This window comes from Alteromonas sp. BZK5 (genome assembly GCF_014349115.1).
In the GTDB taxonomy this organism is placed as follows: Bacteria; Pseudomonadota; Gammaproteobacteria; order Enterobacterales; family Alteromonadaceae; genus Alteromonas; species Alteromonas macleodii.
On sequence record NZ_JACSOE010000020.1, the window covers coordinates 1 to 57,671 of the forward strand.

Here is a 57,671-nt window from a genome sequence, read left to right on the forward strand (position 1 = left end):
GTTCTCGATTTAGAACCACTAAACCGTCAAACATTCGCCTTGTCTAGATGGCACACAGACCGCTGCAAAAATGTACAACAAAGGTCAACAGGCCCTAGGAGCCATCAGAAAAGGAAATAACGTAGATGGTTAACGTTTACTACCAAAAAAATATTGCTGCAACGCCCAAAGAACTGCGCGATACACTCCTTGATCACCAGAATTTAAGCGATTTTTTCAACGCGTCGTTTAAGGTATTGAAAGCAGAAAATGATAATGAGATTAGCGGCGGAAAGGGCTGCGTAAGAGAAGTCACTATTCTTAGTGTACGTTTTAAAGAAGAGATTGTTCACGCAGATACAAACGGCATTGAATATAGAGTGGTTGATGACTTCCCAGTGAAGGCGCACAGGGGCGTTATTGCGTTCACGCAGCAAGAAAATGCAACAAACGTTTCTTATCGCATTGCCTGTCGGGCGCCCTGGTATATACCAAACTGGTTACTGACGCGCCTGTTGCAAAACGATATTGAGCAATGTCTAGATAAGTTAGGAGCACGCTTTGATCCCCGTTGAACTTATTTTGCTAGGCTTGAGCCCCGTATTTCTACTGTGTGTTTTTGTTGAATTTAAAAAAGCACGACAGTTTTACAATGTAAAAGACAGTGTGAATAATGCCTTACTTGCACTACTTCATCAGGGCTCTGATGCCTTGGTATTGCTTCTACTAATGCCTTTTTTTATTTGGTTACACCAGTTTTCACTATTTAAAATAGAGCTTAGTGCACTGTCACTTTTTGCAGGTTTTATCCTTCAAGACTTTTTGTACTACTGGTTTCATCGTGCTTCACACAACATACACTGGTTTTGGCTAGCGCATGTGGTACATCACAGCTCGACAAAAATGAATTTCACAACGGCTTTCAGGCAAAGCGTTTTGTACCCTTTTGTCGGCATGTGGCTGTTCTGGGTACCAATGATTCTTATTGGTTTTTCGCCAAGTCTGGTTTTTGCCATTGTCGCCATCAATCTGGCTTATCAGTTTTTTGTACACACTCAGACAATTGGAAACCTAGGCTGGGTAGAGCGTATCTTCAACACGCCTACGCATCACCGTATTCATCACGCAACGAATAAACCATACATCGATAAGAATTACGGTGGCGTACTTATTATATGGGATAAGTTATTCGGCACTTTCGCTAAAGAAGACAAAACGATAACGATAAAGTACGGCATTATAGGAAAAATGCCTGAGGACAATCCTCTTAGCGCCAACTTCAGTCAAATAGGTGTGCTTCGTGAACAGCTTCAGCACGCAAAAGGGATAAAAGCAAAGTTAAAGAGGTTGTTTGGCTATCCTGTCGCAGATTGATAGTAATGGTCTTACACAACCAAAGTACTAGATGGATTGCTAGCGCTACCTAGGGCCTGTTGACCTTTGGTGTACAATAAAGGTCAATAGGCCCTAGAGAAGCGCTAGCCTTGGTATGGCACTATTCTTTACTAGCAATTTTCTGAAGGTTGCTGTGAATTTTGAAAAGTACGATAAGCAGTTCGCACCAGATTCTTGCGCCAATACAGCCAGACACGATAATAAATAGGCCGTATACAAAACTCGCGTCGTACCCTACAAACATCGTTGTTACGCCACTTACTACAGATCCTAGAAGCAATAGCCAGTACACGAAAGTGATAATCTTAGGGGTTAACATTGAGTCGAAGAAGAAAATATCTTTCATAATCATTCCTTGATGAAGTTTGCAGGTAGCAAGCGCTAATGTTTATGCCGCATCCTGCGACAAACTTCTTGTTGTTATCGTTGTTTAGTGTTTAAAAGAATTGTGAACATGCTCACAGGGATACTTGTAACACCGAAAGGCAGTGAGCGCAATACTCTGTTATAAAAGGGTTTTATCTTGCGCCCTGCAAGCCGCCTGTGTGCAGCACAACAATGCGTGACCCGTCTTCAAACATACCTTTGGCCAGCATATCTTTAATCGCCCAAAAGGCTTTGCCGGAATAAACAGGCTCAATATCAAATTCGAAAGCACTATTGAAATCATTGCAAAAGGTTCGAAGCTCATTTGAGGCTTTGGCGTAGCCACCGAAGTGGTAGTTGTGTTCAATATGCCAATTTGATCGACTAAGCGAGGCTGGAAGAAATTGTTCGACTAATCCTTCTAAGTAGCCTTCACCCTTCAGCACGCCAACACCGATAGCTCTGCAACCAGTGTGATGAAGAGTGTCTTTCGCATTATTTTCATTACGTTTATTTAATGCACTGACTATTCCCGCCAAAGTGGCTCCACTAGCGACAGGAGCGACAATAAAATCAAAGTCTATGTCGATTTCATCAACCATGTCCTTTATCCCTTGAAGCGCTTGTGCTTGGCTTCCACCCTCAGGAATGATCATCGCGTCAGGTTGCTGCTGCTTAAGATAAAGTAGATATGCGCTATCGTTTCGCTTTTTGTAAGTGACTCGGTCTACATAGTCGATACGGGTGCCCCAACTTTTCAAATCCTCAATCATGGGTGTAGGTGCAGCGCTATAGTCACCGCGAATAATGGCGTTGAAAGGAATGCCCAATTTATAACAAACAAAGCCTAGTGCATGCAGGTGGTTAGAAAAACCGCCGCCGAAACTCGCTATCGTTTTTGGCAACGGGCTGGTGAGCGTATGACTTAGCTTTCGCCATTTATTACCTGACATTACAGGGTGAATAGCATCATCACGTTTAACAAATAGCGATACTTTGCTGGCACCTTCCCAATTTGGCTTAAATGGGATTAGCGGTGAGGGCAGGGTTAATGACGATTTAAATGCATCAAGGGGAAGCACAACGAGAGCCTAGTGTCAGTTGATCAAATGTATGAAGGCAAGAGTATAACCAGATAGAAATTCAATAAAAGACTTGTAATGTTTATTACGCTAATAAGAGCATAGTTATGGTTATCAAAATGTATGGCCTATGTCGCCAGTTGAGAGCTAAATCCTTACCAATGCGCCCAGAAAGTGCCAGTGGTGTGTGGGGATTTTCGATGTATAGCGCTAGCATGGCTGCGAAGATGTTTTCCATCATTCTTTTTGTTTCGTTATCAACAAGCGGGCTAACCATGTCAAAGAATGCGGTTGCGCAAGAGCCAGATGCTAAGCACATCAGCAATTATGTTCCTAACGCAAAGCTCGTTGGAAAAGGAATGTTCTCTTACTACTTCTGGGATGTGTATACCGGTGAACTTTATGCGCCTGAAGGTGAATATGCAAACCAGCCCCCCTTTGCACTAAAGCTAACGTACCAGCGAGACTTGGAAGGCAAGAAAATTGCCCAGCGTTCTATTGATGAAATGAAAAAGCAAGGAGACCTATCGGCTGATGATTCAGACAAGTGGCTTTCCCTGATGAATAGAATCTTTCCTGATGTTAGCGAGGGCGACGTCATTACCGGTATCGCTACGAAAGATGGCGCGAGTGTGTTTTACGTGAACGGTGAAAAGGCTGATGAAATTGAAGACAAAGTATTTACACAGCGTTTTTTTGATATCTGGCTAAGCGATAAAACGTCTGAGCCAAAATTTAGAAAGAAGTTACTGGGAAGCGGATAAGGGCAACGCTTTATTAGCATTACGCCAAGTCTATCTCGTCAATTGATTAAGGTTACGAAAGTGATAAAGAATACGGTGAAGTTTGTTTTAGGAATCGGAATTGCCGCTTTAACGGTGGCAGGGCTATCTGGGTGCTCGGTCTCTGTGGAAGGTGAAGACTACAAGTCTGTATCGCCTGTTTTCGATATTGAGCAATTTTTTGATGGGAACGTTAAAGCCTGGGGCATTGTTCAGAACCGCTCGGGCGAGGTGGTGCAAAGGTTCGTAGTAGACATCGATGGTTCAGTAGATGGCGATACGTTAACCCTTGATGAATCCTTTAATTACGGTGTGGGCGACGGTCCAACGTCCCGTACTTGGACCATTGTAAAGCAAAGTGATAATAGCTATGTGGGTCGCGCGAGTGACATTGATGGTCCAGCCAAAGGCACAAGCTTTGGCAACGCATTTAACTTTCATTACGAGATGGATTTGCCGGTGGACAACACTACCTATTCAGTGACGTTTGACGATTGGTTTTGGGCATTTGACGACAGTACTATGATGAACCGTTCGTATATTCGTAAGTTTGGCATTGTGATGGCAGAAGTCACCATATTTATGCAAAAGCAAACAGACTAATACGCCATTAACCTCGTTTTTTAAAAACGCTGGCCAGTAGATTTACTGGTCAGTGACTCGTTACTCGTCGGCCCTCCATCTTCATATATTTCCATTTTCGTTTCACATTTGAAACTAATCGACATTTACTTTGGCATTACCCGTGAGGTGGCATTTCGTTCCATGCTAATGTAAGCGTTTAATTCGTTATTTTTCTTTGCTTAGGAGCGTTCATGAAAGTTGCATTGATGATGGAAAACAGTCAGGCGGCTAAGAATCCGGTAATATTAAATGAGCTCACAAGCGTGGCGGACTCACTGGGACACGCTGTATTCAATGTGGGTATGAACAGCGAAACTGATCACCATCTTACCTATGTGCACTTAGGCATAATGGGAGCTATTCTACTCAACTCGAAAGCTGTCGATTTTGTGATTTCAGGCTGTGGTACGGGTCAAGGGGCTATGATGTCATTGAATGCTCATCCAGGCGTATTTTGCGGTTATTGTATCGACCCTTCAGATGCATTTTTGTTTAACCAAGTTAACAATGGAAATGCGTTAGCGTTACCTTTTGCAAAAGGCTTTGGATGGGGCGCTGAACTTAATGCGCGTTATATCTTTGAGAAAGCGTTAACAGGCGAGCGTGGCGCGGGCTATCCCGTTGAACGTAAAGAACCTCAAGTACGAAACGCTGGTATTCTCGCAGATTTGAAACGTGCGTTGGCTCCAGAGAGCTACGTCGATTCACTGAAAAAAATGGACGTTGAACTGGTTAAAACAGCCGTATCTGGCGAGCGTTTCCAGCAGTGTCTATTTGACCACGGTCAATATGAAGAGATTAAAGCGTACGTGAAGTCGCTGTTAGCGTAAGCGACTGGCACAAATCACAACGTTGACAATGTCGGATAAAAACGCTGATGCTAAGAAAAAAGCGTCAGCGTTTTTTTATTTTTTGCCGACAAAAGCAATAGTCCAAAGTTTAACGCTTAAACGTAAATACCACACCTAACCCGTGCCCTTTAACTAGCGGGTCGTGAATAAACCAAATGTGGCCGTCGTGTAACTTCACAATGGCAGACACGAGCGATAAGCCCAACCCATTTCCCTTACTGGTTCTACTGCCGTCTGCCCGATAGAATCGGCGCTCCAGATTCACAATTTCATGTTCACCCACGCCAATTCCCGCATCGTTCACGGCAATCACGATATGACTTGCTGTGGTAGAGAGCTGTACGGTGACCACACTTTTTTCGTTAGAGTACTTTATGGCGTTGTCTAACACGTTAGCTACAGCTTGAAATAGCAGGTTAGGATCGGCAAGCATTGTAACTGCATCGAGCTCGCTCGAAAGGGTAATGTCGCGCTCTTCTGCAAGGGGGTGATACAGGTCAACCACGTCCTCTACGATGGCGCGTAAGTCAGTGGAACAAAAGCCTTCTTTCTTATTGGTGGTTTCAAGCCCACTTATGCGTAACAAGCTGTTAAACATGTTTAGCAGGTTGTCGGCTTCTTGGGTTGTATCTTCCCTTAGTTGAGTGTCTTCGATTTTTTCTAGCGTGTTGCGAAGTCGAGATAATGGAGTGCGAAGGTCATGGGCGATGCTATCGGTCACTGACTTTATATTGTTGACTGAACTCTCAATAGTATCGAGCATTTGATTAAACACAAATGACAAACTGCTCAGATCGTCCCAATTACTGTCAATTTCTAAACGCTCTTGCAGGTTTCCCGTTTTGATAATCTTATCCGCCGTTTGCGACATGCGGTTAATTCGATTAACCACGTAAACGGCTATAGCGAAGCTCAGCACACTCAAGGTACAAAGCAACACCACAATGATCCAGCTGAACGTTTTACCAAACCACTGTGCGCTGTATAAATCGTCAATGCCACGACCAACGTAAAGCACGTGATCGCCAAGGGTTACTTCTCTCATAAGTGCTTGGCGCAGCGTTTTTCTCGTTGTGCTATTGGGGCGGGTGATAACTATTTCTGCGGTAGCAAAACTGGCACCTTTGTGGCGCTCAAGAACAAGGGGAATTGACGACAGATTGCCAGCCACTACTTGTTCATCTTTACTCAGTGCAACAAATGAACGTAGGTGGTCGGAGGCTGAGGTGATTGTTGAGCCATTTGGCGAATGTTGGCCATTGTCTTTTGCTATCGCTAACTTAACCGCGTCAATACCGAGGTTTTCATAAAGAGTAATCAGCGCGTTTGTTTTGGCATTAACGGCAGCATTCGATTCCGAAATAAACAAGTCGCTGCTCGTTAATCGCCAAAAATAAACAATTAAAACAATGGCAATACAAGCTAGAGTGGTGAGCAATACGCCTACGCGAAAACTTGAACTACGCGTAAAATCGCGTATTGCTATCATGCAAGCCCATCCGCTATTCGATACCCTGTGCCTCTTACGGTTTCGATAAGCGGGACATTAAACGCCTTATCCACTTTTTGACGCAAGCGGCTAATGTGAACATCTATCACATTCGTTTGCGGGTCAAAATGATAGTTCCAAACCTGCTCAAGCAGCATGCTTCGCGTCACGACTTTACCCTTGTGACGGAGCAGGCATTCAAGCAATTGAAATTCTTTAGACTGCAGGTCGATCTCTTGATCGCCACGCAATACTTTGCGGTTAACTAGGTCTAGAGTGAGGTCGCCTACTTTTATCAGCGTCTTGTCTTCACCTTCTTTGTTACGACCTGCAAGGCCCTCAACGCGAGCAAGTAACTCTTCAAATGCAAAAGGCTTAGTTAAATAATCATTAGCGCCTGTGCGAAGGCCTTTGACCTTGTCTTCTACCTGACTTTTTGCACTCAGTAATAAAACGGGCGTTGTGTTGCCTTCTTCGCGAAGTTTTTCTAAAACAGAAAAACCGTCGAGTTCGGGCAGCATCACATCCAGAATTACGGCGTCTAATTCGTTACTTGACGCCTGTTGGTAGCCTGATGTTCCATCACCTACAGTAATACATTCATGCCCTTCACCCAATAGTCCATTTGCAATGTGCGAGGCAACCTTTGGATCATCTTCTACAAGTAGCACTTTCATTATTACGCTTCTTTTGTTTATCAACATTCACACACTTGTTTGGCGTTGCTGTCGCCATTATGTGGCGATTAATCGTCAGCAAGCAAAATCAAGCAGTCGCAAAGCAGTATCGCTTTCACATGCTTTTACGAGTGTTAAGTAACGAAACGATCACTTTTAAGCTTTTTCGCATGTAGCGACAATTTGTTCAGGTGTCTAGTGCCCTAGAGGGCGCATGCACAGCGCATAGGCTTGCTCTACACTATTGAACTGCGCTCTCAAATTGTACTGGGGCCCCGGTCAACGTGCATCTTGATCAAACACTTAACTTAGTTAGCCTCTGTCAAAACGCATGCTGGCGTTGTAAGGCGTGAAGTGTTGAACATCGCCTCGTGCACATTTTTCCTGAACTTCGTGCCAATATTCAGGGGTCATCAAATCACCGTGTAACGATTTAAGTATATCTTTGAACTTGCGTTTACCCACAATGAAGTGCTCAAACTGCTCAGGGAATACGTCGTTAGGCGCTACCGAGAGCGTATCAATAGCATAAGGATCGTCAGATTTCGGCAGGGATCTAAAATTGCGCTCATTCATTAAACAAATTTCATCATAGTCGTAGAAAATAACGCGGCCATGACGGGTAATACCGAAGTTTTTATGTAGCATGTCGCCAGGAAATATGTTGGCCATAGCAATTTGCTTAATACACAGTCCAAGCTCATCTAGTGCACGGGTAATTTTCTCTTCATCTGTTTCTTCTTGTAGATACAGATTAAGCGGCGTCATCTTTCGTTCAATGTACATGTGTTTAATGATGAGTTCAGATTCAGTGAATTCTAGGCTCGATGCACACGTTTCTTTCAATTCTTCAATAAGTTCAGGCTCAATTCTGTCTAGCGGAAACCTGAAGTTTACGTACTCGTGGGTATCTGCCATTCGGCCCACACGGTCTGACATTTTCACTAACTTATAGCATTCTGTAACGTGTTCACGCGTGATTTTTTTACTCTCTGCAAACTCGTCTTTAATAATCTTAAACACCACGCCATAAGAGGGCAGATGAAAAACCATCATGACCAGGCCTCGAATGCCAGGGGCCGCCTCAAATTTGTCGTCTGACTCGTCCATGTGCTGCAAGAAGTTGCGATAAAATACTGTTTTACCGTGCTTATAGTGTCCCATTGCCATATATAGCTCGAAGTGCTTTTTATTAGGGAGAAGCTCTTGAAGAAAGGCGGTAACTTCCGCAGGATTTTGAGTGTCAGCCATAAAGTAGCTGCGAGCAAAACCGAAAATCACGCTTAAGTCTTTGCGATCAGTTAGCAGCGCATCCACAAACATATGGGGTTCATTATAGCGTCGCATGGCGATAACAAACGGCAGCGTTTCCTCGGGCATGCAAATTCGCCCAATCAGGTAAGCGGCTTTTCCTCTAAAAAACGTAGGCTTAAGGATTTCCACAGCTTGAACGCTGGCCAGCTGTTCCTTGTTTAGCCGAGCGCGAAGCGCGCTTTCAAGGTTCTGTAGGTCTCGCTCGAAGTTTTCAAACGGAATGTTGTATCGATATATCTTAAAAATTGACTCGTACATTTCACGCACCGTAGTGGTGGTGTCGAAGCTGTTAATCACTTTGTCTCTGTCTTGCCCGGGTAAGAAACAGAGGCTGGGCAAGACAAACATCATATCGTTATCGATTTTTCTATGTTTAAACAAGCGGCCAATTACAGAGTTATAAAAGGTTTCGGCTAGCTCAAACTGCGGGTGGCCTTCTAGCTGTAAAGCAAATACTTTTTTAAGCTCTTGCCAGAAAGCGTCGTCTTTTTGATGTACTTGAGTTAGCTGATAAATTTCGGCGACAGCATCTGACAGGCTTTGCTCGTAAATGGTTATTCGCTCTTTAGAGGCAAGCTGAGTTTCTTTCCAATTTCCCTTTTCGAACCTTTCTTGAGCGCCACGGGTGATGCGGGTGAACCATCGATAACTCTTATCGAAATGAGACAAAATTTGATAAGCAACTTTTCTTACCAAACTCTTATCTTGGCTAGTAGCTAACTCTTGCATGATCGTGTGTTCCTTATTTTATTACTCGCTATATCTACCACAAAATAGATAGCTTGAAGAGTGAAGTTTGGCGCAGATAGCGATTAAGTTACCAATTATCAGACACTTTTTTGTTTTATTATACTTTTGTTTAATGTATTCTGTTGACGGATTAATAACCAATTATAAGTTTGTATTTGATGGGTTTTAATATTCTTATTTGTGATGACTCGGCGCTGGCGCGAAAAATGGCGAGAAGCAATTTGCCAGATGGCTTTGCTGAAACTATTTACGAAGTGTCAAATGGTATGGACGCGTTGGAAGTATTGGCTCATCACACAATAGACTTGGTTTTGCTGGACCTGACCATGCCTGTTTTAGATGGTATCAGTGTATTAAGTGAAATAAAACGCCGTCAACTTGAAACGTTTGTTATCGTCGTGTCTGGCGATATTCAGCCAATGATGCAAGAAAAAGTGATGTCTTTAGGTGCACTGGGCTTTATAGAAAAGCCGATAAAACGGGACGTGCTAATGTCAGTTTTGCAGCGCTTTGGTTTTATTCTTCCCGATACATACAAACCAGCGATTGCGGTTTAAGATTTTAACGACTTATAAAAAGCGTCGATAAAGGTTGATGAGAAAAATTGATGACAAAGGGCGAACTGTGGTTCGCCCTTTTTTATATGCGCTTAGTCAAACCAGTGGCGGGTTTTGTTCGCAAACCATACTAGCGAAAGCATAACGGGCACTTCAACTAATACACCCACCACAGTGGCAAGTGCTGCGCCGCTGTGTAAACCAAATAGCGAAAGAGCGACGGCTACCGCCAATTCAAAAAAGTTAGACGTACCAATCATACATGCCGGTGCTGCAACATTATGCGGTAGTTTCATGCGTTTTGCGGCAAAGTAGGCAATAGCAAAAATACCGTAAGTTTGTATTAGTAGCGGTATTGCGATAAGCATGATGTCTTGCGGCTGCGATAAAATAGTTTCGGCCTGAAGACCAAACAAAATAACAATAGTGAGAAGCAGGCCAATAACTGAAAAGGGTTTGAACTTGCTAACCAATGCGTCAACAGCGCCATTTCCTTGCATGTTATTGCCTTTATTTTCCAAGCGACGGCGCGTGATATAACCCGCGACCAATGGCAATACAACATACAGTGCAACAGAAAGCAGCAGGGTGTCCCATGGTACGGTTATATCTGTTACGCCCAGCAGCATGGCGGTAAGCGGTGCAAAGGCAACGACCATAATCAAGTCGTTAATTGATACCTGGACTAACGTGTAGTTAGCATCCCCTTTGGTAAGGTGACTCCACACAAATACCATCGCTGTACATGGAGCGACGCCCAGTAGGATCATGCCGGCAATATACTCAGTGGCTATTTGCGGATCTACCCAGTCGGCAAAAATACCCTTAAAAAATAGCCAACCCAATAGTGCCATAGTGAACGGCTTTATCAGCCAGTTAATCACCAAGGTCAGTACAAGGCCTTTTGGCTTTTTACCAACGTCTTTAATTGAGCCAAAGTCTATTTGTACCATCATTGGGTAAATCATTAGCCAAATAAGTACTGCCACTATCAAGTTTACGTGCGCATATTCAAGCGCCGCAATAGACGCAAATACACCCGGCATGGCATAGCCTAAGCCCACCCCTGCAACAATGCAAAGGCCAACCCACACTGATAAATAACGTTCAAAGAAACCCATTCTGATTCACCTTTGTCTTACTTTACAACGATTTTTGATTAACACGCTTACTCACTTCTTCTGCGCTTTCAACGCGCTCAGAATAGCGGTCAACGAGAAAGTCGTTGTTGTCGCGGGTGAGCAAAGTAAATTTCACCAACTCTTCAACTACGTCCACAATGCGGTTGTAGTAAGGTGACGGCTTCATGCGACCATCGTCTTCAAATTCTAGAAAGGCTTTTGCCACAGAAGACTGATTAGGGATGGTTAACATGCGCATCCAGCGACCTAAAATGCGCATTTGGTTTACCGCATTAAACGATTGTGAACCGCCGGAAACCTGCATAATCGCCAACGTTTTACCTTGGGTTGGTCGCACGCCGCCAAGGCTAAGCGGTACCCAGTCAATCATGCTTTTCATGATGCCAGTCATGCTGCCGTGACGCTCTGGTGAACACCAAATTTGCCCTTCAGACCACATCATAAGCTCACGCAGTTCTTTCACTTTTGGATGAGAGTCATCTTCAGTATCTGGCTGCGGCAATCCACGAGGGTCAAAGATTTTGGCTTCTGCACCAAAGTACTCGAGCAACCGCGCCGACTCTTCTATTACTAGGCGGCTGTACGAGCGTTCTCTGAGCGAGCCGTAAAGTAGTAAAATACGCGGCTTGTGATCTGAGAACCTTGATGCAAAGTTAGCCATAATTGGCTTGTGCATTTGCGCCATTACCGCGTTATCAGATGGGCTTTGTGCCGTTGAGCTTTCTTGGCTGCTTGATATACCTTGGCTCATTGATTTACTGTTACCCATTACTGGGCTCCTAATTTTGATAGTGCCTCTTTAAGCGCTGCTTTATCTAAGTTTTTCTCAGCAAGTTCTGCTAATGCCGCTACACGCTTTTCAATAATATCGATGGTGTTGTTGAAGGCCTCGGCTTTCTCTTGTTCGCTACCTTCTAACTTAGACGGGTCTTCTAAGCCCCAGTGCACCTTAAGAGATTTACCGAAATAAACAGGGCATGACTCGCCCGCCGCTGAATCACAAACCGTCACAACAAGATCAGCATCGTAATCTTCAAATTCATCCCACGACTGGCTTTGAAGGCCGCCTGTACTGAACCCGCGCTCTGCAAGGTACTTAAGAGAAAGAGGGTGTACTTCTCCTACAGGCTGGCTGCCAGCACTACGTGCTTCAATATTGCCATTCGAGGCGTTGGTGATGGCCTCGCAAAGAATGCTGCGGCAACGGTTGTGCGTACAAATATATAAAATCTTCATATAAAACCTTGTTTAATGGTCGAGGCTACTGTGGGTAGCTATAATAAATAGAATAAGACTTTAAAAAACAGATGTTTGGAGACGTATTAAGCTGCAGTTAACACCAGGGCCTGTTGACCTTTGATGTGCATTTTTGCAGCGGCCTTTGTGCCATCCAGAAAGTTTGGAATCTAGCAATTCTCGCAGGACAAATTCGCTAACGCCTCACTAATATATTCATTATTATGAATAGCGGTGTTCTTAATGACCTCCAGCGCCCAAGCGGGTAGGTCAGGATGGAGCTGGTAATACACCCATTTGCCCTTACGAGTATCGAGAACTAAACCGCACTTTCGTAAGTCAGCGAGATGGCGTGAAATTTTGGGCTGGCTTAATTGAAGCGCATCAGTAAGGTCGCACACGCATAGCTCACCTTTTACGCTGAGCATAAGCAGCGTCTTTAAGCGGGTGTCTTCCGACAAGCATTTGAAAAATGTTAAAGGCTGTAGCTGCGCAGAATCAGAACAAGTCGACATAAATTACATCACATATGAAATTTCGTATGTAATGTATCGTATATGAAATTCCGTATGTGTCAATGACAAATCTGAAATTTCATATATGTTTGGTAGGAACGAGAGGGTCTTAGACCGCCATTATTCCCGGTAGTCCAGAAATTTAGTGGTTTTCAGAAGCGGCAGCCTCGAAGTGCTCGGGCATTGTTGGGTAGATGACTAGCGGAATAAACAACACCAATGTAGAGCTGATAACGCCACTAATAGACGTAAAAAGCATCGTTTTTATGTAGTAACCACCAAATTGCTTGTGGGCCTGTCGCCCTTATTCGTAAAACTAGGCACCCAAAATAGTAAAAGTGACAATGCACCCGTTAAAACGTGAAGCGCTACTATAAAGCCATGAATTGTTTGCATCTTGCTTTCCTTTGGCAAGGAAATTGCCGATGTCATGTTCAAATCAACAGGCACCATTAAGAACCAAGTTTCTTCAGTCATGGCTAAGCTTGGCGTAAGAGATAGAACGAGGGCTGTGCTCAAGGCGTTAGAGCAGGGAGTTATTTAGTTATACTTTTGTACAGCATGCTAAAGAATAAGATACACAGGTTGGACCACTTGATAAAATACAATAATAGGGTCACATGTGATTTTGGAGAAGTACATGAGCAAGTGGTTAGTAGTTTTATCTTTAGTTTTTGGTGTGAGCACGTCCGCTTATGCAAACCTGATATTAAACGGTAGCTTTGAGAACAACGATATTGAGAGTAATAGCTGGAAAGCCTTCACTGCTGGAACAGTTGATGGGTGGAGCGGCACAAATATGGAGCTATGGGATAATTTTGAAGGGTTGAATGCATTTGATGGTAGCCAATATGCTGAGCTTAATGCCAATGGTAATAATGGCCGATACTTTATTTTTCAAAGCTTCTCTACTGAAGCAGATGCTAACTATGATGTGTCATTTGCTTATGCAGCACGAGGCAAAGGTGAAAGTTTTCAGCTAGACATATTCAGCGATACGGGTAACATTTTGTTCAGTCAAGTGTTTGACGATCACGCCATTAAAACTTGGTCTGAATTCTACGGTGATTTTGTTGCGCAAACTGCGCTGACAACCATCCGTTTTTCTACCATCAATACAGGAACCTATGGCAATTTTGTTGATGATATCGTGGTAACTGAAGCGCCTAGTTTAGCGAGTGTATCCAGTGTTTCAGTTAGTGAGCCAGCGAGCTTGGCTATTTTGCTACCTCTTTCATCTTTTGCGTTTATAAGACGCAAGAGAGTCAAATAGATTTACACATATGGTAATTACGAAAAGGCCCGCGTTTATGCGGGCCTTTGTTTTCTATGCAAAAATATCTGCGATTTGGTTCTAATGCTTATTTATCCATATGCACAACAGAACGGATACTTTCACCTTTATGCATTAAATCAAACGCTTCGTTTATTTCATCAAGACCCATGGTGTGAGTGATAAACTCTTGAAGACCAAAGTCACCATTTAGGTATTGCTCTACAATACCTGGCAGTTCTGAACGACCTTTAACACCGCCAAATGCAGAGCCGCGCCATACACGACCTGTCACTAACTGGAATGGGCGCGTTGAAATTTCTTGTCCTGCGCCAGCTACACCAATGATCACAGATTCGCCCCAGCCTTTATGGCAGCATTCTAGCGCAGAGCGCATAACGTTTACATTGCCGATACATTCAAACGAGTAGTCAACGCCGCCATCGGTCATTTCAACAATTACTTCCTGAATAGGCTTGTCGAAATTTTTAGGGTTAACTAAATCAGTTGCGCCAAGCTGCTTCGCTAGATCAAACTTGCTTTCATTAATATCGATACATATGATGCGACCTGCGCCTGCCATACGTGCACCAATGATGGCTGACAGACCGATGCCGCCTAGACCAAAAATAGCAACCGTATCGCCTTCTTGTACTTTAGCTGTTTTAAGTACAGCACCCATACCCGTAGTTACACCACAACCAAGTAGGCAGACTTCGTCTAGCGGCGCACTTTTGTTTACTTTCGCCAGCGATATTTCAGGAAGTACTGTGTACTCAGAAAACGTCGAGCAGCCCATGTAATGATAAATTGGCTCGCCATTTTTAGAGAAGCGGCTTGTGCCATCTGGCATTAAGCCTTTACCTTGTGTTTCGCGCACCGCTTGGCAAAGGTTAGTTTTTCCTGATTTACAGAACTTACATTCGCCACATTCTGCGGTGTAAAGAGGAATAACGTGATCGCCAACTTCTACACTAGTCACACCTTCGCCCACCATTTCAACAATACCGCCACCTTCGTGACCTAATATTGAAGGGAATACGCCTTCAGGATCATCACCGGACAGCGTAAATGCGTCAGTGTGACATACGCCAGTTGCAACGATGCGTACGAGTACCTCGCCTTTCTTAGGAAGCTCTACGTCAACTTCTTCCATCTTTAACGGCTCACCCGGGCCCCAAGCCACCGCAGCTTTTGACTTGATATGAGTTTGACCTTCTTGCAATGAATCTTTAAACGATGTCATGTGATGACTCCTTAATCATAAATATACGATGATGTTTTATAGGCCAAAGTATAGGAGACGGATTACTAATGATAAATATAGTTTTAGTAAATCACTATTTCATATTTGTAATAATAAATTTTGCCAAATAGAATGTACTTAAAATAAACCAGCGCTGTGTTGAACAACGCTAAACCAACGAGTGGCGATAATGAAATATCTAGAAGGTATAGCCGAGTTTTGTGCCGTAGCTGACGTTGGTAATTTTACCGGGGCTGCAAATAAGCTAGATACGTCAGTGGCGCAGATAAGCCGTAAAGTCGCATCAATTGAAAAGCAGTTAGGCGTTAAATTATTACAGCGTACAACGCGCAGCGCATCGCTCACTGAAGCGGGCACGCAGTATTTTCAGCAGGCAATGCCTGCGTTAAAGGCGCTCGAAGATGCCCATCTAGCGGTGAGCGCACTGCAGGCATCGCCGCAAGGGCTAATTAAACTTACTGCTCCCGTAGCGTTTGGCGAAGCCTTTATCGCGCCTTTGCTCAATACCTTCATGCAAAAGTATTCGGGCATTAGTGTGCAATGCACGTTCTCAAACGAAAAGCTCGATATTGTCGAACAGGGCCTCGACCTAGCCATCCGCATTGGCAAACTGGAAGACTCGACGCTGGTTGCCAAAAAGCTGTCTACACGTCATTTGTTCGTATGCGGCAGTAAGGGTTATTTCAAAGAACAAGGACAGCCTAAAAGTATTGATGAGTTAAAAGAGCACTCGCTGCTGGTAGGGTCACAACCCTATTGGCGCTTGCTTATCAACAATAAAATTCAATCTATTCCTGTGCAGGGAAGAGTACGGTATAACAGCGGGAATGCTCTATGCAGCGCTGCGATTGCTGGTTTAGGTATTGCACAACTACCCGGGTTTTACGTGCGTAAAGCACTAGCCTCAGGTCAACTAATAGAGCTGTTTCCCGAGTACAAAGACAAGCAAGAGGCTATTTGGGCTGTATTTCCTTCAAACAGAAATGTTGCACCTAAAATTAGGTTACTGGTAGATTTTTTAGCTCAACATCTCATCTCAGACAGCTGATGTGCTTGTTTAAAAATAGTGATCGAAATACAGCGCTTGTATCTAAATATTCTTTAATAAACGTGATATGCAGGTGATGAAGTGCGCAAAGATGAGGGAAAAATTCACGTACGCGGCGCCCGTGTACACAACTTAAAAAATATCAGTATCGATATACCGCGAAATGAAGTGGTGGTGTTTACCGGTGTATCAGGCTCAGGAAAATCTTCTTTGGCTTTCGGCACGCTTTACGCAGAAGCTCAGCACCGCTATTTAGATTCGATATCACCTTATGCAAGGCGATTAATTGAGCAGGTGGAGAAACCTGACGTAGACGCGATTGATGGCTTACCGCCTGCTGTGGGCCTACACCAGCGCCGCGGCGCACCTTCAGTTCGTTCTTCCGTTGGCAGTATCACCACGCTATCTAATAGTCTGCGAATGCTTTATTCCCGGGCCGGGGATTATCCCAAAGGGCAGAGCATTGTCTACGCAGACGGGTTTTCTCCTAATACACCTGAAGGTGCATGTGAAAACTGTGACGGTATTGGAAAAGTTTTTGACACACAAGCTCATCGCCTTGTACCCGACGACAGCCTCACCATACGTGAGGGCGCTGTGGCAGCTTGGCCTGGTGCGTGGCAGGGCAAAAACCTAGTAAGGGTACTATTATCGCTAGATATCGATGTTGATATTCCATGGCGTGAACTGCCTCAAAAAACGCGTGACTGGATCTTATTTACCGACGAAATGCCTCAGTTACCTGTATACCGAAACTATAACCTAGCGCAAACTCGTAAAGCACAACAAGAGGGCGAGCCTGCCAGCTACAATGGCAAGTTTATCAGCGCGCGACGTCATGTGCTCGACACCTTTAAAACATCTCAAAAAGAGAAAATGAAGCAGCGAATTGCTCCCTTTATATCTGTTGAAGCATGTCCGGTTTGCCGTGGAAAAAAGCTTAAGCAAAATGCGCTGGCAGTGAAAGTTGATGGCTTAGATATTATTGAGTTTTCAAGGCTGCCACTACAGCAAGTTCACGAAAAGCTTCAGGCGTTAAGAAAGTCAGTCAACGGCGATACTTCGGAGCGTGGCCAGGTGATACGCAATATTACGGGCGACATTATTGAAAGAGTGAAGCCCATAATAGCGCTTGGGCTTCATTACCTTTCGTTAGATAGAAGTACAACAAGTATCTCAGTCGGCGAACTACAGCGACTACGCTTGGCGACCCAGCTTAAATCGAACTTATTTGGCGTTGTCTTTGTTATGGATGAACCTTCATCCGGTCTTCACCCTCGCGACGTAGAAGGTCTTATTCGCGCGCTTCACAATATTACCGAAACGGGAAATTCCCTGCTCGTTGTCGAGCACAACCCTTACGTTATTAAAGGCGCTAACTGGGTTGTAGATGTAGGACCGAGAGCGGGAGTGAACGGAGGTGAGCTTGTCTATAGTGGGCCGGTTAAAGAACTGGCAAACACAAAAAACTCTTTAACGGCAGACTATGTCTTTAACAATAAAGCTCTAAGCCAGCGTATCAAGTATAAATCGTCAGGGGTATTGCGTTTAAAAGACGTGTCTAGAAATGATGTCAGCCATGTTGATATTGATATTCCACTAGGTGTGATGACATGTGTCACTGGCGTTTCCGGCTCTGGAAAGTCGAGTTTAATTAGCCAAGCATTAGTTGAGTTAGTCAAAGATGGATTAAACTCTGCTGAGAAAGAAGGGATGCGAGCGAAGGAAGCGAGAGAAACGAAAGAACTGCTTACTGACGCCAATTCGCTTCTTGCTCAAGACACTTTTTCACATAAAAGTGAACCGCAGCAAGGCCGCATTGAAAGCGGACTCGAAGAGTTAAGTCGTATAGTTGTGGTAGATCAGTCCCCCATCGGCAGGACACCCCGTTCAACTTTGGCAACCTATACCGGCATATTTGACCAAATCAGAAGTTTATTTGCTTCAACCGAAGAAGCAAAATCCCGTGGTTACGATGCGGGCCATTTTTCGTTTAACGTTGTAAAAGGGCGGTGCCCACATTGTGAAGGCTTGGGTGTGGTATCGGTAGAACTACTGTTTATGCCGAGTGTTTATTCCCCCTGTACCGTTTGTAACGGTCAGCGTTTTAACGATAACGTACTGGAAGTTGGTTACAACGAACATTCTATCGCTGATGTATTATCGCTTACGGTTGAAGAAGCACTATCTGTATTTAGTGGTAATCAAGTTATTACGCGGGGACTTAAAACGCTAATGAACGTAGGGCTTGGCTATTTAACCCTTGGACAAAGTGCCACTGAATTATCAGGCGGCGAGGCGCAGCGCATTAAATTAGCGTCAGAACTTAAACGTGCTCAAAATGCTAATACCCTATACGTGCTTGATGAACCTACAACAGGTTTACATCTTTCAGACACTGCATTACTTATGCAGCATTTAAGCACGTTAGTTGAAGCAGGGAATACGGTGGTGATGGTTGAGCACAATATGCAAGTGGCTGGGGCTTGCGACCACATTATTGATATGGGGCCAGGCGCTGGTGATGAGGGAGGAAAAATAGTTGCTGAAGGCAGACCAGAAGAGGTTGCCAAAGTTCAGCAAAGTGCAACAGCCCCATTTTTGAAGGCGAGTTTGGCTTAAAGAAAGGTTTTGATTGTGTAAGCCAGCAAAGAAACTGCTTGAACTCGTATTTGTACCTTAAAAAGAAATAATAATTAAAGAGTGTTGCATTTTTTGCAACACAGTGTAGTGAAAACTGCGGTTGACATATAGACGTCTATACGGCAAATTGCTTGTATGAAAAAGATTCTACTTACTCGCACCACCATTATGTTAATTACCACCTTAAAAAGGGCGGTCGCTGACTAGTGCAAGTAAGCAAAAGACAACGAAAGCCCGCCTAACACAGAGCGGGCTTTTTTTTACACACGTTTTAGCATGCGTAACCTTAAGGAGCAGCATATGAAAGTCTTAAAGTTTGGGGGTTCTTCTTTAGCCGATGCACCGCGATACATGCGCGTTATGGAGATTAGCACGGCAACCCACCAAACCGACGGTGCTGCGGTTGTACTCTCTGCCCCAAAGGGGGTAACGAACGCGCTTTCACTGCTATGTGAACAAGCAGCCGCGAATGAAGATTTCCAGCCGTTATTCAATAAGTTGAACGACACGGTTACCGGCATCGCCAACAACCTAAACGAAGAACTCGACGGGTTTGCACATGCAAGCGTGGTAGAATTCATTAATAGTCACCTTTCAGTATTAAAACAGCACCTTGAAGGTATTAAGCTGCTTGGTGTTGCACCTGATAATGTCGCTGCCGGTATTCTAAGTATTGGTGAGTACATCTCGGTGACGCTTTTTAGCGCTATGCTATCTGCTAAAGGTATCGCTAATCGCGTTATCGACCCGGTTAAGTATGTGCTGGCCGAAGGCGATTACCTAGACAGCATTGCCGATGTGTCGCTTAGTAAAGCGCGCTTTTCAGATGTGCCTACGGATGGCAGTGAATTTCTTGTCATGCCGGGGTTTGTTGCTGCTAACGAAGCGGGCGAGAAAGTCACGCTTGGGCGTAACGGCTCTGACTATTCAGCGGCCATTTTAGCGGCGTGTATAGATGCAAATTGCTGTGAAATTTGGACAGACGTAGACGGTGTTTATAACGCTGACCCGAATCAAGTTGAAGGGGCAGTGCTGTTAGACAAGCTTACCTATCAAGAAGCGATGGAGCTGTCTTATTTCGGTGCCAAGGTACTTCATCCGAAAACTATCGGTCCTATTGCCCAACACCACATCCCTTGTTTGATCAGAAACACACTAAACCCAGCTGCGCCAGGTACGCTAATCAGCAATGAAAAAAGCGAAGTGTGGACGTCAGTTAAAGGTATTTCACAGCTTGATAATGTCACCATGTTTAACGTTGCAGGCCCTGGCCTTAAAGGCATGGTGGGTATGGCAAGCCGTGTGTTTGAGGTGATGTCGAATGCCAATATTTCAATAAGCCTTATTACCCAGTCTTCTTCAGAATACTCAATCAGTTTCTGTATCCAAAGCAAAGACGCCAGCCGAGCGTTAACGCTTCTAGAAGATGCGTTCGCGCTAGAGCTTCAAAATCAATTGCTAGACCCCATTGAAGTGCGTCATGACCTAGCCATTGTCACTTTGGTGGGTGACGGTATGCGTCAAACCAAAGGCTTGGCAGCGCGTTTCTTTAACTCGCTTGCCCAAGCGCGGGTGAACAACGTTGCTATTGCTCAGGGCTCTTCAGAACGCTCTATTTCAACGGTAATTGAAAGCAAGCGTGCTAAGAAAGCGGTAAAGGTTATTCACCAGAATTTTTTCTCTGACCGCCATACCATTGACGTATTCCTAGTAGGGTGTGGCAATGTGGGAACCGAACTGCTAGGTCAAATTGAAAAACAACAGCCTGCGTTGTTAAAACGCAATGTTCAACTGCGTGTTTACGGCATTGCGAACAGCCGGAAACTGCTGTTAAACAGCCAAGGTATTGATTTAAGCGGTGACTGGAAAGCGGCACTTGAATCGGCAAGCGAAGGATTAAGCGTTGAACGCCTGCATCAGTTTGCCAACGACAATAGTCTGGTGAACCCGGTGATTGTTGACTGTACTAGTCACGAAGCGATTGCACAGCAATATGTAGACATGATGGAAAGCGGTTTTCACGTGGTAACGCCAAATAAAAAGGCGAACACGAGCGCAATGTCTTACTACCGTAAGCTTCGCAAGACCGCGCTATCGACAAATCGTCAGTACCTTTACGAAACCACTGTCGGCGCAGGGCTACCGGTTATTGATAACTTGCAAAAGCTATTCAGCGCCGGCGACACCTTACACCGCTTTGAAGGAATTCTATCGGGCAGTTTGTCTTATGTATTTGGCAAACTTGAAGAGGGCATGAGCCTGTCGCAAGCGACACAAACAGCCAAAGACAACGGTTTCACAGAGCCTGATCCGCGCGATGACTTAAGCGGCATGGACGTAGCGCGCAAGCTGCTTATCATGGCTCGTGAAGCTGATTTAGCGTTAGAACTATCTGACATTGAAATTGAGTCTGTACTGCCAAAAGGTTTTGCCGAAGATTGTTCAATTGACGAGTTTATGCAGCAGCTGCCAGAGTTAGATGCGTCGTTTGGTGAAAAGGTTGAAGCGGCTAAAGCAGAAGGTAAAGTACTTCGTTATATCGGCAGCATTGAAGACGGAAAATGCAGAGTAAGTATTCAGGCTGTACCGGCAAGTAACCCGCTTTCGCAGGTAAAAGACGGTGAAAACGCGCTGGCGATTAACAGTGACTACTATAGCCCAATCCCTTATGTAATTAGAGGATATGGAGCAGGTGGTACGGTCACAGCAGCTGGGGTGTTTGCTGACATTCTGCGTACTATGCCGTGGAAGCAAATGGCGCACTAAGGGCTAAATAACGCTTAGTTTGCTTAGCGTAGATAGGCGGCTAAAGCAAAATATTCGAAGGTGTGACTTAGGCCAGTAATGTTGTGGCATCGATTAAAAGCGCTAATTTATTGAGCTAATTTGAAGCGCTAATATAAAGAGCACGCCACAAGCGAAGTAAGAGTAATAATATGAAAGCATTCACGGCCTTCGCGCCGGCATCAATTGGAAATGTGAGCTTAGGCTTTGACGTACTGGGCGCAGCGCTTGCGCCCGTTGATGGCACTAAGCTAGGTGATGAAGTTGAAATAAAGGCGGCTGAGTCATTTTCATTAGAAACGGTGGGGCGCTTCGCTCACAAACTCCCGGGCGATGCAGACAGTAATATTGTAACCAAGTGCTATCACTATTTCTGTGAGCAAATGGAAAAGGCTGGAAAAACAACCTCTCCTGTTGCGCTTACGCTTCATAAAAACCTTCCAATAGGCAGCGGGTTGGGTTCAAGCGCAAGCTCTATTGTGGCAGCGTTTGCAGCGCTAAATGCTTACTTCGACACCCCGTTCGATGAGGATACTCTGCTTATAATGATGGGCGAATTAGAAGGCCAAATAAGCGGTAGTATTCACTATGATAATGTTGCTCCCTGTTACTTAGGTGGTATGACGTTAATGACAGGTAGCGATGCGCCGGTCACGCTGTCGTTGCCTTTAAACGACGAATGGTACTATGCCGTCTGTTATTCAGGCATTAGCGTATCAACGGCGGCGGCTCGCGATATCTTACCTAAACAGGTGGAAATGGCGACGGCACTAACCTTTGGTCGACAGCTAGGTGTGTTTGTACACGCCTTACATGTAGGTAACTTTGATTTGGCAGCATCGGTAATGAACGATGTCATAGCCGAACCTTACAGAAAATCGCTACTGCCTGGCTTTGATGACGCTCGTGCGTTTAGTGAGCAAGCGGGCGCGCTCGCTTTTGGTATTTCTGGCTCGGGACCTACGGTTTTTGCCGTGTGTCCAAGTAAAGCGCAGGCGGAAAAAGTCGCCGCTTATTTAACAGAGAACTACATTCAAAATGAAGATGGCTTTAGCCATGTGTGCCAAATACCAAGCCAAGGCACCATTGTTTCTTAAGGTACATAGCTTTTTAAGGTATATAGTTTCTTAAAGTACATGGTTTCTTAAAGGCAGATGATTTCCTAAAAGCACAATAATTTTTAAAAGATTAAAAGGGCAGAGTACTTGCCCACATAAAAAGGTAACAGCAAGTGGAATTGGTAAATTTAAAAGATTCATCGGACACAGCAAATTTTGCTGAAGCCGTTAAGCGGGGCTTAGGTAAAAACCAAGGGCTTTATTTTCCAGAGCATATTCCTACTCTAGACAATATTGACGAATTGTTGGAAAAGCCATTTGTAGAGCGCAGTATTGAAGTACTTCGCGCCCTTATCGGCGATGAGCTGAATAATGGCGAGCTAGAAGAAATTGTTCAGACCGCATTTGCTTTTGGTGCACCAGTTGAGCAAGTCAACGATAACGTATACTGCTTAGAGCTTTTCCATGGCCCAACGCTAGCGTTCAAAGATTTTGGCGGCCGCTTTATGGCGCAAACCCTATCGCGTATTAGTGAAGGGAAGCCAGTTACCATTCTAACAGCGACTTCAGGTGATACCGGCGCAGCGGTCGCACATGCATTTCACGGCATCGACAATATCAACGTGGTTATTTTGTTTCCAAAGGGCAAAATTAGCGCGCTGCAGGAAAAGCTATTCACTACACTAGGCGGTAACATTCATACCGTTGCTGTTGAGTCAGACTTTGACGCATGCCAAACACTCGTAAAAACCGCGTTTGACGACCCTGACGTACGTGAAGGCCTTCACCTGAACTCAGCAAACTCAATCAACATCAGCCGTTTACTAGCGCAGGTTTGCTATTACTTTGAAGCAGTAAGTCAGTTGCCAAAAGAGAAACGAGACCAACTCGTTATTTCAGTACCTAGTGGTAACTTTGGTAACCTTACGGCTGGCATGATTGCTAAATCGTTAGGTTTACCTATAAAGCGTTTTATCGCAGCAACTAACTTAAACGACACGGTACCTCGATACCTTAAAACCGGCGAGTGGGAACCTAAGGCGACGGTTGCGACCATGTCTAACGCAATGGATGTGAGTCAGCCTAATAACTGGCCGCGAATAGAGGCGCTTATTGAGCGTGGCTATATCGACAAAGCGTGTCTTAAAGGTGAGATGGTTGACGAAGAATATACGCAGCTTGCTATGCGTCAATTAGCGCAACAAGGCTATACCAGCGAGCCACATGCCGCGATTGCCTATCGCGCAGTAAGTCACGACTTAGAAGACGGCGAAATTGGTTTGTTCTTAGGAACAGCGCACCCAGCTAAGTTCAGAGAAACCGTTGAAAACGTGCTAGGTAATCCAATCAGCTTGCCGAAAGCGTTGGCCGATGTAGCAGGCGAAGACAGCTTAGCGGTAGACTTGCCAGCGTCTTACGATGCACTTAAGCAGCATATGATGGATTTGCTTAAGTAATGACACCCTCGGCTACAACATGGCAAAGCGCGCTTGGTGATGAAAAGCAAAAAGACTATTTTGTTACGTTGCTTGAGCGCGTGAAGCACGCTCGTGAAGCGGGAAGCGTTATCTACCCGCCTCAGTCTGACGTATTCAATGCGCTTAAATACACGCCGCTAGACGAAGTAAAAGTCGTGATCTTAGGTCAAGATCCGTACCACGGTCCTAATCAAGCCCATGGACTTTGTTTTTCAGTAAAAGCTGGCGTTAAAACACCGCCATCGCTTAAAAATATGTACAAAGAGCTGTTGTCTGACATTGATGGTTTCACCGAGCCTAATCACGGCACGCTGACGTCGTGGGCGGAGCAGGGCGTATTGCTACTTAATACTGTATTGACCGTTGAGCAGGGCAAAGCACATAGCCACGCGAAATGGGGATGGGAAACCTTCACCGATAAGGTTATCGATGTGGTCAATGAGCACTGCCAAAACGTTGTGTTTCTTCTGTGGGGAAGCCATGCGCAAAAGAAAGGTAAGCACATTAACCGTGAAAAACACCACGTTTTACATGCGCCTCATCCGTCGCCACTCTCAGCACACAGAGGCTTTTTAGGTTGCAAACACTTCAGCCAAACAAACGAATACCTTATTGCTAAGGGCAAAGAACCCATTAATTGGCAGGTATAGTACTGGCATAAATAGCAGCTAGCCACACAGCAAGTGTGGTTGCCTTATTCAGGGACTATCAATGACTTACTAGATAAATGCCTAAATAGCTATGAGACATGTTATGCGGTCTGGCCGCAATTAGGCACAGAGCATATTCCTTAGCTAATACGCTATTACATAGAGCCAGCGAAGAGACACTATGCTTGCAAGTGAAGCATTTACAGCACGCTAGAAAGTAAAAAGGCCGCCTGTGTAACAGGCGGCCTTCGTTTTATCTTTCCAGTGTCTCTAGCTCGTACTCGAAACCACAGTCGAGTTCAGCTAGTTCTTTTTCTAATTTGTAGCGATCTTGTAGCGCTTCGATTTCTCTCCACTTACGTTTTTTACTTTTGGTTTTTGCAGGGCTTGCTTCGATGTCTAACATGGCAAATAGATCTGATTTATCCACTGGGATCTCCTTTTTATACCACTACAACTAATACAGAGTTTTTGTTTTAATTCCCTCTGTACAATTTTGTATCACAGCCGCCACTAAAATAAAATAGTTTAATTTACCTTTTATTAACAAATTGTGACGATATGATGACAACGGTAAGGAAATGTCCAGTGTGTTTAAAGCGTGAACAATAACTGTATGTAATTGATCCTATTTGTTTTGTTAGTAATCAATTGTACAGTGTTACGGATATCAAAAATGTCTGTCGTATAGTCGATGAAAACCGCAACAAAAAACGGCTAGCTTCCGAAAAAGCTAGCCGTTCAGTTTGTTATTTGCACCAATTGGGTGATTTTAAATCACCTCGCATTCCTTATTTTGGTGCATTCGCTGCTCTGAATTTGGCAATCAATTGTTGTGTTGAAGCGTCGAAATTATCTTTGTCTGCCTCGCCTTGAATGCCTGCAAGTACTTGGTTTCCTAGTACTTTACCTAACTCTACGCCCCATTGGTCGAATGAGTTAAGGTTCCAGATAACACCCTGAACGAATACCTTATGTTCATACATTGCAACCAGCGCGCCAAGTGTTTTAGGCGTAAGGCTATCAAACAACAAAGTATTGCTAGGCTTGTTGCCAGGCATGGTTTTATGAGCGGCCAAGCGTTTGCGTTCAGCGTCGTCTAGGCCTTTACCGTCAAGGTCTGCATAACACTCTTCAAAGGTTTTACCCTGCATTAGTGCCTGTGTTTGACCAAAACAGTTAGACGCAAGCATAGCGTGATGCGTGTCGTCCTGGTTAGGAACGTTAAGTGGCAACATGAAGTCTGCTGGAATAACGCCAGAACCTTGGTGAATAAGCTGATGGAAGCTATGCTGGCCGTTTGTACCTTCACTGCCCCAAATAATTGGGCCAGTAGGGTAATCTACGTGCTCACCTTCTTGCGTCACTTCTTTACCATTACTTTCCATATCTAACTGCTGTACGTAAGCTGGTAAGCCGCGAAGATAGTGATAGTAAGGTAATAAAACGTGTGATTGCGCGTCGAAGAAGTTTCTGTACCACACACCTAACAGTGCAAGTAGAACAGGCATGTTTTCTTCTAGCGGTGCGGTTGTGAAATGGGTGTCCATGTCAAACGCACCTTCAAGTAAGCCTTTGAAGTTTTCAAACCCAAGGGCTAGCGAGATAGGCAGGCCAATAGCAGACCACAGTGAGTAACGACCGCCTACCCAATCCCACATAGGGAAAATATTGTCGGCGCTAATACCAAACTCGGTGGCTGCTTTAACGTTTGAAGACACGGCTACAAAGTGTTTAGCAATATCTTCTTGTGTACCGCCAGACTTTAAGAACCAGTCTTTAGCCGTAAGTGTATTTTGAAGCGTCTCTTGGGTAGAGAACGACTTTGATGACATGACCACCAAAGTTTCTTCAAAATCTACGCTAGATAGCACATCGTGAATGTGGCAACCATCAACGTTGGCAACAAAGTGAACTTTCACTGCATCAACGGTATGCGGCTTAAGTGCCTCGGTCATAATCTTAGGACCAAGGAACGAACCACCAATACCAATTGCCACAATGTGCTTGATAGGCTTGCCGGTATAACCTTTGTGTTCACCGCTGTGAACCGATGCGGTAAACGCTTCAATTTTTGCAAGCGTAGCATGCACTTCAGGCATTACGTCTTCGCCATCTACCAGTACTTTACGGTCTGAGAAATTACGAAGTGCGGTGTGAAGCACAGCGCGACCTTCTGTTGAGTTAATCTGCTCACCAGAAAACATCGCGTTGCGAAGGGTTTCCAGTTTGCAGGCTCGGGCAAGGTCGAAAAGTCCTTTAAGCGCGTCATCATTTACACGGTTTTTCGAGTAATCAAGAAAAATGCCGCAGGCTTCAAGCTGCATTTTATCCGCGCGATTTGCATCTTGTGCAAACCAGTCGCGCATATGCGCATCTTTTACCGCTGAAGCAAGTTCAGACAGTTTTTTCCATTCGGGAAGAGAAGTTAAAGCACTCATGGTTTCTATGGCCCTTACGCGCTTAGCTTTTCGCGAAGCATGGTTTCAAGTTTTTCCTGATCTGCGGCGAAGTTGCGGATGCCTTCAGATAGCTTTTCGGTTGCCATTGCATCTTCGTTCATTGCCCAGCGGAATTCGCTTTCTGTTAAGCGGTCACCTGGTGTTTTTGTAGCGCCATTGTCTTTAAGTTTAACCTCTAGATCGCCAGGCTCGTTTGCCAGTTCTTCTAGCAGTGCTGGGCTAATGGTTAGACGATCACAACCTGCCAACGCTTGAATTTCACCAATGTTACGGAAGCTTGCGCCCATCACTACGGTATTGTAGCCGTGGTCTTTGTAGTAGTTATAAATTTTAGTTACAGATACTACGCCTGGATCTTCATCTGGTGCGTAAGACTCAGTACCGGTCGCTTTTTTGTACCAGTCTAAAATGCGCCCTACGAATGGAGAGATAAGATAAACACCGGCCTCTGCACAAGCTTGTGCTTGGGCGAAGCTAAATAGAAGCGTTAAGTTACACTGAATGCCTTTCTTCTCTAGCTCTTCTGCTGCCTGAATACCTTCCCAAGTAGAGGCAATTTTAATAAGAATGCGTGACTTATCGATACCCGCGTCTTCATATAGCTGAACCAAACGTTCCGCTTTTTCGATAGTGGCGGCAGTGTCGAACGATAGGCGTGCGTCTACTTCAGTTGAGATTCGGCCTGGAATAGTTGCAGAGATTTCTTTTCCAATGGCTACCGCTAGTTTGTCTGCTGCATCGGTAAGCTGCTGGTCAGCGTCGTTTGACTGAAGTTTTGCCCATGCTACAGCATCATCAATTAGGCTTGCATATTGAGGAAGACCAGCCGCTTTTAAAAGTAGCGACGGGTTAGTTGTGGCATCGACTGGTTGATACTTTTTAATGGCATCGATGTCGCCCGTGTCGGCAACAACGGTAGTGATATCACGTAATGAAGCTAACTGATTGCTCATAATTCTCTCTGTTCTTTATCAAAATAAATTTGGACAACTCGCTGGAAAAGCCAGTTGAATAAAACGGTTCGCTTGCGCGTGTGTAGGGCTTTGCGCTTGCGTTCTTTTTTACCAGTTCTTAGTTCTTTAATAAGTACTGGTACATGCAGCGCTTTGGTAATTGAGGTGCGTTCACGGAGGGTGCATCTCAATTATTGTTTGAATAATTATTTGTAACGCTATTTATATCAAACCCGTGTGACAATTCATACATTGAATAGCGACAAAATGGCTAATCGGATTTCTCTGTTAAGCCAATTTACGTCTTTCTTATGCCATTTTGCTTTTTGAAGCGTATCAGGTGGTACAATACCAGTACAAAACCTAAGGAGTCGAAATGTTAGTTGTAGTATCCCCAGCAAAAAATTTAGATTTTGAAAGCGAAATTCCTGTGAGCCAGTTCACTCAGCCTGCCATGCTTGAAGACACTGAACGTTTGATGGAGGTTTGCCGCACCTTATCGCCTGCTGACTTATCATCGCTGATGAAGATAAGCGACAAGTTAGCAACGTTGAACGCCAACCGTTTTGCTGAGTTTTCTACGCCGTTTTCGCCCGATAATGCACGCCAAGCAATGTATGCGTTTAATGGTGATGTGTACACTGGGTTAGATGCTTACTCGCTTGATAGCGAAACGGTAGAATATGCGCAAAAACATCTTCGAATTTTGTCTGGCCTATACGGATTGCTTCGTCCTCTAGACTTAATGCAGGCCTATCGTTTAGAAATGGGCACTAAATTAGCAAACCCTGAAGGTAAAGACCTGTATGCGTTTTGGGATGATCGCATTACTTATATGCTAAATAAGGCATTAGAAGAACAGGGTGACAATGTGTTGATCAACCTTGCTTCAAATGAGTACTTTAAAGCAGTGAAGAAAAAATCTTTAGATGGCATGATCATTACGCCAACATTTAAAGACTGCAAGAATGGTCAGTATAAAATTATCAGTTTCTTCGCGAAGAAAGCCCGTGGTTTAATGGCGCGTTATATTCTTGAAAACCGTGTAGAAGACGTAGAAGGTCTGAAAAACTTCGACGTAGATGGCTATGTGTTTAACGAAGAACAAAGTTCATCAACGGAACTTGTGTTTCTGCGTAACCAAGAAAGTTAAGAGAAAACCCAGAAATAGGGGGTGTAAGCAAGCTTGCCTATTGTCTCTTAAAGCAATGGCGCTCTCTTTTTTTCTTGTGAGCGTGCTGAAGTGGGTAAACCATCATTATGGAATACCCACTTTTAGTTTACTCACTGCATAAAAAAGTTCTTGTATTGTTCTCTTAGCTCTACTTTGCGAATTTTCCCTGTACTTGTCATAGGTAGTGCGTCGCAAATAAATATATGTTTGGGTACTTCAAACTTGCCAAGCTTCTCCTTACAAAATGCATTGATGGCTGGCAACATCTCTTGTGTTAAGTCATTACCCACTATGCATGCGCAAACCGCTTCACCCCAGTGAGGATGAGGCACTCCTATAGCAGCTGCAGCTTCTATTTCTTTCATTAAGCAAAGCGTTTGCTCTACTTTTTGAGATGACACATTTTCTCCTCCAGACTTAATGGTATCTTTTACCCTATCGATAAACATTAGTTGGCCTTTACTATCGATAAATCCTAAGTCACCCGTGTGGTGCCAACCAAATTTATATGCGGCTTTGCTGGCGTCTTTATTTTTATAATATCCATTCATAACTTGCGGGCCTCGCCACACTATTTCACCTGTTTCGCCCTGTTCCACTTCTACACCTTCCTCATTTATTACGGCTTGCTCGTTAAAACACAGGGGAACACCCCAGTAGTTACCCTCTGCAAATTCAGTTTCACATCCGTCTTTGAACAAACTAGAAACAGGGCTAAATTCTGTTTGCCCACTGCCTAAGTGGACTTTGCAGCCAAAAGCATCGCGAATTTGCTGACGATTCTGCTCACTCATTGGCGCCATACCGTAAATGGCTAATTTAAAGTCGCTAAGATTTCGTTCGTGAAAGTTATCTGTTGCCATTAATGCATTCCACATCATAGGTAAAAGCACAGACGTTTCTATTTTCTCACTTTCTAAGCTGTTCGCTATTTGGATGGGATCGAATGTAGCGTGAAGCGTACAGCATCCACTTCTTAAAAACGTAGGGTAGAGTATTGAAAGGGCGGTACAGTGAAATAGCGGAAGAACGAGTAACATTTTGCACTGTGCGCTTAGTTCTAGTTCTATTGCCGCAGTAAGTGCTGCAATGGTTAGTGAAAGGTGAGATGTTTCAACCGCTTTGGGTTTTGAGGTGGTCCCAGACGTGTAAATCATGTGGGCTGTGTCTCTGTCGTTTATTATCCTGTCTTCAATTTCTGTGTCGCTATGCTCTTTGATAAAGGGCTCAAATGCGAACGTTGCCTTGCCCTTATCTTGGCCTAACTGAATGGTGAAATGTATGTCGTCATTATTATTTGTGCTTGCAAACACAAGATCTGAGAGTAGAGGGTCGAAAACGACTACTTTGGAACCGCTGTGTTCAATATTAAAGGTCACGTCGGCAACGCTTTGCATAAAGTTAATAGGCACTGCAATAACGCCCAGTTTGTAGCAGGCGAAGTAAGTAACAACAACATCTATCTGGTTTACCGCTAACATCGCCAGCTTATCGCCTTGTTTAATGCCTTCACGCATCAGCGCATTGGCTAATTTATTAACTTTTTTGTTGAGCTCGCTATAGGTTACGGTACGGCGTTCATTGTGATAAAAGTCGACTAGTGCAGGCAAACTGCCGCTATCTCGTGCGCGTCTGCGCATTAAATCTCCCATGGCTACGCGTTCTACCAAGTTTCTTTCTAACTGTTGTGTTCTCATGCTTGTGTCCTTGTCGTTAACGCAAAACCTTAGGTGTAATGCTTCTGTGGAAGCCATCCCACGTTTCGCTGGCAGGCTGGTGAAGGTTCTGCAAAGGGAAAAGTGCTGGAACCGACCCCATGCTGGCACCACCGTCTACAAATAGTGTTTGCCCAGTGATGAAGTTCGCACCCTTGCTTAGTAGAAAGCACACCGTAGAAGCGATTTCAGCTTCGCTGGCAATTCGTCCTAGCGGAACCGCGTGCTTTAGGTTTTGAATAGCGTGTTTCATATCTTCGGGGTAGGTGTCTAGCCCTGACGATGCTACCCACCCAGGCGCAATAGCATTGACCCTAACGCCAAATGACCCCCATTCCCACGCCGCGGTTTTAGTGAGGTTTTCAACGCCTGCTCGGGCGGCACCAGAATGTCCCATACCCGGCATGCCATTTTTGTTGTCAGCGGTAATGTTGACAATATTGCCGCCATGATTTTTAAAGTGCTTACTGAATAGGGCTTTAGCCATTAGAAAGCCTCCAATTAAATTAGTTTGAATAACGCGTTCAAAACCGTTTTGGGATATGTGCGAGAGTGGGGCGCGAAACTGACCGCCCGCCATGTTTACCAACCCGTGCACGCGTTTATGCTTCTCAAGCAATTCGTTTACGGTGTGTGATACGTCATCTTCAATACGTATATCAAGCGTGTAATAACAGGCTGTGCCTCCATCGCTTTTGATTTCTGCAGTGGTGTTTACAAGCTTATCTTCACTTCGGCCAATCAAAATAACGGTTGCACCTAATGAGGCAAGTTCATGGGCAGTACACCGTCCTATACCACTGCCTCCTCCAGTTATAACAATCGTTTGCTTTAAAAAACTTCCTGCTGCTAACGTTGATTGATATGGCATTCACTCACCTTTGTGTTTGGTAAAAGGGATCAACGACACTGGCACGTTAATAGGCATGGTTAATAACGTTTGCGCTGCTGATTTGCCCTGGCTATCAGTGCGAAGAGATGCGGTGCCGCCGCCTCCTAATGCATCAGTGAGTAAAAAATTGAAGCTGTTAATGCCAGGTAGGGCATACCGAGAAACACTTCCTTTTACTGAATAAGCAAAAAATTGCTTCACCATATCAGCAGTTAGAGCCCGATTTAAAAAGGGAAAGAGCTTTGGATGTCGCGCGATCACCCCAATGTTTAAGTTGTTACCTTTGTCGCCGCTTCGGGCACACACCAACTCAACTAATGGAAGAGAGACTGAGTGCTCATTTTCAAGCTGTACTTCTTGAGTCGGTTCAGGACGAGATGCTTCTTTCTGGGATTGAATGGGAGTAGCGTCAGTTTGGTAAGTAGTGTGCGCCACAATGACGTCATTTTTTTGAATACTAACCGAAACCTTATTTTTGTTGATTAAAAACGAGTGCACCCGAATAAGAGGTTGTGGCTTTGGGCGACCGGCGCCAAATCCCGCCATACCAGGCGCAGCCGATGTAGCCAAATACGCCATTTCACTGGCACAAAAATAAAGGGCTTTACTATCACTGTGATGAAGTGTGAATTTGGCTATTACCTCTCGTGTATGTTCTGCATTAGCATGGGGGCCAAAGGTTGCTTCGCTGCCTAATATTTCAATACAGGTGTCTTTAAAAGGCGGCATACCTTTTTCTTCGAGCGCGCGTTCGGTTCTAGCTACTAGCGCATGAATATTGGTAAGTGCTTTTTGTTTTGCGTTAAAGCCAGCAATAAAAAAAGCGCCGGTAAGTTTATAGCCGTCTATGTAGGTTGCACATACCTTATAGTCGTTACCAGGCGCTTTGCCTTTTGCACCATGCACGCGCACGGCGTTGCTATGCATTTGCTCTAAAGATACGTGGGTAAAGTCGCAACAAACATCGGGCAGAAGATAATTCGCAGGGTCGCCAATTTCGTACAGCAGTTGCTCGGCCACTGTGAAGGTTGTTACCAGCCCACCTGTGTTTGGCGGGATCATAATAGTAAACTCGCCGCTTGGTTCAACCTCGGCAATGGGGTAGCTCATGTCTGAAAAGTCGGGCACTTGCTCCCAATCGGTAAAATTTCCCCCGGTGCACTGAGCACCGCATTCGAGCAAATGTCCTGCAAGCGAACCTTGCGCGAGCGCGGTGTAATCGTCATAGCTCCATGAAAACTCATGCATTAAGGGCCCAAGCACGAGCGCGCTGTCTACCACTCTACCTGTAATCACAATATCGGCACCGGTGGCTAACGCATCGGCAATTGGCTGTGCACCTAAATACGCATTCATCGATGCAAGTGCATTGGGTAATTCATTGCCATTATCAAGGTCATGGGTGTTAGTTTCAGCCAAGGTTTCATTGCGCATATCGTTAAGCAAGTTATCACCGTACACGCCTACAATATTCAAATTTAGGTTGAGCTGTGCACACAGCGCATTAAGTGATTCTATACAGGCCGGCACGTTTACTCCCCCCGCATTTGCAATCACTTTTATGCCTTTTTGTGCACAGTCTTGCAGTACGTCTCTCATGGCCACGGTGATAAAGTCGACGGCATAGCCTAGCTTTTCATTCTTTGCTTTGGCTTGCGATAAAATGGCCATTGTTACTTCGGCTAGGTAATCAAAAACAAGGTAATCTATCTCACCTTTTTCAACTAGCTGCCTTGCAGAAAGCTGGCTGTCACCATAAAACGCAGAAGCACCGCCTATACGAACCTTATTTTTGTTCATGGATGACCTCATCGGCTTGAAGTATGGTGGCTATGGTTTGTTTAGATTTAACCTGATCGCCAGCTGTAATTGGAGAGAGGTGAACCGTACCTTTTATGGCTGCTTTAAGGGGGTGTTCCATTTTCATCGCTTCCATAATGGCCACCGTATCGCCCGCATTTACGGTACCACCTTGCTCTACAAGAAGAGCAACGATGACACCGTCCATCACTGCATTCACTTGCGCTGTGCTCTGTGTTTTTTGGCTATCTACTTTGCTGTGCGTTACGCAGCTAAACATGAAGTGACCTGTGCCATCGTCAATAAATAGCGTGTTACCGTTCGCAGCGTATGAGGCCGTGCTTCGCAACTTATCTGCTTCTACTACCAGGCTTTGTGGCGTTAAGTCTAATAATGTTAGCGTTACTTCTGTTTTAGTACCTGTGTCGCAGATTCGATAGTGATTAGTGAAAGGCGTAACAGTCATTGATGCGGTGACATCGTTGCATGTAATAATGATGGGGTAAGCAAAGCCCATGGTGTGTTGCCAAGTGGGTGTGACCTTATTTAATGCATTATCATGAACCAATGCACTGGCATGTTTGTTTTGTGTTAACGCAAACAGCAGTGCAGCTTTCGCTAATATCGAAAACGATGGCGAAAGGCTTCCTTTCATGTCGTCGTGTTGTGCGTGTTGCTCAATAAATGCCGTTGTTACATCGCTTCCCAAGAACGCTGAGCTTTGCACAAGATTTTGTAAAAAGTGTTTATTGGTATTTATTCCAATTATCTGTGTTTCGCGAAGCGCTCTCGCCATTTTTCTAACCGCGCTCGCTCTGCTTTCAGCTTTAACAATTATCTTGGCAAGCATTGGATCGTAATGACTGCTTACTTCCATGTTCTGATAAACGCCGTGGTCGGTTCTAGCGTTCGTGGCAGGTTTCCATACTTTTACCTTCCCAGTTTGTGGCATGAAATTTTGGCGCGGCTCTTCAGCGTACAGGCGTACTTCTATGGCGTGACCGCTTATTTGAATGTCTTCTTGTGTGAAGGGAAGCGATTCTTTACAGGCTACTCGCAGTTGCCATTCAACTAAATCTAGTCCCGTTACTAACTCTGTAACCGGGTGTTCTACCTGCAAGCGCGTGTTCATTTCTAAAAAGTAAAATTGCTTGTCGCTATCAACTAGAAATTCTACCGTGCCTGCACCACAGTAGTTACAAGCCTTTGCAGCAGCCACAGCGGCCTCTCCCATGCGTTTGCGTAATTGCTCATCCACAAACGGCGACGGGGCTTCTTCAATCACTTTTTGGTGCCGGCGTTGAATTGAGCAATCTCTTTCACCTAAATAAAGCGTGTTGCCGCAGCCGTCTGCAAAAATTTGAATTTCTATATGTCGAGGCGCAATTAACGCACGCTCTAAAATAAGTTCGTCATTTCCAAATGCGTTTAAGGCCTCAGATCGAGCCGTAGAAATATGAGCTGCCAAATCACTGGCTTCATGCACTAAACGCATACCCTTGCCGCCACCACCAGCGCTGGCTTTCACCATTAAAGGAAAGCCAATGTTTTTGGCATTTTCTATGAGTGCCGCCTCACTTTGGTCGCCGCCTTCATAGCCTGGAATACAGGGAACATTAGCCTGCAGCATGGCTATTTTTGATAAGCGCTTGCTACCCATCAAGGCTATGGCGTCTGCGTTTGGGCCAATAAAGGTTAAGCCAGCGTCTTCACATGCACGTGCGAAGTCAGTGTTTTCTGATAAAAAGCCATACCCAGGGTGAATAGCGTCTGCCTGTGTTTCAATTGCAGCGTTTATCACTTTTTCACTGTGAAGATACGACGATGTAGGATCGGCAGGACCAACGAAAACAGCTTCATCAGCTTGCAGTACGTGCAGCGCGTTGCGGTCAGCCTCGCTATAAATAGCAACGGTAAAAAAGCCCAGCTTATGTGCGGTTCGAATAATACGACAGGCAATTTCGCCGCGATTAGCAATGAGTATTTTTTGAATATTTCGCGTCATAATGTGTTCACTCACACCAAGAAGGTTTGCGTTTTTGAATGAAGGCTTGGGTTCCTTCCACCCCTTCTTCAGACGTCAGCGACTTAACAAATGCCGTAGCAGCGCCGTCAAGGATCTGTTCAAGTGGCGTGTTATTTAATGCTAATAACAAACGCTTAGTATTTGAGTTTGCTTGCGGTGCGCATTGTTTTATTCGGGCAATCTCTTTGTTTACCTGTTCGGAAATGGCGTTTGTTTGACAAACGCCATGCACTAAACCCAAGCGCAATGCCTGTTCGGCGTTTAGCTTTTCACCAGTAAGTGCCAATCTTTTTGTTTGATCGATCCCAATGCGGCTAGCCACAAATGGCGCTATTTGCGCGGGAATAACACCTAACCCTGTTTCAGGAAGTGCGAAAAAGGCGCTGTCACAGGCAATGGTTATATCTGCTACACAAGCTAAGCCAAAACCGCCGCCAAGTACCGCGCCTTCAACCACAGCAATGACTGGCTTGGCAGAGTGTTTTACTTGAGTAATCATGCGACCAAAACTACGATTGAAGTGCCAAATAGTGTCTTCTCGTTCAGATTCACTTAACGACGATAAATGCATGTCAGAAATATCGCCGCCAGCGCAAAAGTTGCCATGGCTTCCCTGTACTACGACGACCCGTAAATTATTCATATCTTCAACGCGTTCAAAACACTGCATAACCTCTTCAACCAATGTTAAATTCATGGCATTTTTCTTATGCGGGCGGTTAAATTGAATGTGCAATACGTTGTCAGTAAGCCGTGCGGTAATTTCTTTGAATACCATTGATTCTAAGTGGGGCATCCAGTTGTCCTCTTTAGTCAAATTGAGGCCTATAGCCTGCCTACGCCAAAGCTTGTAGAGTGAAGTTGCTTCGTTTTAGCGTGCTGGCAAATAGAAAGAACAAAAGCAACAATCGAGCGGGTATCTCTTGGATCTATAATGCCGTCATCCCACAAGCGAGCAGAATTAGCGAGGGCACGTGATTTAGCTTCCATTACAGAGACGGTATGTTGTTCTAGTGCGGTTAGCTTTTCCTCATCTACGCTGCCACTTCGCATCATTTTGGCGTGAGCAACGGTACGCAGCACACTACCAGCTTGGGCGGGGCCCATCACGGCGACGACTGAGCGGGGCCATGAAAACATAAAGTCAGGCTCAATGCCTCGTCCAGCCATGGCGTAGTTTCCTGCGCCGAATGAACCTGCCAGTACGATGCTAATCTTGGGAACAGTAGCATTGGTAACTGCTTGAATGAGTTTTGCGCCGTGCTTTATGATGCCTGCGCGTTCAGACTCTGTGCCCACCAAGAAGCCGGTGGTGTTGTGTAGAAACAACAAAGGAGTGCCAGCTTGTTCACACAACTGGATAAATTGTGCTGCTTTAGCTGCGCCTTTCGCAGTAATAGGCGCATTGTTGCCAATAACGCCACACGGTTGCCCTTCAATGGTGATGTATCCGCACACGGTGCCCATATCAAACTCGGGTTTAACGTCAACAAAATCCGATTGATCAGCGATACGGGCAATGACTTCACGCACATCAAATGGAGTCTTGGCGTCTTTAGGAACGATGCCAAGTAACTCATCTGAAGTATAAACAGGGGCAACATCGCTAGGTGTAGTAGCTTCGGAAAAATCCTTATTCCAGCTCAGCATTTGCGTAACTTCACGGGCAATGCGAATACCATCGGCATCGCTCTGAGCAATGAAATCTGCTACGCCAGAAACCTCACTGTGCATCTCTGCGCCACCTATTTCTTCGTCAGTGGCTATTTCTCCTGTTGCGGCTTTTAATAAAGGCGGACCTGCAAGGTACACCGTAGATTGATTGCGTATCATAATTACATAGTCTGACAGTCCAGGCTGATACGCACCGCCTGCTGTGGCACTGCCATGCACAACCGTTATTTGCGGAATACCTGCGGCCGACAAGCGAGCCTGCATAGCGAACCCCGCTGCAGAAAACCCAAACCAATCACCTAGCGAAGTAAGGTCGCCGCCACCACTTTGCGATAACGCTATTACCGGTAATTTTTGCTGAAGTGCAATGTGATACAAGCGCAGCCGCTTTTTGCTACCAAGTTCGGTTATGCTGCCACCTTTAGTGAGGTAGTCATCAACCATAACAATACTGCGAGTGTTAGCGACATAACCAATGCCGGCTATTACTCCGCCACCAGCGGCACTGCCGTCTTTGTCGCCTTCTTGCAGATACCCACATAATGTTGAAAGGGGAAGAAACGGCATGTTGGGGTCAAGCAATAAGGCGAGTCGATTGCGTGGTGACAGAAGCCCTTTTTCTTCGTAACGCGGTGCTTTTTCTTGCGCGTTTTGAATGACGTTTTGCTCGATAGTGCGAAATTCGGCAACGGCGTCTTCCATAGCGGCGTAATTGTTACTATAAGATGTACTTTTAACGTCAATATTAGACTGAAGAATGGCCATGACTTAGCTTCCTGCGTGCGCGGTCTGATGTTCCGCAGTGTGATTGAACAATGGCGTTGTGGCCGCTTTATTGTATTCCCCTTCAAGTTGTTCAATCAGGCTATGTACTGGAATCACTGAGCGAATTCCACTTACGCCATGCCCTGCGCTCCACATGTCTTTCCAAGCGTTACTGCCGCCTAAGTCTAAGTCGACATTTTCTTTACCCTCAATCGACGCCAAGTCTACGCCAGCTCGAGTTATAGAGGGCTTTAAGAAGTGACATTTGACGCCAGTGAAGGTGTCAGTAAACACAAGATCGTCTACGTTGGCGTTAACCAACATGGTTTTGTAATCAGGGTCTACTTCGGCTTCGTTCGTTGCTATAAAGCGTGTGCCCATATAGCTGTAATTAGCGCCTAAAATCTCTGCGGCTCTAATTCCGTAACCATCATTAATAGCGCCAGCAAGTACCAGTGGGCCTTGCCAAAACTCTCTCACTTCACGCAGAAGCGCGAAAGGGCTTACCTCTCCTGCGTGACCGCCAGCACCAGCGGCAACTAAGATTAGGCCGTCTGCGCCTGCTTCAATGGCTTTTCTCGCGTGGGCCACAGTTATTACGTCGTGAAAAACAATGCCCCCCCACTGATGGACTGCATCAATAACAGGTTTAGGATTACCTTGGCTGGTGATAACAAACGGAACTTTATGCTTTTTGACTATCTCGAAGTCGGCATGAAGGCGCTTGTTCGAGGCGTGCACCACCAGATTCACAGCATACGGCGCCACTTTAGCTGCTGGGTTAGCCTGTTTTTCTTCATCTAAGGCTGCGGTGATGGTGGTCAACCATTCATCTAAAGCTGTTTGAGTGCGAGTATTAAAAGCGGGAAAACTACCTACCACGCCATTTTTACACGTGTTAATCACTAAATTTGGGCTAGAAACTAAAAACATGGGGGCGCAAATTACGGGTAACCGCATATTCTTATTCAGCATTTCTTGAACGATGTTCTTCATAAAAATACGTCGCTATCTACGTTTAGGGAAAATGTCCATGTACTTTGCAATAATGCCGAGCATCATTTCGTCGCTACCGCCAGCGATGGATAATATTCGGGTATCGCGATATGCACGCGCAACAGGGTTGTCCCACATAAAACCCATACCGCCCCAATACTGAAGGCAGCCATCGGTAACCTGTCGCCACAGTCGGCCGCTTTTTAGTTTTGCTATTGACGCCAAGTAAGTGGCATCTTTTCCTTCAATATGGTCCTGACACGCCTGCCACGTTAGAGCGCGCAGAGCCTCAATTTCACTTTGCAGTTCAGCTAATTTGAAATGGACGGTTTGGTTGTTGATAACAGGCTGACCAAATGTGTGCCGGTCTTTTGCCCACTCGATGGTGTCGCTTATAATGCGTTCCATTCCTTTCAGCGCACTAGCTGCTGCATACATGCGTTCTTCTTGAAATTGCATCATTTGCATAGTGAAGCCTTTGTTTTCATCTCCAATTAAAAAGCGCTTTGGAACGCGCACATCATCGAAGAAAATTTGGCCAGTGTCGCTGGCGCGCATCCCCAGTTTGTTTAACGGCTTCGAAATAGTTATGCCTGGGGTGTTAAGGGGTACAACAATTAATGATTTATTAGCATGCACTTGACCGTCGCTTGTGTTTGCTAGCAGGCAAACCCAGTCTGCTTGGGTGGCATTCGTGATCCACATTTTTGTGCCGTTAATAATGAAGTCGTCACCATCTGTACGGGCTGAGGTTTTCAACCCTGCAACATCTGATCCCGCCCCTGGTTCACTCACTCCAATACATGCCACCATGTCGCCGGCAATAGCGGGCGCTAAAAATTCACGTTTTAGTTCATCACTGCCAAATCGCGCCAGGGCTGGGGTGGCCATATCGGTTTGAACGCCGATAGCCATAGGAATAGAACCGCCATACGCTCGGCCTATTTCTTCAGCAAATACCAGGTTGTAACTGTAATCTAAGCCAGCGCCGCCGTAAGCCTCAGGCTTTTGAATACCTAAAAGGCCCAAATTCCCCATCTTTTTAAACAAGCTGTGAAGGGGAGCAATGCCTTCGTGCTCCCATTCGTCAATGAAAGGATCCATCTCTTGATTTACAAAATCGTGAACGGTTTTTCTAAGCGAATTGTGCTCTTCAGTAAATTGCATTTTTCTATCTCTACGAAATTGTGACTGACTTCATAGTAATTTTGTGAGAATAATGTTAACAGTGTGAGTTGGGACAATAGATTGGCCAATCGGGCCAAAGTGGCGAGATCAAAATAGCGAGCTTGAACAGGGAAAGACCATGCTTGAACACGTAACCTTATATGCCAGCGAAAACACCATGGGGCTTAGCATGGGCTTAACCCATGACGTGCTGAAATTTGCTTCAGACCTTCAGCACAAACTGCTTGGAAACGGAATAACGGTGAAGTTAGTGACAATAGACGGTAATCCAACGACAACGTTTAGTGGCCTAGCGATTACTCCAGACTGTGCACTGGCTGATATTGATGAGACTGATTTGGTAATACTGCACAGTGTGTGGGGTGACATGGAACTATTACTGGCACAACAAGCCGCTCTATACCCAAAGCTACGGCAGTGGCATGGCAAAGGTATTCCAATAATGGCGGCAGCCACAGGCGCTTTTTTTCTCGCACAGGCAGGGCTGCTCAACGAGAGAATGGGCACTACTCACTGGCATAAGCAATCACACTTTGCGCGAGCTTTTCCCAAAGTAAACCTTAGGTCTGATAGATTCATTACTGCCACGGGCGAGCTGTATTGTTCTGCAGGGCTAAATGCTGCACTAGAAATAATTGTTTTTCTAATATCGCGTTTGTCGTGCAAAGCGGTGGGGGAGGCTATAGAGCAAGCGTTTCTGGTAGACTTTCGCCGTGGAGTAACGTCGGAAGCAACGTCGCTCAACCACCAAACCTATCACCAAGACGACGACATTTTAAATATTCAGCAGTGGTTAGAGATACACTTTGCAGAAAAAGTGACCATAGGTGAAATGGCGGCGCGCATAAATATGACTGAACGCACCTTTAAACGCAGGTTTAAAGAGGCTACGGGGGAAACTCCTCTTGGTTACATTCAACAGCTTAGAATAGAACAGGGGAAAGAGTTTCTGAAACACAGCGATAAGAGTGCAGAAGAAATTGCATGGGCAGTGGGGTATCAAGACCCAGGGCATTTTAATCGACTTTTTAAACGAACTTTTGGAATGAATGTTTCATGCTGGCGAGATACTTATCAGCAAACAACAAATAGGCGTTAACGTAGTTTTAGGGCGCTTGTTCAACAATTGGCGTTGAGCCGTTAATACCCCTATTAAACATGCTGCTGCGTGCTACAATAGGTGCAGAACAAACCACCTTAAAGCAGAGCCAAAACCTTGAGTATATTAGTTCGAAACTTACCAAAGACATTTACAAAAGAAAATCTTGAAGACTTGTTTTTCGAATTTGGCACCATAGCGTCGTGCGACTTGGTGATGAATGAGGCTTCTGGCTTATCGAAAGGCTTTGGTTTCGTAGAAATGAGCACGCAAGAAGAAACCGATAAAGCCATTGAAAAACTTAACGCCAAAGTTATCGACGGTAAGAAAATTCGTGTTAAGTGGTCAAATCAAGAGAAGAAGCAGGCTGAAGCGATAGCTAGTGCGCCAGCGCCCAAAAGAGACATTCCCGAAGATGTATGGGGAAGTGCTTCTCGCAATAACTCTGATCTTGAAAACGACGCCGAGTAATACCGAGGGAATATAATTGACAAGCGCTGACAACGAAGGTTGTCAGCGCTCAACCTTCATTTAACCAGATACGGTTGCTGTTTGTACTTGAGTATTGCGAGCAGTCATAACAATGGCCAGCCACACCAGTACACCACCACCGGCAAGCGCTAGGCCTACCCAACCCGTTGATGTATAGCCATAACCCGCTGACAGTGTCATTCCTGCCAACCAAGGGCCAAGTGCATTAGCGGTGTTAAAAGCCGCATGGTTCATGGCACCGGCTAAAGTCTGAGCCTCGCCAGCGACATCCATAAGCCTTGTTTGCAGCGGCACCACCATGCCACCACCGATACCAATGAAAAACAGTGATGCTGCCATTAAGTATGGATTCCCCATCGACGCAGCGTAAGCTGCAGCTGATAGGCCCAGTAAAACCTGAAACGTAATCGCTGACGTCAGTAGCCTGCCTTCAGAATAGCGGCCTGCAATAATATTGCCCAAGGTTACGCCTATGCCATAGATAAGCAATGTGGCCGAGATTCCCCACTCAGGTGATGAGGTTGTATTGAGGTAAGAGGCGCTGAAATAAGAATAAACTGAGAACATACCACCAAAGCCAATCGCGCCCATAAGTAGTACCAGCAGCACGTCTTTGTTTTTCAGAGCTTTAAGCTCGGTTAGCGGTTTGGCATCTGGATTAGGGCCGCGGTACGGTGCGGTTTTCCAAACCATTAATGCAGTAACTAACGCAAAGGCTGAAATAATAAAGAAGCCAGTTCGCCATCCGAACATTTGCCCAATACCACTAATTGACGGCACACCAATAATATTGGCAATAGCCAAGCCTAAAATGACGTTACTGACCGCTTGCGCCCGTTTATTTTTACCGGCAATGTCTGCAGCAAAGAGCATGGCAATGCCGAAGTAAGCGCCATGAGGAAGGCCAGCAATAAAACGCGCTATATTCATTGTCCATTCTGACCACGCTAGTGCTGTTAGCAAGTTTCCGCCAGCATAAAATACCATCATTGAAATAAGCATGGTGCGTCTTGCAAGCCTGGAAAAAAAGATAGTGATAAGCGGCGCGCCCACTACAACACCAATGGCATAAGCACTAATTGCGTGACCAGCGACATTTTCAGTAATGCCAAAATCTTCTGCAAAGTAAGGTAATAAACCCATTGCCGCAAATTCACTGCAACCAATCACAAAGGTTCCGAAAGCCAGCCAAAAGGTTATAGTGGCCAGTGAGTATTCACCCAACGCTGAGTGCTGCTCTGAATAGGCCTGCTTTGAAGAGGCTTGGTCAGAAAGAATCTTGTCAGTTTGATTCGTCATAAACGTCCTTTTGTTCATTGAGTTCAATCACGTACTTAGTGGCTGTTTGAGCGAGGGTCTGTTGAGCTTTGCTGTGCATTTTTACAATGTCTGTGTGTCATCAAAGATAAAAGACGCTCAGCAGACTAGCGCTTTGATGAAACGCAAAAACCGGCTCAACGGATTGTTTGCCGGTTCTCTTCGAATAGTCGCCGTTATCATCGAATATTTAGCAACCATCGGTAATATTTAGCAATGATCAACAGCCCACAGGTTCGTGCTTTTCGTATTCGTTTAATGCAAGAGATCGTAGCATCGCTCAGATAGCAAGTAACGGTAACTGATAAGGTTTCTTAATCAATTCAGCGATTTAAATGTAGTGCTTTTGTTAATAAATTACGTCGGACCTTTTGCGTTAGAAAGTCGAATGGGCGTTTAAGAAAATCGAAGGTGACTGTTTTCTGTGCACAAATATTGGTTACCTTTTAGTTCATCACTTTGTCATCTTTTAACATTTGTCACGTATTCCAGTCGTGGCGTGAGCACAACGCCGTATCCATACCCCCATTGAAAACAAACTTCTTGACTTTGAGGTGTTCTATATATAGAACGTTCTTTAAATAGAACAACATTAAGTTGGTAAGGTGTGAATCAATCAACGCTCAACATCCTCGGAAGGCATTTGCAGAAACTCAGGCAAGACAAAGGTGTCTCGCTGTCGCAATTGGCAGCAGGGGCAGGTATCGCTAAATCTAACCTTTCAAGATTAGAGCAGGGCAACGGCAATCCGACGCTAGACACCATTTGGCGGTTAGCTAAACAACTAGACGTTCCGTTCGGTCAGCTAGTTCAGCCTCTTAGCGCAAGCGTTGGAGAAAAGGGCGTAGAAGTTCGTTTAATTGAGCAAGGACAAGGTATCCCGAACGTTGATGCTTATTGGATGTCGGTTGCACCCAATACTTTTCGAGAGGCAGAAGCTCACGCCACAGGAACAGAAGAAACGATTACCGTTGTTAGCGGCTCTCTGGAAGCTGGGAATAGTGGAAATACTCAATGGCTGCATCCGGGTCAAAGTTTAGCATTTAACGCTGATTTGCCCCACGTATACAAAACGGGAGACGAGTGGGCGACATGTCTTATCACAATCGTTTATCACAAAGAGGCAAAGGAATGAGCCAACTTTCATCAAAAAGTGGACTTAAGCAAGGGGTTATTGACGGGTTACCTTTGTTAGGTGGTTACATTCCTGTAGCCATTTCATTTGGCGTGATCGCAGTTCAAGCCGGTTTTTCTACGCTGGAAGCCACGCTAATTTCCGTATTCATTTACGCAGGCGCGTCGCAGTTTCTTTTGGTAGCCATGGTGGCATCAGGTGCGCCACTTTGGCTAGCGGTTTGTATGACGTTATTAGTTAATATGCGTCATGTGGTTTATGCGCCCAACTTGGTGCCGTATTTACCGCAAAGTAAAGCTTGGCCCTATTTAATGCACGGCCTTACTGACCAGATTTTTGCGCTAGCCCATACTCGCTTGCCGCTAATGGACGATGCTAAAAAGGTAGATTGGTTTAAAGGTGTATCGATGGTGGCGTGGCTTAGCTGGATTGTAGGGACGGCGCTTGGCGGTATCGCAGGGGACTCCCTTACCCAACAATGGCCAATATTAGACAGCGTGATGCCCTTTGCCTTACCTGCACTTTTTCTTGTGCTACTCGCGCCTAAATTCTCAAGTAAACTGTGGAGCGCTACCTTGCTCATTACAATGACGGCGGCTCTCTTTTTGGCTCTCAGCACCTTTAAAAACGCTGCAATTCCATTGGCAGCACTATGCGGTGCGATAACCTTTTATCTTCTTACCTCGCACGTTGAAAGGAAGCAATCTCATGCACGTTGATATCTGGATAGCTATTGTTGTAGCGGCCATCGGGACATATGCATTACGCGTAGGCCCGTTGCTGTGGACTCAGCGTCACTTTAATAAACACAAGGCCAACAACACTGAGGCGCGTTTACCTACGTGGCTAAGCGTGTTAGGGCCGTTGATGATTGCCGCTATGTTAGGAGCGTCACTTATTCCAAAAGCACCGTCAGCGGCGAGTTGGATTGCAACCGCAATAGGCACTGTTGTCACTATGCTTGTTTGGCGCAAATTCAAAAGCTTAGGGCTGCCAGTGTTTTGCGGCGTGCTTTCTTTTGGTGTGGCTTTTGGTATCGCTTTGGTTTAGCGTTGGGCGCAGATGTTAAGTTGCTGGGCTAAGACTTATTCTTACCCAAGGCTTTCTCGCCCCAAATTTCTTCCAAGCGCTGGTCACGCCCACAGTTCCATCGGTAGAACTTATAGCGAACGGGACTTTTTTTATAAAAATCTTGATGGCCAATTTCGTCGCCTTTTATCGGATAAAAGGTAGAAGCATCGAGTATGGGCGTTACCACCTTTTTATTGGGAAATTGGGCTACCACGTCAGCTTTTGTTTTTTCTGCTATAGCACGTTCTTTATCGTTTGCTACAAAGATGGCGCTTAAGTAACTGGGTCCCTTATCACAAAACTGACCTCGGTCATCGAAAGGGTCAATGTTCACCCAAAAATGATCGAGAATATCATTATAAGAAAGCATATCGCCGTCGTAGGTGATCTTTACCGCCTCAAAGTGTCCCTTGTGATTGCCATTATAAGTCGGATTTGGCGCGCTTCCGCCAGTGAACCCCGACACCACATCAGTAACCCCGTCTAGCTTTTCAAAATCAGACTCCATGCACCAAAAGCAGCCCCCAGCTAGAATGGCCTCGTCGGCACTTGTTGATGGCGTAAAAAACGAAGCGCTCAACGCTGTGCTAATAAAAACTGCAGAAAGTGTTAATTTCATCATTCACCTTTTATGTGTTGGTTTAACGTTGTAGCGACCTTCGCGTTTAATTCGTCAGACCCCAGTTTGCGAAGATATACGGTTAACAAATAAAGAACGGTTTCAGCTGAAATTAATTTCATCGCGGTGCAGCGAGTTAATTCCATTTTTGTTTTACAAGCGTACATTTTTTCTAAGCGCACATTGCGAAGCTTGAGGCTTTGCGCGAAAGCATAGGTACTGAAAAAGACTAGGAGGAGGTAAGTAAAATTTTCATCTCACCCTGTAGTCTTCTTTCAAAAAGGGAACTGTCTCTGATTCCATCATTTACAAGATGATGCTGTAAAGCCGCTATGACAAGGGATAGAGCGATTTCTTATGATCGGCAGAGCACTTGCATCTTATCCAACTACATGAAAATCAGTTTAGTTAAAATGAAAGGAAAGATGATATGTCAATAGTCAAATCAGGTAGTGCAGTTTACAAACCGCTAGGTAAAAAGGGAAAGGGGAGCATTTCTACACAAACCGGTGCTTTATCGAACCAGCCTTATGGTTTTAACACGCGGTTTGAAGATGGAAAGGGAACCAACCCCGAGGAATTAATTGGTGCGGCGCATGCGAGTTGCTTCACCATGGCACTTTCTTTTGCGCTTTCAGACGCGGGATACGATAACGGCGAGTTAAATACCACTGCAAAAATCAGTTTAGAGAAAAACGATGACGGCTTTGAAATAACTCAATCGGCACTAAGCTTAGATGCTGAGGTTGAAGGGATTACCGAAGATGAGTTTGAGAAAATTGCACAGGAAGCAAAAGAAAATTGCCCTGTATCTCAACTTCTTAATGCCAACATCACATTGGAATACCGATTGAATATCGAATAAGGGACAAAGGTTATTACTATCCTTATCGAAAGATAGGACTCGCTTTGTTAGACAAGACCAGGCAAGTTGTTTTTATCAAGTGAACTATAAAAAAGCGGCTTTTGAAGCCGCTTTTCTGTATAAGATCGTTGATTTTATAACATGAGGTAGCGTTAGTTTATTTCCCAATTACGCCACATGCTACGCGGTCACCACCGCCACCTAACTTTTTAGGTGAATCAGAGTAATTGTCGCCACCTGCGTGAATCATTAAAGCGCGGCCTTCAATATCATCTAACTCAAGCTCTGGTGCAAAGATAGGCTGGGTTGCGTTTCCATTTTCATCAACATAAAGCACGGGTAGATCACCCTCGTGACCCTTTTCAGACCAAGGAGCACGGTGTTTACCGGTATCTTCTGGATCGAAATGGCCGCCCGCTGCGCCGCCCAACACTTTTTTTCCATCTGTCATTGCTGGTGAACAATCACCATTTTGATGAACATGAAAACCATGAATGCCCGGGGTTAACCCTGACAGATTTGGCGTAAATACTACACCGTCATCATCATAACTGCTCACCACTACTGAGCCCATGCTCATCCCTGTTTCCAGGTTATTCATTATCACTTCTTTTCCATCACTATCATGATGACCTGCGAAACTGCTCGCACTTAACATTAATGTCAGTGAACCTGCTAAGGTAGATAATAAACGTTTCTTCATCGTGTTCTCCTTCACTCAATTATTAACGAATTTGTTAAAAGCATTGAAGTGAGATGAGCATAAAGTGAACCATTGTGGCGCATAACTCAGGGATACTACGAAAGACTAGGAATACTAGGGCGTTGAAGCGACAACCGAGTTGTGTGTTAGCGCATAGCTACTGGCATTTACGGAAATCATTATATTGGTTACGTGAAAAAGTTACCGACCATTACCTTATCTTTTTGGCTTTTCCTTATTATTTTCACTATTTTTGAAGGTAGCCTCTTTATATAGTCTTTGGATATGGAGCCTCTCCATAAGTAGGCGGTACTGTCATACAGAAGTTACAGTGTTAAAACTCAGTAACAATATGGCAGTAGCACTTTTTTCCTATTCGACTTACAGTTAGCTCACATTACATAAGCAAGGGCATAGGTATGTATACACTTTACGGATATCCGAAAACTCGCTCGGTTCGCGTGGCATGGGCACTGGAAGAGCTAGGTTTACCTTTTGAGTACAGCTTAGTTGACTTAAAACAGGGGCAACACCTGTCAGAAGGATTTAAAGCCATCAGTCCTGCCTCTAAAATCCCAGCGCTTTCGACGCCAGAAGGTACCTTGACGGAATCGGCGGCTATCGTCACTTTTTTAGCTGAACGTCACGGCATGCATGAATTCATTCCAGAGCCTGGTAGCTTCGAGCGAGCCAAATATGAAGAAATGATGTTGTTTCTCACCAATGAGTTAGAGCAACCGATTTGGAATTTGGCAAAGCACACCTTTGCACTACCCAAAGAGCAAAGACTTGAACAAATGCGTGATGTAGCGGTGTGGGAGTTTAAGCGCGTGTTGCCAGTATTTTCTTCTATGCTGGGCGATAAAGAATTTGTATGCGGCACCATGTTTACCATGGCCGACATAATAGCAGGTCATATTTTGGCGTGGGCAAAAGGTAGCAAGCTAGATATCACGCTAGACGGTAAAACAGACAATGTATCCGCGTACGCACAACGTGTGTTAGGTCGTGAAGCGTATGAGAGGGCGTGGCGAAAAGAGATGGATCATTTGCCTGAATAAACAGTGCATCCTGAAAAACCTTAAATGAATAGATACCGTGTGAAGATGTGGCTAATTAAGTAAACGTTGAATTGCATTGTACAGCCGGTATGCCTGATATCAGGCGTCAGGTACGCATTATTAGGTTTAAATGCGCTTGTCACGCGGTATATAGAATCAAGAAAACACATAACGACAGCGCTTTTTTTTGCGAAATATAAGCAAAAACAGCGAAGAAATAACAAGGGAACAAAAAATGAAAGCATTCAAAACACTACTTGTAAGTAGTGCAGTAACCATGGCACTGGGCCTTAGCTCAGCAGTGGCACATGAACACGGCAACGCAAATGTGCAGAGTTCATCAAAAAGTACTTCAGTGTCAAAAGAAGCGTCTGAGCACGAAAAACTTTTTGCGTTATTTGCAGCCGCTGACCAGCGTGATATTGAGCTAAACCCAATCATGGCCATTTTTCGCGGCGACATGCGTTACGCAGACAGAATGGGCGACTTCTTAACAGACTCTCACGCTTTAGCGGGAAAAACAGCGACATTGCTAAACTTGTCAGAGCTTAAACAAATTGACCGCAGTAAGTTAAGCGACACCGATAAACTCGCCTACGACGTATTTAAATACAACGAAGAGCGCTCGCTAAAAATGTCTACCGACGAGATTGAAGCGCTAACGGAAGTGCGTCCTGTTAATCACTTCAGTGGGTTCCACACCTTCTACCCGACCTTCGCGAGCGGAAAGGGCGCAGCGCCATTTAAAACAGTAGAAGATTACGAAAATAACTTATCTCGCCATAAGGATTACATTGCTATTTCTGACCGCGCTATCGGAAAGTTCCGCGAGGGCATGGAAAGCGGTGTTCTTGAAACTAAGCTGACTATCGATCGCGTGATCAAGCAGTTCGATACTCAGCTGGCTATACCAATTAAAGAGTCACAGTTTTGGGGGCCAATTACCATGTTCCCAGAAAGTTTCTCTGACGAAGAAAAAGCCCGTTTAACCGCTGACTACGAGAAAGCGACGCAAGAGATTTACGATGCAACCACGCGTATGCGCGACTTCCTTCGCGATGAGTATTTGCCTGTTGCCCGTGAAAGCATTGGCCTTAGCGATATGAAAGGTGGTGCAAAGCTTTATCAATTGATGGTGGAAGGTTCAACCACACTACCAATGACGCCTGATGAACTGCATAACCTTGGTTTAAAAGAAGTTAAGCGTATCAAAAATGACATGCTTGAAATTAAGGACGAAGTGAAGTTTGAAGGGACATTAAACGAATTCTTCGACTATGTACGTACCGATCCTAAGTTCAAGCCTGAAAGCCGTGAAGCGCTAACACAGAGCTATTACGATATTGGCCGTGAAGTTGATGAGAAAATTGATCAGTACTTTTCACTATTGCCGAAGTCTGAGTTAGAAATCAAACCCTACGACCCTGCTATCGAGCAATTCAGTGCGGGTGGCTCATATCAGCCGGGCACACCAGATGGCTCTCGTCCAGGTACTTTCTACTTTAATGCCTACGATTTGCCTAGCCGCTTAACCACTGGAAACGTCACCTTGTACCTACACGAAGGTGCTCCAGGTCACCATTTCCAAGTGAGTCTAGCGCAAGAAAATGAAGCGCTACCTTCATTCATGCGCTTTAGCTTCCTACCAGCCTTCGGTGAAGGTTGGGCGCTGTATTCTGAAACGCTAGGATATGAAATGGGGTTCTTTGACGATCCATGGAATCGTTATGGCACGCTTCAAGATGAGCAGTTGCGCGCCATGCGTTTGGTGGTAGACACAGGTATTCACGCGAAAGGTTGGACCCGCGAACAAGCCATCGACTTTATGCTTGATAACTCAGGCATGACCCGCACAGAAGTTGTTGCCGAGGTAGAGCGTTATATTGCGATCCCGTCGCAAGCGCTATCTTACAAAGTGGGCGCGCTTAAAATTCAAGAATTGCGCGCGCGCGCGGAGAAGGCATTAGGTGATGATTTCGATATCCGTGAGTTCCACGCACAAGTGTTAAACACGGGCGGCATTCCACTTGCTATTCTTGAGCAGAAAATTGATCGCTGGATCGCTAGTCAAAAAAGTTAAGGAATAATATTTTTATTTAAACTTTTTACAGCGCAATCAGCGTTAGGTTAAGAGCAGTAAGACGCCGATATTTGACGTAAAGCCAGTAATATTCAGTTTTACTGGCTTTTTTCTTTTTGCGACTAATGGCAGTGATATTGTTCAAAAGCTTCACTAGAGTATTAATTGGTATAAGTGAACAATGGTTACGAAATTTAAGGGAGAATAAAGTGGAGTTAGGGCTATTTTCGTTAAGTTTAACGGTTAAAGACATCAGCAAGTCGAAGACGTTTTATGAGGCCTTGGGCTTTGAAGCCATGCCTTCATGCGGCTCGGTGGAAGATAAATGGTTAATGATGAAAAATGGCACCACCATGATTGGGTTATTCGAAGGGATGTTTGAAGATAACATTATGACCTTCAACCCAAATGATGTTAGGGCACTTCAGGCAAATCTAGTTGAACAAGGCATCGCTTTAGACGTGCCTGTGAAAGGCGATAGCGGCCCCGGGCATCTAATTGTTAAAGACCCGGACGGCAACGCTATCATGTTCGATCAGTTTTAAATTCGCGCTGCCAGTTCAGCGCCTTGACGGATAGCGCGTTTAGCATCAAGTTCAGCCGCTACGTCAGCACCGCCGATAATGTGCACGGTAAATCCTGCCTCTTCTAGAGGTTGTTGCAGAGGCTTAAATGGCTCCTGGCCAGCACATACAATGACGTTATCGACAGGCAATACTTTGGGGGTGTCGTTAATCAGCACGTGCAGGCCTTCATCGTCTACTTTCTCGTAGCTCACACCATTTATCATTTGAACATTGTGGTGTTTCAACGATTGCCTATGGATCCAGCCCGTAGTTTTGCCCAGCCCTTTACCTACTTTAGACGTTTTACGTTGTAGCAGATACACTTCCCGCTCAGAAGGCTCTATGGCTTTTTCTTTTAGTGCGCCAGGAGCAGAATAATCTTTATCTATACCCCAGTGCGCTAGCCACTTTTCTTTATCTTTGGCTAGATTTTCGTGTTCTACCAGGAATTCCGCTACATCAAAACCAATGCCGCCAGCGCCAACAATAGCCACTTTCTTGCCTACTGGCTTGTGGTCGCGCAATACGTCTAAATAACTCATCACTTTAGGGTGGTCGTGCCCTTCAATTGTAAGCGTACGAGGATTAATACCGGTGGCTAGCACCACTTCATCAAACCCCTTGTTTGAAAGGCTCTCTATGTTTACTTGGGTGTTAAGGTGAACCGTAACGCCGAGGCGAGCTAATTGATTGTCAAAGTAGCGTAGGGTTTCGTAAAACTCTTCTTTACCCGGCACTTGCTTGGCGTAATTAAATTGACCGCCAATTTCACTGGCTTTATCAAATAGATGTACCTCGTGACCGCGCTCTGCGGCATACATGGAAAACGCCAAACCCGCAGGCCCTGCACCTACTACCGCTAGTTTTTTCTTATTGTGAGTAGGGATAAAGGTAAGTTCGGTCTCGTAGCACGCTTGTGGGTTTACCGAGCAACTTGCACGCTTTTGTTCAAACGCATGGTCTAGGCAAGCCTGGTTACAGGCAATACACGTGTTGATTAGCTTAGACTCATTGCGCATAGCCTTCGCTACAAAGTGAGCGTCAGCCAAGAAAGGTCGCGCCATCGATACCATATCAGCATGGCCTTGTGCGAGTACCGATTCTGCAACTTCAGGCGTATTGATACGGTTAGTGGTAATAAGAGGGATAGACACCTCTTTTTTCATGCGTTCGGTTATCCAGGTAAACGCCGCGCGAGGCACCGATGTGGAAATAGTAGGTACCCGCGCTTCGTGCCATCCAATGCCGGTATTAATTAGCGTAGCGCCTGCTTTTTCGATTTCTTTGGCTAAATATACAACCTCGTCCCACTTAGCGCCGCCTTCGACTAAGTCCAGCATAGACAGGCGATAAATAATAATGAAGTTAGTGCCCACTTTCTCGCGTACACCTTTTACTATTTCTATTGCCAGACGAGCCCTATTTTCTAAGCTGCCACCCCATTCATCATTTCTATGATTGGTGCGTTCACAGAAAAACTGATTAATGAGGTAGCCTTCAGAACCCATAATTTCCACGCCGTCATAGCCTGCTTGCTGGGCAAGGGCTGCACATTTCACGTAGTCTTTAATTGTGCTTCTTACGCCACGTGATGACAATTCGCGAGGCTTAAAAGGGGTAATAGGCGACTTCATAGGTGAAGCCGAAACAGCAAGTGGGTGATAACCGTAACGGCCTGAATGCAATATTTGCATGCAAATTTTGCCGTTTTCCTTATGCACAGCATCGGTAATAACACGGTGCTTTTTCGCGTGGCGAGAGCGGGTCATTCTGCCAGCAAAGGGCGCTACCCAACCTGAAATATTAGGGCTAATACCACCTGTTACGATTAGCCCCGCACCACCTTTTGCTCGCTCAGCGTAAAACGCAGCAAGTTTGTCAAATCCGCCTTTCTCTTCTTCCAAACCTAAATGCATTGAACCCATTAGGGTACGGTTGCGAAGTTGAGTAAAGCCCAAATCTAACGGAGCTAATAAGTTAGGGAAGTAAGGTGAGAGTTGTTCTGAATTGTGGGCAGACTGCGGTGTAGCTGTCTGAGATACGGTCTGAGACGAGGGCGTATTCATAATTGTTCTCTTTTTATTTGCTATGAAGGCAGTTAGTGCATGTCGCTCTTTGCTGCGGCGCAGTGCTCAACTGTTCCTCGTGATTTAAGTGCTATGGTTACACATAATCCGAACACACTAACTTGCCCGACCAGTTGCTTTGATTATTTACCACCACATTCAATTGGTAAAGTGCAGTTACCCTATTTTTAACATAATAAAAAAGCGAGATACCGGGCTAACGGATATCTCGCTTCGTTAATCACTGCTTTTCATCACAAGCATGAATGCGTTACAGGTGAGCGCTTACTTACGATATTGGCATTATTAAAGCAGTGCTCGCCTTATAAATTACTCGTCAACGTACATTTTTTGCTGAAACTTCAGCGTTTGTTTGCTGCTACCTTTTTGAACGTCAATCTCAAACCTAAAGGTTTCCTGATCGCGAAATGGCAGCACGGCAAGGTAATAGATAGCATCACCTTCTTCCACCTTTTTGAAAGTCAGCTTACGCGAGTTACCTAACAGATTCTTAGCCGTACCTGTGACATCTGCCCGTTGCGCTTCACCGGAAACTTTGTCTAACACCGAAATGTTAACCAACGCATTAAACTTACTTCTCACAATGCCGTAGCTAGCCGCCACTTCAGGTGTGAGAAATGGCGTACTCACCACCATATAGTGAACATCCCATTCACCAAGCGTTTGCTTCTGCTCGGCAAATGCGGAAACGCTTAAGCATGACATAGCCATCACAAGAAGTGCTACGTAAGCTTTTTTGATTTGATTTATTCTACCCATGATAGAAACTACCTCTGCCTTCATCTTATTTTCAATTCTTACCCATTACAGCTTGTTTTGCTCTATGAACCAAACTGCAAGACCAATGCTTTCCCTAACAGTGTCTTGAACTGAGATTAGTTACATAGGGAAAGTGTCTTGGATCAGAAGCTGTAAAAACTGTAATGCAATGATGGCAATAAGCACTGATAAGTCCAACCCGCCCAATGGTGGAATGACTTTGCGTATTGGCGCTAAAAACGGCTCGGTTAGTTGATACAGAACATAGTCAACCGGAGACTGACCTTGTGACACCCAGCTCAAAATAGCGCGTAGTAGCAACACCCAGAACATTAACGACAGGGTTTCTTTTATCACGCCAATCACTGATAAAATCGCAATGCCGACTGGGTTTAGACTACCGCCAAACATTAACCCTAGGGTTATTAGCTTAAGCGCGCATACCGCTACCGCTAAAACAAAAGTAGCGGTGTCGAACCTGCCGATTGACGGAATAATACGGCGCAACGGCCCCACGATAGGGTGGGTTGCTTTTACTACAAATTGACTGAGTGGATTATAAAAATCTGCCTGAACCATTTGTAACCAAAGGCGCAGAATAACCACCATCAAATAAAGGCTAAATAAGGTATCAACCAAAAATACCGTTGCGTTCATGTTGTGTTTTTCCTAAAACGTTATAGCTGTTTTGCCATTTCTTCAGCACGTGCTACGGCGGCGCGCATCGACTTGCTGACAATATCTTTTAAACCTTCATTAATGAAAGTGTTAACGGCTTCTGCGGTAGTGCCGCCCTTAGACGTAACTTGGGCACGAAGCTCGCTTAATTCAAGGTCTGGGTTGTTACAAACCATTTCGGCTGCGCCTAACATGGCTTGTTGGACCATTAAGCGAGATTGCGCTTTGTCAAAGCCCATGTTCATGGCTTCTTCCTGCATATTTTGTAAGAACAAGAAGAAATAAGCTGGGCTGCTGCCCGCTGCGGCGATAACACCGTTAATACCCTCTTCTTTATCTACCCAAACGGTTTCGCCAACGCTGTTCATTACATCGTCAACGTATTGCCTGTCTGACCCAGAAACCGTGTCGTCGGCATACATCCCAGACATGCCTTTGCCTAACAAGCTCGGGGTGTTTGGCATAATACGAACAACAGGGTATTCACCACCTAGCATTTCTTGCAATCTGGCTACCGGCAGCCCAGCTGCAATGCTCATAAACAACTTGTCCGATAGGTCGTTGTTTTTTTGAAGCTCGCCGCACATTTCGCCCATTATTTGTGGTTTTACCGCAAGCACTATGGCATCAGCGAATTGGCAGGCTTCATCGTTAGATTGTGTGGTGTGAATACCAAACTCGGCCTTCAGGCCGTCTAACTTTGGTGTGGAAGGGTTTGCCGCAAGGATGTTTTCTTTTGCGTACCCAGATTTGATAAGACCACTGATGATGCTGCGGCTCATGTTACCCGCGCCAATAAATGCTAATTTTTTCTGTTGCATGTAAATCCTATTTGTTGGTTGCGTTTAAGTCTGTGTAGCGAGGCGAAGCGCTACCCGTTGGGTTAGCGTGCTAGTTTCGCTTACCGAAAATAGCGGTGCCGATGCGCACCATAGTCGACCCGTGTTGAATCGCTTCTGTCATATCACTACTCATTCCTACGGATAGGGTATCAAAATTGCTCAATGATGTATGGTAGTGGTCGAATAATTCTTTTAGCTTAGACAGTGTGGCGCGCTGCTGTTCTTCACTAGGATCTGCTTTGGGAATGGCCATTAGTCCACGCAAGGTCAGGTGCTTTTGAGAGTTAATAAACTCCACTAGCGCATCTAATTCACTTAGGGCTACCCCTGACTTACTCTCTTCGTCATCAATATTAACCTGAATGCACACGTTTAACGGCGGCATTGAGTCAGGTCGCTGTTCGTTTAAGCGGCGGGCAATTTTTTCTCTGTCTACAGACTGAACCCAATCAAAGTGTTCGGCGACTACCTTGGTTTTATTCGACTGAATTGGACCAATCATGTGCCACTCTATATCGCTTAAGTGAGAAAGTTCCTGAACCTTTTCAACACCTTCCTGCACGTAATTTTCGCCGAACATACGTTGTCCTGCTTCATACGCTTCCATAATATCTGATACGGGTTTTGTTTTGCTAACCGCTAGCAATTTAACGGAATTTGGTGGACGATGTGCACTGGTAGCGGCTTGGTCTATTCCTTTTCGTGCGGAATCTAGTCTTTCTGCTATTGTTTGCATTATTCACCTTGTTTTGGAGAAGTGGTTGTGGATATTACCGAACTTTTGGCTTTCAGTGTTAAGAATAACGCCTCAGATTTACACTTATCAGCGGGCCTACCACCAATAATTCGTGTAGATGGCGAAATGCGTAAACTGAACGTGCCAGCCCTCGATCACAAGCAAGTACATGGTCTCGTTTATGAGATTATGAATGACATGCAGCGCAAAGAATACGAAGAAAACCTGGAAACCGATTTTTCTTTCGAAGTTAATGGCTTGTCGCGCTTTCGTGTTAACGCGTTTGTGCAAAACCGAGGCGCCGCGGCAGTATTACGTACTATCCCCAGTAAAGTGTTAACCTTAGACGACCTTGGCGCGCCTGAAATTTTCAAGGAAATTATAAATCAGCCTACTGGCATTGTACTTGTGACAGGTGCCACCGGCTCGGGTAAAAGTACCACGCTTGCGGCCATGGTCGACCATATCAACACCCACAAGCGTGAACATATTCTTACCATTGAAGACCCTATCGAATTCGTGCACGACAACAAGCTTAGCTTGGTAAACCAGCGGGAAGTACACCGCGATACGCACTCGTTTAATAACGCACTGCGCTCGGCGCTTCGTGAAGACCCAGACGTAATTCTAGTCGGTGAGCTACGTGACTTAGAAACCATACGCCTTGCCATTTCAGCTGCCGAAACCGGCCATTTAGTATTCGGCACTCTTCACACCAACTCTGCACCAAAAACCATTGACCGTATTATCGATGTTTTCCCGGCAGAAGAAAAAGCCATGGTGCGTTCTATGTTGTCGGAATCATTGCGTGCGGTTATTTCACAGACACTGCTTAAGAAAGTAGGCGGGGGCCGAGTTGCGGCTCATGAAATCATGGTGGGGATCCCCGCTATTCGTAACCTTATTCGAGAAGATAAAGTGCCGCAAATGTACTCGGTTATTCAAACGGGTCAGGC

General features: G+C 45.1%; 53 protein-coding genes and 1 pseudogene (1 of these 54 running past the window's edge). 25 read left to right on the forward strand and 29 right to left on the reverse strand.

Annotation, left to right across the window (positions count from 1 at the left end; all coding sequences use genetic code 11):
* Nucleotides 1–125 precede the first annotated feature (125 nt).
* On the forward strand, nt 126–554 hold the full coding sequence (locus BIZ39_RS07940) for an SRPBCC family protein (protein WP_187446759.1): 429 nt from the start codon (nt 126–128) through the stop codon (nt 552–554).
* Nucleotides 541–1,353, forward strand: coding sequence for a sterol desaturase family protein (locus BIZ39_RS07945; protein ID WP_075176861.1), 813 nt, complete (start codon nt 541–543; stop codon nt 1,351–1,353). Before BIZ39_RS07940 ends, BIZ39_RS07945 begins: the two co-directional genes overlap by 14 nt.
* 121 nt (nt 1,354–1,474) lie before the next feature.
* On the opposite strand, the gene BIZ39_RS07950 is transcribed toward BIZ39_RS07945, so the two are convergent.
* Nucleotides 1,475–1,720, reverse strand: a complete 246-nt coding sequence (locus BIZ39_RS07950) for a DUF4282 domain-containing protein (protein WP_014950508.1) — start codon at nt 1,718–1,720, stop codon at nt 1,475–1,477.
* 172 nt (nt 1,721–1,892) lie between these two features.
* A complete protein-coding gene (locus BIZ39_RS07955) occupies nt 1,893–2,822 on the reverse strand; it encodes a 1-aminocyclopropane-1-carboxylate deaminase/D-cysteine desulfhydrase (RefSeq protein ID WP_061095757.1) in 930 nt (309 codons plus the stop codon).
* Between the two features lie 107 nt (nt 2,823–2,929).
* On the opposite strand from BIZ39_RS07955, the gene BIZ39_RS07960 reads away from it, so the two are divergent.
* The 3 genes from BIZ39_RS07960 (at nt 2,930) to BIZ39_RS07970 (ending at nt 5,058) form a co-directional block, all read left to right on the forward strand.
* Nucleotides 2,930–3,586 carry a chalcone isomerase family protein gene (locus BIZ39_RS07960; RefSeq protein WP_061095756.1) on the forward strand — a complete coding sequence of 219 codons (657 nt, stop codon included), beginning with the start codon at nt 2,930–2,932 and terminating at the stop codon, nt 3,584–3,586.
* A 60-nt stretch (nt 3,587–3,646) separates the two neighbouring features.
* A complete protein-coding gene (locus tag BIZ39_RS07965; protein WP_187446760.1) occupies nt 3,647–4,207 on the forward strand; it encodes a DUF3833 domain-containing protein in 561 nt (186 codons plus the stop codon).
* Nucleotides 4,208–4,419: 212 nt separating this feature from the next.
* Nucleotides 4,420–5,058, forward strand: a complete 639-nt coding sequence (locus BIZ39_RS07970) for an RpiB/LacA/LacB family sugar-phosphate isomerase (protein WP_187446761.1) — start codon at nt 4,420–4,422, stop codon at nt 5,056–5,058.
* A 109-nt stretch (nt 5,059–5,167) separates the two neighbouring features.
* Here BIZ39_RS07970 and BIZ39_RS07975 read toward each other — a convergent pair whose 3' ends face one another.
* The 3 genes from BIZ39_RS07975 to aceK all read right to left on the reverse strand — a co-directional run bounded on the left by BIZ39_RS07975 (nt 5,168) and on the right by aceK (nt 9,288).
* Nucleotides 5,168–6,568 carry a sensor histidine kinase gene (locus BIZ39_RS07975; protein ID WP_061095754.1) on the reverse strand — a complete coding sequence of 467 codons (1,401 nt, stop codon included), beginning with the start codon at nt 6,566–6,568 and terminating at the stop codon, nt 5,168–5,170.
* Nucleotides 6,565–7,245 (reverse strand): response regulator transcription factor, encoded by a 681-nt coding sequence (locus BIZ39_RS07980; RefSeq protein ID WP_014950502.1) that lies wholly within the window; start codon nt 7,243–7,245, stop codon nt 6,565–6,567. Before BIZ39_RS07980 ends, BIZ39_RS07975 begins: the two co-directional genes overlap by 4 nt.
* A gap of 312 nt (nt 7,246–7,557) precedes the next feature.
* Nucleotides 7,558–9,288 carry a bifunctional isocitrate dehydrogenase kinase/phosphatase gene (gene aceK / locus BIZ39_RS07985; RefSeq protein ID WP_061095753.1) on the reverse strand — a complete coding sequence of 577 codons (1,731 nt, stop codon included), beginning with the start codon at nt 9,286–9,288 and terminating at the stop codon, nt 7,558–7,560.
* Nucleotides 9,289–9,467: 179 nt separating this feature from the next.
* Between aceK and BIZ39_RS07990 the strand changes: the two genes are divergently transcribed.
* Nucleotides 9,468–9,866, forward strand: a complete 399-nt coding sequence (locus BIZ39_RS07990) for a response regulator (protein ID WP_061095752.1) — start codon at nt 9,468–9,470, stop codon at nt 9,864–9,866.
* 92 nt (nt 9,867–9,958) lie between these two features.
* Here the strand turns inward: BIZ39_RS07990 and arsB are convergent, their stop codons facing one another.
* The 4 genes from arsB to BIZ39_RS08010 form a co-directional block, all read right to left on the reverse strand.
* Nucleotides 9,959–10,987: an ACR3 family arsenite efflux transporter gene (arsB, locus tag BIZ39_RS07995; protein ID WP_187446762.1), complete on the reverse strand. Its 1,029-nt coding sequence runs from the start codon at nt 10,985–10,987 to the stop codon at nt 9,959–9,961.
* Nucleotides 10,988–11,009: 22 nt separating this feature from the next.
* Nucleotides 11,010–11,777: an arsenical resistance protein ArsH gene (arsH, locus tag BIZ39_RS08000; RefSeq protein WP_187446763.1), complete on the reverse strand. Its 768-nt coding sequence runs from the start codon at nt 11,775–11,777 to the stop codon at nt 11,010–11,012.
* Nucleotides 11,777–12,244: an arsenate reductase ArsC gene (locus BIZ39_RS08005; protein ID WP_061095750.1), complete on the reverse strand. Its 468-nt coding sequence runs from the start codon at nt 12,242–12,244 to the stop codon at nt 11,777–11,779. Before BIZ39_RS08005 ends, arsH begins: the two co-directional genes overlap by 1 nt.
* Nucleotides 12,245–12,414: 170 nt before the next feature.
* A complete protein-coding gene (locus BIZ39_RS08010) occupies nt 12,415–12,759 on the reverse strand; it encodes a metalloregulator ArsR/SmtB family transcription factor (RefSeq protein ID WP_039232026.1) in 345 nt (114 codons plus the stop codon).
* Between the two features lie 412 nt (nt 12,760–13,171).
* Here BIZ39_RS08010 and BIZ39_RS08015 point away from each other — a divergent pair.
* Together BIZ39_RS08015 and BIZ39_RS08020 are read left to right on the forward strand one after the other, a co-directional pair.
* Nucleotides 13,172–13,303, forward strand: a pseudogene (locus tag BIZ39_RS08015) (response regulator transcription factor); the annotation flags it as partial.
* Nucleotides 13,304–13,399: 96 nt separating this feature from the next.
* Complete coding sequence (locus tag BIZ39_RS08020) at nt 13,400–14,032, forward strand: hypothetical protein (RefSeq protein WP_061095749.1); 633 nt, start codon at nt 13,400–13,402, stop codon at nt 14,030–14,032.
* Between the two features lie 88 nt (nt 14,033–14,120).
* On the opposite strand, the gene BIZ39_RS08025 is transcribed toward BIZ39_RS08020, so the two are convergent.
* Entirely contained in the window at nt 14,121–15,278 is a 1,158-nt protein-coding gene (locus BIZ39_RS08025) for an S-(hydroxymethyl)glutathione dehydrogenase/class III alcohol dehydrogenase (RefSeq protein WP_187446764.1), read from the reverse strand.
* 190 nt (nt 15,279–15,468) lie between these two features.
* On the opposite strand from BIZ39_RS08025, the gene BIZ39_RS08030 reads away from it, so the two are divergent.
* The 6 genes from BIZ39_RS08030 to ung all read left to right on the forward strand — a co-directional run bounded on the left by BIZ39_RS08030 (nt 15,469) and on the right by ung (nt 24,960).
* Nucleotides 15,469–16,347 (forward strand): LysR substrate-binding domain-containing protein, encoded by an 879-nt coding sequence (locus BIZ39_RS08030; protein WP_187446765.1) that lies wholly within the window; start codon nt 15,469–15,471, stop codon nt 16,345–16,347.
* Between the two features lie 81 nt (nt 16,348–16,428).
* A complete protein-coding gene (locus tag BIZ39_RS08035) occupies nt 16,429–18,969 on the forward strand; it encodes an excinuclease ABC subunit UvrA (protein WP_187446766.1) in 2,541 nt (846 codons plus the stop codon).
* 321 nt (nt 18,970–19,290) lie between these two features.
* The gene (gene thrA / locus BIZ39_RS08040) at nt 19,291–21,756 is read left to right on the forward strand and encodes a bifunctional aspartate kinase/homoserine dehydrogenase I (RefSeq protein ID WP_039218788.1); all 2,466 of its coding nucleotides are present in this window, start codon (nt 19,291–19,293) and stop codon (nt 21,754–21,756) included.
* Nucleotides 21,757–21,926: 170 nt separating this feature from the next.
* Nucleotides 21,927–22,871 carry a homoserine kinase gene (gene thrB, locus BIZ39_RS08045; protein WP_014950486.1) on the forward strand — a complete coding sequence of 315 codons (945 nt, stop codon included), beginning with the start codon at nt 21,927–21,929 and terminating at the stop codon, nt 22,869–22,871.
* 134 nt (nt 22,872–23,005) lie between these two features.
* Nucleotides 23,006–24,289, forward strand: a complete 1,284-nt coding sequence (gene thrC, locus BIZ39_RS08050; RefSeq protein WP_187446767.1) for a threonine synthase — start codon at nt 23,006–23,008, stop codon at nt 24,287–24,289.
* Nucleotides 24,289–24,960, forward strand: coding sequence for a uracil-DNA glycosylase (gene ung / locus BIZ39_RS08055; RefSeq protein WP_101565633.1), 672 nt, complete (start codon nt 24,289–24,291; stop codon nt 24,958–24,960). Before thrC ends, ung begins: the two co-directional genes overlap by 1 nt.
* Nucleotides 24,961–25,213: 253 nt before the next feature.
* On the opposite strand, the gene BIZ39_RS08060 is transcribed toward ung, so the two are convergent.
* The 3 genes from BIZ39_RS08060 to tal all read right to left on the reverse strand — a co-directional run bounded on the left by BIZ39_RS08060 (nt 25,214) and on the right by tal (nt 28,375).
* Complete coding sequence (locus BIZ39_RS08060) at nt 25,214–25,390, reverse strand: DUF3545 family protein (RefSeq protein ID WP_012519516.1); 177 nt, start codon at nt 25,388–25,390, stop codon at nt 25,214–25,216.
* Nucleotides 25,391–25,751: 361 nt separating this feature from the next.
* Nucleotides 25,752–27,401 (reverse strand): glucose-6-phosphate isomerase, encoded by a 1,650-nt coding sequence (gene pgi / locus BIZ39_RS08065; protein WP_187446768.1) that lies wholly within the window; start codon nt 27,399–27,401, stop codon nt 25,752–25,754.
* Nucleotides 27,402–27,415: 14 nt separating this feature from the next.
* Nucleotides 27,416–28,375 carry a transaldolase gene (gene tal / locus BIZ39_RS08070; protein WP_039226298.1) on the reverse strand — a complete coding sequence of 320 codons (960 nt, stop codon included), beginning with the start codon at nt 28,373–28,375 and terminating at the stop codon, nt 27,416–27,418.
* Nucleotides 28,376–28,751: 376 nt separating this feature from the next.
* Here tal and yaaA point away from each other — a divergent pair, with 376 nt between their 5' ends.
* Entirely contained in the window at nt 28,752–29,528 is a 777-nt protein-coding gene (gene yaaA, locus BIZ39_RS08075; protein ID WP_075176877.1) for a peroxide stress protein YaaA, read from the forward strand.
* A 131-nt stretch (nt 29,529–29,659) separates the two neighbouring features.
* Here the strand turns inward: yaaA and BIZ39_RS08080 are convergent, their stop codons facing one another.
* From BIZ39_RS08080 to BIZ39_RS08115, 8 genes are read right to left on the reverse strand one after another with little or no spacing between them, the layout of a single operon-like run.
* Entirely contained in the window at nt 29,660–31,246 is a 1,587-nt protein-coding gene (locus tag BIZ39_RS08080) for a class I adenylate-forming enzyme family protein (protein WP_156086832.1), read from the reverse strand.
* Nucleotides 31,247–31,262: 16 nt separating this feature from the next.
* The gene (locus tag BIZ39_RS08085; RefSeq protein WP_187446769.1) at nt 31,263–32,135 is read right to left on the reverse strand and encodes an SDR family oxidoreductase; all 873 of its coding nucleotides are present in this window, start codon (nt 32,133–32,135) and stop codon (nt 31,263–31,265) included.
* Nucleotides 32,136–33,956, reverse strand: a complete 1,821-nt coding sequence (locus BIZ39_RS08090; RefSeq protein WP_222936507.1) for an acyclic terpene utilization AtuA family protein — start codon at nt 33,954–33,956, stop codon at nt 32,136–32,138.
* Complete coding sequence (locus BIZ39_RS08095) at nt 33,943–35,961, reverse strand: acetyl/propionyl/methylcrotonyl-CoA carboxylase subunit alpha (RefSeq protein WP_187446771.1); 2,019 nt, start codon at nt 35,959–35,961, stop codon at nt 33,943–33,945. Before BIZ39_RS08095 ends, BIZ39_RS08090 begins: the two co-directional genes overlap by 14 nt.
* Nucleotides 35,962–35,968: 7 nt before the next feature.
* Nucleotides 35,969–36,778, reverse strand: coding sequence for an enoyl-CoA hydratase/isomerase family protein (locus BIZ39_RS08100; protein WP_187446772.1), 810 nt, complete (start codon nt 36,776–36,778; stop codon nt 35,969–35,971).
* Nucleotides 36,779–36,807: 29 nt separating this feature from the next.
* Nucleotides 36,808–38,421 carry an acyl-CoA carboxylase subunit beta gene (locus BIZ39_RS08105; RefSeq protein ID WP_187446773.1) on the reverse strand — a complete coding sequence of 538 codons (1,614 nt, stop codon included), beginning with the start codon at nt 38,419–38,421 and terminating at the stop codon, nt 36,808–36,810.
* 3 nt (nt 38,422–38,424) lie between these two features.
* Nucleotides 38,425–39,417 (reverse strand): NAD(P)H-dependent flavin oxidoreductase, encoded by a 993-nt coding sequence (locus BIZ39_RS08110; RefSeq protein WP_187446774.1) that lies wholly within the window; start codon nt 39,415–39,417, stop codon nt 38,425–38,427.
* Between the two features lie 12 nt (nt 39,418–39,429).
* Nucleotides 39,430–40,584 carry an acyl-CoA dehydrogenase family protein gene (locus BIZ39_RS08115; protein WP_069944795.1) on the reverse strand — a complete coding sequence of 385 codons (1,155 nt, stop codon included), beginning with the start codon at nt 40,582–40,584 and terminating at the stop codon, nt 39,430–39,432.
* A 139-nt stretch (nt 40,585–40,723) separates the two neighbouring features.
* Here BIZ39_RS08115 and BIZ39_RS08120 point away from each other — a divergent pair, with 139 nt between their 5' ends.
* A complete protein-coding gene (locus BIZ39_RS08120) occupies nt 40,724–41,704 on the forward strand; it encodes a GlxA family transcriptional regulator (RefSeq protein WP_187446775.1) in 981 nt (326 codons plus the stop codon).
* Between the two features lie 117 nt (nt 41,705–41,821).
* Nucleotides 41,822–42,175 (forward strand): RNA recognition motif domain-containing protein, encoded by a 354-nt coding sequence (locus BIZ39_RS08125; RefSeq protein ID WP_187446776.1) that lies wholly within the window; start codon nt 41,822–41,824, stop codon nt 42,173–42,175.
* 60 nt (nt 42,176–42,235) lie between these two features.
* Here BIZ39_RS08125 and BIZ39_RS08130 read toward each other — a convergent pair whose 3' ends face one another.
* Nucleotides 42,236–43,495, reverse strand: a complete 1,260-nt coding sequence (locus BIZ39_RS08130; RefSeq protein WP_039232054.1) for an MFS transporter — start codon at nt 43,493–43,495, stop codon at nt 42,236–42,238.
* Between the two features lie 661 nt (nt 43,496–44,156).
* Here BIZ39_RS08130 and BIZ39_RS08135 point away from each other — a divergent pair.
* From BIZ39_RS08135 to BIZ39_RS08145, 3 genes are read left to right on the forward strand one after another with little or no spacing between them, the layout of a single operon-like run.
* The gene (locus tag BIZ39_RS08135; protein ID WP_080589203.1) at nt 44,157–44,648 is read left to right on the forward strand and encodes a helix-turn-helix domain-containing protein; all 492 of its coding nucleotides are present in this window, start codon (nt 44,157–44,159) and stop codon (nt 44,646–44,648) included.
* Nucleotides 44,645–45,367, forward strand: a complete 723-nt coding sequence (locus tag BIZ39_RS08140) for an AzlC family ABC transporter permease (protein WP_187446777.1) — start codon at nt 44,645–44,647, stop codon at nt 45,365–45,367. The genes BIZ39_RS08135 and BIZ39_RS08140 overlap by 4 nt, the downstream gene beginning before the upstream one ends.
* Entirely contained in the window at nt 45,357–45,698 is a 342-nt protein-coding gene (locus BIZ39_RS08145) for an AzlD domain-containing protein (protein ID WP_187446778.1), read from the forward strand. The genes BIZ39_RS08140 and BIZ39_RS08145 overlap by 11 nt, the downstream gene beginning before the upstream one ends.
* Before the next feature lie 28 nt (nt 45,699–45,726).
* Here BIZ39_RS08145 and msrA read toward each other — a convergent pair whose 3' ends face one another.
* Nucleotides 45,727–46,338, reverse strand: a complete 612-nt coding sequence (gene msrA / locus BIZ39_RS08150; protein ID WP_049586029.1) for a peptide-methionine (S)-S-oxide reductase MsrA — start codon at nt 46,336–46,338, stop codon at nt 45,727–45,729.
* Nucleotides 46,339–46,768: 430 nt separating this feature from the next.
* Here msrA and BIZ39_RS08155 point away from each other — a divergent pair, with 430 nt between their 5' ends.
* Nucleotides 46,769–47,203, forward strand: coding sequence for an OsmC family protein (locus tag BIZ39_RS08155; RefSeq protein ID WP_187446779.1), 435 nt, complete (start codon nt 46,769–46,771; stop codon nt 47,201–47,203).
* Nucleotides 47,204–47,360: 157 nt separating this feature from the next.
* On the opposite strand, the gene sodC is transcribed toward BIZ39_RS08155, so the two are convergent.
* A complete protein-coding gene (sodC, locus tag BIZ39_RS08160) occupies nt 47,361–47,906 on the reverse strand; it encodes a superoxide dismutase family protein (RefSeq protein ID WP_039226322.1) in 546 nt (181 codons plus the stop codon).
* Between the two features lie 419 nt (nt 47,907–48,325).
* Between sodC and BIZ39_RS08165 the strand changes: the two genes are divergently transcribed.
* The 3 genes from BIZ39_RS08165 (at nt 48,326) to BIZ39_RS08175 (ending at nt 51,592) form a co-directional block, all read left to right on the forward strand.
* The gene (locus BIZ39_RS08165) at nt 48,326–48,967 is read left to right on the forward strand and encodes a glutathione S-transferase family protein (protein WP_069944780.1); all 642 of its coding nucleotides are present in this window, start codon (nt 48,326–48,328) and stop codon (nt 48,965–48,967) included.
* 235 nt (nt 48,968–49,202) lie between these two features.
* On the forward strand, nt 49,203–51,047 hold the full coding sequence (locus tag BIZ39_RS08170; protein WP_039232067.1) for a DUF885 domain-containing protein: 1,845 nt from the start codon (nt 49,203–49,205) through the stop codon (nt 51,045–51,047).
* 209 nt (nt 51,048–51,256) lie between these two features.
* Nucleotides 51,257–51,592, forward strand: coding sequence for a VOC family protein (locus BIZ39_RS08175; RefSeq protein WP_187446780.1), 336 nt, complete (start codon nt 51,257–51,259; stop codon nt 51,590–51,592).
* Here the strand turns inward: BIZ39_RS08175 and BIZ39_RS08180 are convergent.
* The 5 genes from BIZ39_RS08180 to BIZ39_RS08200 form a co-directional block, all read right to left on the reverse strand.
* Nucleotides 51,589–53,679 carry an NADPH-dependent 2,4-dienoyl-CoA reductase gene (locus tag BIZ39_RS08180; RefSeq protein ID WP_187446781.1) on the reverse strand — a complete coding sequence of 697 codons (2,091 nt, stop codon included), beginning with the start codon at nt 53,677–53,679 and terminating at the stop codon, nt 51,589–51,591. The two genes, BIZ39_RS08175 and BIZ39_RS08180, sit on opposite strands and share 4 nt — an antisense overlap.
* A 330-nt stretch (nt 53,680–54,009) precedes the next feature.
* Nucleotides 54,010–54,483 carry a DUF4426 domain-containing protein gene (locus tag BIZ39_RS08185; protein WP_039227913.1) on the reverse strand — a complete coding sequence of 158 codons (474 nt, stop codon included), beginning with the start codon at nt 54,481–54,483 and terminating at the stop codon, nt 54,010–54,012.
* Between the two features lie 96 nt (nt 54,484–54,579).
* Nucleotides 54,580–55,116: a YggT family protein gene (locus tag BIZ39_RS08190; RefSeq protein WP_014950467.1), complete on the reverse strand. Its 537-nt coding sequence runs from the start codon at nt 55,114–55,116 to the stop codon at nt 54,580–54,582.
* Between the two features lie 20 nt (nt 55,117–55,136).
* Nucleotides 55,137–55,958 carry a pyrroline-5-carboxylate reductase gene (proC, locus tag BIZ39_RS08195; protein ID WP_061095731.1) on the reverse strand — a complete coding sequence of 274 codons (822 nt, stop codon included), beginning with the start codon at nt 55,956–55,958 and terminating at the stop codon, nt 55,137–55,139.
* A 70-nt stretch (nt 55,959–56,028) separates the two neighbouring features.
* A complete protein-coding gene (locus tag BIZ39_RS08200; protein ID WP_039227916.1) occupies nt 56,029–56,715 on the reverse strand; it encodes a YggS family pyridoxal phosphate-dependent enzyme in 687 nt (228 codons plus the stop codon).
* Between the two features lie 27 nt (nt 56,716–56,742).
* Here BIZ39_RS08200 and BIZ39_RS08205 point away from each other — a divergent pair, with 27 nt between their 5' ends.
* Nucleotides 56,743–57,671, forward strand: partial view of a type IV pilus twitching motility protein PilT gene (locus tag BIZ39_RS08205; RefSeq protein WP_014950464.1) — the 5' portion only. 115 nt of this gene lie beyond the right edge of the window; the window shows 929 of its 1,044 coding nt (coding positions 1–929); it begins with the start codon at nt 56,743–56,745; its stop codon lies beyond the right edge, outside the window.

What these genes read in the sequence shown, in the direction of transcription:
- BIZ39_RS08170 (WP_039232067.1), top strand. Translation starts at nt 49,203, where the DNA reads ATGAAAGCATTCAAAACACTACTTGTAAGTAGTGCAGTAACCATGGCA.
- sodC (WP_039226322.1), bottom strand. Translation starts at nt 47,906, where the DNA reads ATGAAGAAACGTTTATTATCTACCTTAGCAGGTTCACTGACATTAATG.
- msrA (WP_049586029.1), bottom strand. Translation starts at nt 46,338, where the DNA reads ATGAAATTAACACTTTCTGCAGTTTTTATTAGCACAGCGTTGAGCGCT.
- BIZ39_RS08165 (WP_069944780.1), top strand. Translation starts at nt 48,326, where the DNA reads ATGTATACACTTTACGGATATCCGAAAACTCGCTCGGTTCGCGTGGCA.
- BIZ39_RS08155 (WP_187446779.1), top strand. Translation starts at nt 46,769, where the DNA reads ATGTCAATAGTCAAATCAGGTAGTGCAGTTTACAAACCGCTAGGTAAA.
- ung (WP_101565633.1), top strand. Translation starts at nt 24,289, where the DNA reads ATGACACCCTCGGCTACAACATGGCAAAGCGCGCTTGGTGATGAAAAG.
- aceK (WP_061095753.1), bottom strand. Translation starts at nt 9,288, where the DNA reads ATGCAAGAGTTAGCTACTAGCCAAGATAAGAGTTTGGTAAGAAAAGTT.
- BIZ39_RS08025 (WP_187446764.1), bottom strand. Translation starts at nt 15,278, where the DNA reads ATGACATCGTTTAAAGATTCATTGCAAGAAGGTCAAACTCATATCAAG.
- BIZ39_RS08140 (WP_187446777.1), top strand. Translation starts at nt 44,645, where the DNA reads ATGAGCCAACTTTCATCAAAAAGTGGACTTAAGCAAGGGGTTATTGAC.
- BIZ39_RS07980 (WP_014950502.1), bottom strand. Translation starts at nt 7,245, where the DNA reads ATGAAAGTGCTACTTGTAGAAGATGATCCAAAGGTTGCCTCGCACATT.
- BIZ39_RS08180 (WP_187446781.1), bottom strand. Translation starts at nt 53,679, where the DNA reads ATGAATACGCCCTCGTCTCAGACCGTATCTCAGACAGCTACACCGCAG.
- proC (WP_061095731.1), bottom strand. Translation starts at nt 55,958, where the DNA reads ATGCAACAGAAAAAATTAGCATTTATTGGCGCGGGTAACATGAGCCGC.
- BIZ39_RS07990 (WP_061095752.1), top strand. Translation starts at nt 9,468, where the DNA reads ATGGGTTTTAATATTCTTATTTGTGATGACTCGGCGCTGGCGCGAAAA.
- thrB (WP_014950486.1), top strand. Translation starts at nt 21,927, where the DNA reads ATGAAAGCATTCACGGCCTTCGCGCCGGCATCAATTGGAAATGTGAGC.
- BIZ39_RS07970 (WP_187446761.1), top strand. Translation starts at nt 4,420, where the DNA reads ATGAAAGTTGCATTGATGATGGAAAACAGTCAGGCGGCTAAGAATCCG.
- BIZ39_RS07950 (WP_014950508.1), bottom strand. Translation starts at nt 1,720, where the DNA reads ATGAAAGATATTTTCTTCTTCGACTCAATGTTAACCCCTAAGATTATC.
- BIZ39_RS08105 (WP_187446773.1), bottom strand. Translation starts at nt 38,421, where the DNA reads ATGGCCATTCTTCAGTCTAATATTGACGTTAAAAGTACATCTTATAGT.
- BIZ39_RS08185 (WP_039227913.1), bottom strand. Translation starts at nt 54,483, where the DNA reads ATGAAGGCAGAGGTAGTTTCTATCATGGGTAGAATAAATCAAATCAAA.
- arsH (WP_187446763.1), bottom strand. Translation starts at nt 11,777, where the DNA reads ATGGGTAACAGTAAATCAATGAGCCAAGGTATATCAAGCAGCCAAGAA.
- BIZ39_RS08005 (WP_061095750.1), bottom strand. Translation starts at nt 12,244, where the DNA reads ATGAAGATTTTATATATTTGTACGCACAACCGTTGCCGCAGCATTCTT.
- BIZ39_RS08090 (WP_222936507.1), bottom strand. Translation starts at nt 33,956, where the DNA reads ATGAACAAAAATAAGGTTCGTATAGGCGGTGCTTCTGCGTTTTATGGT.
- BIZ39_RS08100 (WP_187446772.1), bottom strand. Translation starts at nt 36,778, where the DNA reads ATGCCCCACTTAGAATCAATGGTATTCAAAGAAATTACCGCACGGCTT.
- BIZ39_RS08020 (WP_061095749.1), top strand. Translation starts at nt 13,400, where the DNA reads ATGAGCAAGTGGTTAGTAGTTTTATCTTTAGTTTTTGGTGTGAGCACG.
- BIZ39_RS07960 (WP_061095756.1), top strand. Translation starts at nt 2,930, where the DNA reads ATGGTTATCAAAATGTATGGCCTATGTCGCCAGTTGAGAGCTAAATCC.
- BIZ39_RS08200 (WP_039227916.1), bottom strand. Translation starts at nt 56,715, where the DNA reads ATGCAAACAATAGCAGAAAGACTAGATTCCGCACGAAAAGGAATAGAC.
- BIZ39_RS08130 (WP_039232054.1), bottom strand. Translation starts at nt 43,495, where the DNA reads ATGACGAATCAAACTGACAAGATTCTTTCTGACCAAGCCTCTTCAAAG.
- BIZ39_RS08030 (WP_187446765.1), top strand. Translation starts at nt 15,469, where the DNA reads ATGAAATATCTAGAAGGTATAGCCGAGTTTTGTGCCGTAGCTGACGTT.
- BIZ39_RS08120 (WP_187446775.1), top strand. Translation starts at nt 40,724, where the DNA reads ATGCTTGAACACGTAACCTTATATGCCAGCGAAAACACCATGGGGCTT.
- BIZ39_RS08145 (WP_187446778.1), top strand. Translation starts at nt 45,357, where the DNA reads ATGCACGTTGATATCTGGATAGCTATTGTTGTAGCGGCCATCGGGACA.
- thrA (WP_039218788.1), top strand. Translation starts at nt 19,291, where the DNA reads ATGAAAGTCTTAAAGTTTGGGGGTTCTTCTTTAGCCGATGCACCGCGA.
- BIZ39_RS07975 (WP_061095754.1), bottom strand. Translation starts at nt 6,568, where the DNA reads ATGATAGCAATACGCGATTTTACGCGTAGTTCAAGTTTTCGCGTAGGC.
- BIZ39_RS08190 (WP_014950467.1), bottom strand. Translation starts at nt 55,116, where the DNA reads ATGAACGCAACGGTATTTTTGGTTGATACCTTATTTAGCCTTTATTTG.
- BIZ39_RS08110 (WP_187446774.1), bottom strand. Translation starts at nt 39,417, where the DNA reads ATGAAGAACATCGTTCAAGAAATGCTGAATAAGAATATGCGGTTACCC.
- arsB (WP_187446762.1), bottom strand. Translation starts at nt 10,987, where the DNA reads ATGGGTTTCTTTGAACGTTATTTATCAGTGTGGGTTGGCCTTTGCATT.
- BIZ39_RS08010 (WP_039232026.1), bottom strand. Translation starts at nt 12,759, where the DNA reads ATGTCGACTTGTTCTGATTCTGCGCAGCTACAGCCTTTAACATTTTTC.
- pgi (WP_187446768.1), bottom strand. Translation starts at nt 27,401, where the DNA reads ATGAGTGCTTTAACTTCTCTTCCCGAATGGAAAAAACTGTCTGAACTT.
- BIZ39_RS08095 (WP_187446771.1), bottom strand. Translation starts at nt 35,961, where the DNA reads ATGACGCGAAATATTCAAAAAATACTCATTGCTAATCGCGGCGAAATT.
- BIZ39_RS08080 (WP_156086832.1), bottom strand. Translation starts at nt 31,246, where the DNA reads ATGAGAACACAACAGTTAGAAAGAAACTTGGTAGAACGCGTAGCCATG.
- BIZ39_RS07940 (WP_187446759.1), top strand. Translation starts at nt 126, where the DNA reads ATGGTTAACGTTTACTACCAAAAAAATATTGCTGCAACGCCCAAAGAA.
- yaaA (WP_075176877.1), top strand. Translation starts at nt 28,752, where the DNA reads ATGTTAGTTGTAGTATCCCCAGCAAAAAATTTAGATTTTGAAAGCGAA.
- tal (WP_039226298.1), bottom strand. Translation starts at nt 28,375, where the DNA reads ATGAGCAATCAGTTAGCTTCATTACGTGATATCACTACCGTTGTTGCC.
- BIZ39_RS08085 (WP_187446769.1), bottom strand. Translation starts at nt 32,135, where the DNA reads ATGCCATATCAATCAACGTTAGCAGCAGGAAGTTTTTTAAAGCAAACG.
- BIZ39_RS08115 (WP_069944795.1), bottom strand. Translation starts at nt 40,584, where the DNA reads ATGCAATTTACTGAAGAGCACAATTCGCTTAGAAAAACCGTTCACGAT.